Genomic DNA, 57,671 nt, shown 5'->3' with positions numbered 1-57,671 from the left:
CAGCTGAAATAGAGGCTACCCTTCGACAGGCACAAAGAGGACTTTATAGTCAATTATAGCGCGATGCCCTCAGCGAGTTTCGCTAGCACCCACTACAGGGTGACCTAATTTGCAGTTAGGCGTTGCTTCACTACAATCCCATTAAACACGCTAAGGTATCCGAAGATGAAAATCAACAGCACTGTCAAAGGTGAGGTCCGAGCCAAACTTATACGTCTGCAGAAGCCGTCCAAATACCATAGCCTTTTCAACGTCGATGGTATCGATGCCTTTGCCAAGCAAGAAATTCCCGCCCCCTAAGTGCTGGGAGTCAGCCTGGTGAGGCCGAATTTCTTGCATGCGAGAAGAACGCCGTCACGAACATGACGATGGCTTCTGTGCTTCTTCAGCTTAATCGATAAGGATTTTAGCGCGAGCAACAATCGCCATCGCCTCGGTAATCCCAGCAGCGTCACCGGTCTCATACGCATCAGCCAAAAAGGCCTCTGCCATTTCCCAGCTATCCAAGTAATCCACTGGGTCAAAAACAGTAATTTTCTCTGTCATGTGATCACCTAGGGAAAAAAATGAACCCGACACCACTCTCTGAAAATGGCAGATGGATTGTTACCTGCCAAGACACTGATGATGGAACTGGCGATCTGATCATACATTTGCCTGACGATCTTCTGGCGGCTATCGGGTTGACCGGCGGTGACAAGCTGAACATGGAAATACACTCTGACGGCACGATAACCCTGACACCAGTTCGTTATCAGCATGATGTTGAAACATTACTCGGCGTATTGGCCGATCTTTACCACGTCTGCGGAATGCTTGACGCCAAGGTTGAGGTGCTGGACCAAATCATGGCTGCGCTAAATGGAGAACCATTGCCACACGAGTCTCTGGGCCCATACGCAGCCCTCGATCCCGATGGAGGGTGTCCAGTCGATGATACTGACTGAATATCGTTGCGCGAAGAGCTGATCGCCTTGGAAATCAAAGGCAATATCGAGATCAAGATGCGCTCGGGTGTCTACATCGCTATTCAACTGCTTGAGATCAGCCTCCGCCGTCAATTGTCGCGCCTGCGCATCTTCGAACTCTTGACGGCTCACGGCCCTTTCTCCGATCAGCTGTCGATAGCGGTCTGCGAGGGAACGGGTTTGTTGAAACGAGGCGCGGGCGCGAGCCACGTCTGCTTCGTACGGCGATGGGTCAATGCGGTACAACGCTTGGCCGGGGGGGCAGTTTTCAATCAGCGCCAACAGACCATGGATTCGACGACAGAAAAGTACGCGCTTGAGATTGAAATCTTTACTTTGATCAGAAGATGCTGGGGACAGATTTCGCGTAGCAGCGCGCAAAAAAGGCGTTTTCGGTAGTCAGCACGCGGGCAGTTCAGAGACTTTTTCAACAGAATCGGCCGATTTCTGCCTTTCGCCACCGGCAGCACTGGGTCGAATAGCGACCTCCACTCATTGTGCCTGCCCCACCTGTGACTTAATCAAGCCGCGAGTGCGAGACATAGTCCATGGGAAACATGTGTCGTCACGGGCTATCGTAATGCAGCATAAAACCCGACTCCCTGTGCAAGATCACAGAGTAGATCCGAACGCTTCCAGAGGTTTGGAGGGAGAAAGCCCGCGCGGCGTTGCACCGCGCAGGCTTGGTACTTAGAACGAGATGTTGAGCCCCAGACGAACACCGTGATCGCTATAGCCATCGCCGATCTGCCCGGAGTAGCCCAGATCGAGGCTCGCTTGCGGGGCAAGTTTGGCGCTGACGCCGAACTGTACCAGCGCGGTGTCCTGGGCAACCGACACGCCCTTGACGCTGAAGCTGTCATAGCCCGCCAGGGTCAGGCGGCTGTTGTCGGTTGGCTCATCGAGCACGTGCTGCCACGCCAGGCTGCTCTGCACGCTCAATGGCACTCCGGCCACTACAGCCGCAGGAGTACTGGCACGCAGGCCGAGGCTGGAATAGGTCGCTCGCTCCTTCTCGCTGTCGCTGCTCAGCGCCGTGATACCGCCATGTTCGCTAAAGCTGTCGCTGTCGACTTCGACGTGGGCCAGGCCTACAAATGGCTCCAGCGTCACATCAGCGGCCTGGACCGCATACCCCAGCTCACCGAATACCTGTGACGTGCTGGCGTCGTAGTCAGCCTTGACGTGCTCTCCCAGGCTACCGACCTGGACATGGCGACTGCTGTCAATGTCGTTCCAGGCATGCGAGGCGCCTACCCGCAAATGCAGGGCATCCCACTGGCCGCCCAGGTAAGCCGTCAGCGAGGTGCTGTCGACCTTGGCCGATGAGTTGCGAGCATCGGCGTCCAGGTCAGTGTTGCCGTAACCCGCCGCCAGGCCCGCGCGCCAGGTGTCGTTCAGCGGCATGTCGATACCCAGCAGCACGCCCTGGCTGTTGTGGTCGAGGTCGGCGACATTGTGGTTGCCGTCGCTGTCACCCCAGCTGCCATAGCCCTGAACCCAGAAGGTCATGCCACTGTCAGCGTCGACATGCAGCACGCCTTCGCTCAACGCCTGGCCCTGGGCACTGCGCAGACGTGTGCCAATTGCATTACGCACATAGCGACTGTCATCGAACAGCGCGCTGCGGGTGCTGGCGTGAATCTCGCCAGACACGCTGTCGTAAGCCAGGCGCGCTTGATCTGCGCTGAGCGCCGCGACCGCGTCATACACGCCACCCGCGCCGGCGGCATCAAGAGACCCGGCTACGGCACGCTGGTTGTAGGTCTGTGCGACCGAAGTGAACGCGACGTCATTGCGCTTGAGCAATAGCGTCGCGCCATTGCTTGCGTACGACACCTGCGGCGTGAGGAAGGCCAGGTTGCTGCTGACGCTACCAAATGTGCCGTTGAGGCTGGCCGCCTGAATGATGTTGTATTGGGTAGTCGGCGACCAGGTGCCGGTGCCGGCCAGGACACTGAGGTTCGCGCCGCCAAGAGAGACGGTCCCGCTGGCGATCACCCGGTCGGAACGGCCGTCCGGATCGGCTTCGATGACCAGCGTCGAGCCGCTGTTTAAGCTGAGGTTACCGTCGACTTTCAAGGTACCGATGGAGTTGCCCGGGTTGAGCGTCGCACCGCTGGCCAGGCTGACATCGCCGATGATGGTGCCATGGCCCCCTAGCATGGCGCCCTGTGTGACATCGACATCACTAGCAAGGCTGGCACTGGAGCCCGCCGCACCGCCGATGATCAGGCTGCCCCCTGCCACGGTGGTGCCGCCGCCGATCGTCGAATTGCCATTGAGTACCTGCTTGCCAGTACCGACCTTGGTCAGGTGGCCAGCACCGCTGATCGAGCCCTCATAGACACTGCTGGCCCCGGCTGCCCCGACCTGCAGGGTACTGCCTGCTGCCAGTGCCAGCACACCCGAACCACTGAGCGCGTCGAGGTTGTTGAGCCCGCCGATGCTGACCGAGGCGGTACTTGCCACGTTCAGGTCGGCATTGCCCAAGGCGGTATTACCTATCAGGCTCAAGGAGCCATCAAGCACGTTCAGCGCCCCGCCGAAGGTGTTGTTGCCGCTGAGGGTCAGCTCGCTGGCACCCTGCTTGTTCAAGTCGCCGTTGCCACTGATGACGCCGCTGAGGGTCAGGTCATGGCTGCCGGCCAGAGTCAGGCTGCCGTTGAGGTCGACCGAGTTGGCCAGGTTGGCGGTGTTACTGCTGTCCAGCGTAGTGCCGTTGGCGACGACCAATGCACCGCTACCAAGCGCGGCGTTGTTGCCCAGCACCAGGGTGCCACCATTGAGGGCAGTGCCGCCGCTGTAGCTGTTGTTGCCGTTAAGGGTCAGGCTGGAGGCGCCATTCTTAATCAGGCTACCAGTACCGCTGACCACCCCTCCGAGGCTCAAGGCGTTAGAGCCGGTAAGGTTCAAGCCACCGTTGAGCACCAGGTTATTGGCTAGGGCCACGGCGCTGTTGCTGTCCAGCGTGGTGCCGCCAGCGGCGAGCAATGCACCGGTCCCCAGTGCCGCGTTGTTGCCCAGCACCAGGGTTCCACCATTGAGGGCGGTGCCGCCGCTGTAGCTGTTGTTGCCGTTGAGGGTCAGGCTGGAGGCACCATTCTTGAACAGGCTGCCAGTACCGCTGACCACGCCGCCGAGCGTCAAGGCGTTGCTGCCGGCAAGGTTCAAGCCACCGTTGAGTGCCACATCGTTGGCGAGGGTCACGGCGGTATTGCTGTCCAGCGTGGTGCCGCCAGCGGCGAGCAATGCACCGCTACCCAGCGCGGCGTTGTTGCCCAGCACCAGGGTGCCACCATTGAGCACGGTGCCGCCGCTGTAGCTGTTGTTGCCGTTGAGGGTCAGGCTGGAGGCACCATTCTTGATCAGGCTGCCAGCACCGCTGACCACGCCGCCGAGCGTCAAGGCGTTGCTGCCGGCAAGGTTCAAGGCACCGTTGAGTGCCACATCGTTGGCGAGGGTCACGGCGCTGTTGCTGTCCAGTGCTGTGCCGCCGGCGGCGAGCAATGCACCGCTCCCCAGCGCCGTGTTGTTGCCCAACACCAAGGTTCCGCCATTGAGCGCGGTGCCGCCGCTATAGCTATTGCTGCCATTGAGGGTCAGGTTTGCTGCGCCAGTCTTGTTCAGAGTGCCCGCGCCGCTAACCAAGCCGTTGAGGGTCAACGCATTGGAGCCGGCAACATTCAATCCTCCGTTGAGCACCACATCATTGCCGAGGGACACGGCGGAATTGCTGTCTAGCACAGTGCCGTCGGCGGCGGTCAATGCCCCGCTACCGAGCGCCGCGTCGTTGCCGACCACCAGTTTTCCGCCGTTCAGAACAGTGCCGCCGGTGTAGCCGCTGGCAGCGTTGAGTACCAGCGTGCCGGCGTCGTACTTGCCCAGCGTGCCACTGCCGTTAAGTGCTACGCCAAGGGTTGCGGTGGTGTTCGGGTCAACACGCACCGTGGTGTTGCCAAGGGAACCGTTGACCAGATTCAGCACCCCGGCACTGCCATTTTGCAGGCCGTATCCATCAGTGACGAATTGCAGGCCGGTGATGGTTTGCGTACCGTCGACCGTCACGCTGCCAGCCGTGCCCTGGAACACTGCGAAACTGTTGGCCCACGGCAGATTGAGCGTACCGTCGACAGTGGTCCAGTTGGTATTGCCACTGCCCCAGGTGCCGTTGCCGCCATTGATCGAGCCGTCGGCGATCTGCTGCGCGCCGTCCCAGAACTGCACGGTGACACCCTGCGCGGTGACCAGCAGGTTGATCTGGTTGCCGATATTGGTCTGCAGTTGCAGATCACCCGGGGTCACGCTGCCCGGTACGCTGCCGATCAGCAGGCCGTTGTCGGTGAGGCCGCCGGAGTAGTTGATGACCCGGTACACGCCACTGCCGAAACCGCCGATATCACTGACGTTGAGATTGCCATCGAGGGTCAGGTTGCCGCCGACGTTCAGCAGCGCACTGCCGCCGCCAACGACCGGCACGCCGAGGCCGACATCCAGGCTGGAGTTGTCGTTGAGCACCAGTGAAGCCACCGACAATGCACTGCCGCTGGCCAGCGCCAAATGGCCGCCATCGGTGACGGTTACCGCGCCACCGAGTGTCCCGCTACCGCCCAGAGTACCGCCGCTGTTGATCAGCACATTGGCGCTGTCCAGCGACCCGTTGACCTGCAAGGTGCCGGCGTTGACGTGGGTGTCGCCGGTCAGGTCGCTGATGCCGCTCAGGGTCTGGGTGCCGCTGCCGAGTTTGGTCAGCCCGCCGTCACCGCTAAGGATGCCGGCGAAGGTGCTGCTGACGTTGTTCCCGCCCAGGCTCAGCGTATTGCCCGTACCGATCAGCGCCGTGCCGCTGCCGGTGAGGCTGGCAAGTCTTCCCGAGGCGGCAAGGTTGAGCGCCGCGCCGCCGCCAAGGTTGACCGTAGAGTTGTTGCCCAGCGCCGCACCGCTGAGGGTGGTGAGGCTGCCGGACAACACATCAAAGGTGCCGCTGAAGGAGTTGTTGCCGCTCAGTGTCACATCGGCCAGACCGTTTTTCGTCAGCGTACCGGCCCCGGCAATCACGCCGCCGAGGGTCAGGTTGTTGTTACCGGCCAAGGCCAGATTCGCGTTGACGTTGACATTGTTGGCGAGCACCAGCGGTGCGGAGTTGTCGAGGGTCGAAGAGCCCGCGACGGTCAGCGCACCGGAACCCAGTGAAGCGCCAGTGCCGAGCGTCACTGTGCCGGCGCTCAGCGTGGTGCCGCCGCTGTAAGTATTGATGCCGTTGAGCGTCAGGTTCGACGCGCCGTTCTTGATCAGGCCGCCAGCGCCGCTGACTACACCGGCGAGGGTCAGGTTGTTGCTGCCGGTGTTGCTCAGGTTGGCATTGAGCACGACGTTGTTGCCCAGGCTCAGCGCGCTGTTGCTGTCCAGCGCCGAAGCGCCTGCCACGGTGAGGTTGCCCAGGCCCAGCGCCGAGTTGCTACCGGCGGTCAGGGTGCCCGCATTCAGGGAAATGCCGCCGAGGAAGTTGTTATTGCCGCTCAGGATCAGGTTGGCCGCGCCGTTCTTGGTCAGGCTGCCGGCGCCGTTGACCGTGCCGTTGAAGGACAGGTCAGCCGTGCCGCCAATGCCGAGGTTGCCGGCTAGGTTGACCGCATTGTTCACCGACACCTGCGTGCTCGCATCGAGCGTGGTGCCGCCCGCCGCGTTCAGGGTGCCAGAGCCCACTGCCGAGTTTGACGCCAGAATCAGTCCACCGGCATTCAGTGCCACTGGGCCGAGGAAAGCGTTGTTGCCACCGAGTGACAGGTTCGCCGCGCCGTTTTTGATCACGCCACCTGTGCCGCCGATTCCCCCGTTGAGGGTCAGTGCGTTGCTGCCGAGCACGGTCAGATTACCGTTGAGCGTCACAGCGTTGCCAAGGGTCACTGCCGTGTTGCTGTCCAGTTGCGTACCGGCATTGGCGGTCAGCGTGCCGCTGCCCAGTGCGGTGTTGCTGCCGACGATGATCTTGCCGCCATCCAGTTGCGTGCCGCCGCTGTAGGTGTTGGCGCCGTTGAGCACCAAGGTGCCAGCGTCGAGTTTGTTGAGGATGCCGCCGCCATTGATGTTCACGCCAATGGTGCCGGTTACGCCCGGATCGACCCGCACCGCCGTGGTTCCGCCCGTGCCGTTGACCGCCGTAAGTTGCCCGGACGCGCCGTTGACCAAGTTGTAGCCGTCGGTGAGGAACTGCATGCCGTTGAACAGCTGCGTGCCGTTGACCGTCACGGTGCCCGCCGCGCCCTGGAACACCGCGAAGTCGCCGGCCCACGGCTGGTTGACCAAACCGTTGGCGTCGGTCCAGTTGGTACCAGACGCGTTCCAGGTGCCGCTGCCGCCATCGACGACGCCGTTGGCAATCGTCTGGCTGCCGTCCCAGTAACGGATGTTGACGTTCGGCGCAGACACTTGAATGTTGATTTGATTGGCCACCCCGGTTTGCACCACCAGATCGCCGAGGCCGTAGCCGACGGGCGCGCTGGCGACATCAAGGCCCAGATTGGTCAAGGCACCGGTGTAGTTGAACAGGCGATACACGCCGACACCGAAACCGCCGGCATCGGTGACGTTGAGATTGCCGTTGAGGGTGAGGTTGCCGCCGACGTTCATCAGCGACGTAGTGGACGGTGTCCCTAGCACCACGTCAACGCTGCTGCCGGCCGCAAGGGTCAGCCCACTGGCAGACAATTGGTTGCCCGACGACAAGCCCAGATGCCCGCCGTTGTTGACGTTGACGGTACCGAGCGCCGAACCGGTACCCGTCAGGGTACCGCCGGTGTTGACGCTGACCTGCGCGCTCGCCAGCGAACCGCTGAGATCCACGGTGCCGCCATTGATCGCGGAGTTGCCGGTGATGCCGTTGATCCCGGTCAGATTCAGCGTGCCGGTGCCGACTTTGGTCAGGCCGCCACTGCCACTGAGGTCACCGTCGAACGTGCTGGTGCTGTTGGCGAGCCCCACGGTCAGGGTGTTGCTGCCAGTGAGCTGCACGCTGCCGCTGCCGCTCAACGCGCCCAGACTGGCATCTCTGCCCAGATTGAGGCCGGCACCGGCGCTGATGTTGACGCCGGAAGTCGCGCCCAGCGCATTGGTGTTGAGTGTGGTGACGCTGCCGGAAACGATGTTCAGCGCACCGGTAAAGGTGTTGTTGCCAGCCAGGGTCAGGTCCGCCAGACCGTTTTTTGTCAGGCTGCCAGCACCGTCGATGATGCCGTTGAGGCTCAAGTCGTTGTTGCCCGCGACGGTCAGACCGGCGTTCAACGTGATCGCATTACCGATACCGAATGAAGCACTGTTATCCAGGGTCGCTGCACCGCCAACGATCAATCCACCGCTGCCCAAACCGTTGGCATTGCCGAGGGTCAGGGTGCCGGCATTGAGCGTGGTGCCGCCGCTGAAGGTGTTGTTGCCGTTGAGGGTCAGATTGGCCGCGCCATTTTTGATCAACTGACCGGTGCCGCTGGTCACGCCGCCGAGGGTCAGGTTCTGTGTGCCGTCCACGGTCAGCGCGGCATTCAGGGCGACGCCGTTGCTGAGGGTGACCAGCGGCGAATTGCTGTCCAGCGTCGCGGCGCCAGCGACGGTCAGTGCTCCGGTACCCAGAGCCGAACTGTTGCCGACAGTCAGGGTGCCGGTGTTCAGCGTGGTGCCGCCAAGGTAGTTGTTGGCGGCGTTGAGAATCAGATTGGCCGCACCGTTTTTCACCAGACTCCCAGCGCCGCTGACCAGACCGGTCAGGGTCAGATTCGCCGTGCCGCCGACGTTCAAGGCACCGGCCAATGCCACCGCATTGTTCAGGCTGATGGCGGTGTTGGCGTCGAGCGTGGTCTCTGCCGCCGCGTTCAACGTACCGCTGCCCAGCGCGGTGTTGCTGCCGACAATCAGTTTGCCGCTGTTCAGCGCGGTGTTGCCGAAATAGGTGTTGGCGCCGTTGAGGGTCAGGTTGGCAGCGCCGTTCTTGACCAGCCCACCGATGCCGGCGACCGAACCGCCGAGGGTCAGCGCATTGGTGCCGCCCAGGGTCAGCGTGCCGGCGAGGTTGACGTTGTTGGTCAGGGTTGCCGCGGTGTTGGCATCCAGCGAGGTGCCGTTCGACGCGTTCAGTGCGCCGGTGCCGAGTGCGGTGTTGGAGCCGACGACCAGTGAACCGGCGGTCAGAGCCGTGGTGCCGGTGTAGGTGTTATTGCCTTTGAGGGTCAGGCTCGACGCGCCGCTCTTGATCAGGCCGTTGCCGCCACTGATCACGCCGCCGAGGGTCAGCGCGTTGGCGCCGCCGGCGGTGAGGTTGGCATTAAGAATGACGTTGTTGTTCAGGGTCTCGGCCGAGCTGCTGTTGAGGGTGCTCGCGCCCGCTACCAACAAGTTACCGGTACTGAAAGCCTGATTGTTGCCGACCTTTACCGTGCCTCCATTGAGCGTTGTGTTGCCCAGATAGATGTTGGCAGCGCTGAGGTTCAACTGACTGGAACCGATCTTGGTCAGGCCACCGCTGCCGGAAATCACCCCGCTCAGCGTCGTGTCATTGGAGCCTTGCACCGTGACACCGCCGGCGCCGAGCGAAATCAGGTTGCTGATGTTCAACCCGGCGCTGCTCGCCTGCAGGATCCCGCCGTTGGAGGTGACCACACCGCTGCCAAACGTGGCGTTGTTGTTGAACTGGGCGATACCGCCGTTGAGCGTGGTCGCGCCGCTGACCAGTGGCCCCTGCAAGGTCCAGGTGCCGCTGTTGATGGTCAGGTTGTTGAAGTTGACGTAAGTGGAGCTGGACGCCGTGCCTACCCCCGTAGTGCCGCCGCCGACGCCGATCGGGTTTTGCAGAATCAGGCTGTTGGTGCCGCCGGCACCGCCATCGACGGTGCCGGTCGGGGCGAAGGTCAGGTTGATGCCGATCAGACCGCCGAGGCCTTCCGAGACCTGAGTGCCGTCGCCGACCTGCACAGAAGAGCCCGTCACCGCCGTGAAGGTGTTGGTACTGTTCGCCCCCATCGACACACCGCCCGTAATCGCACCGGCGTTGGTGAAAGTGTTGCCCGCCGCCGACGTCTCGAACGCGATCCGGCCGTTGATGACGCCGGTGCTGCTGTTGGTCATGTTGACCTGCGAGCCGCCGTAGACCCCGACCACCGGGGTATCGGCCAGAGTAATGCCGCTCCCCAAAAGCCCGGTTGAGGTGATGGTGCCGTTGTTGGTGATGCTAGTGGTGCCGGTCGCCGCGTTGTTCACCGCGATGCCCAGGCCATCGATGCTGGTTAGGTTGAGCCCGAGCAACATGCCCGTTCCGCGGATGATCCCGGAGGCGTTGTTGAGGACGCTGACGGTGCTGGAGGCACCGGTGCCGATAAACGCGCCACCGCTCAACACCGACACCAGGCCGAGTAGCGCCGGGTCGATGGTGCCGGAGTTGTTCAGGCTGATGTTGACCCCGGTCAGGTCCATCACATGGCCACCGAGGGTGGCGTTCATCTGCGCCCCGCTGTTGACGTTGACCGTCAGGCCATTGGTGGCGCTGGAGAAGTTGTTGAGAAACAGCGGCAGGCTCGGTACACCGGTGCAAGTGACCGTCGACCCGGCGGTGCTGCAGGTTGCAAAGGCAGTCGAACTGAACCCTGTGCCGAGCAGCATTGCGGCCAATGCCAACTTGCCTGTACGCCGCGAGCCTTTGCGGCAACGCTTGCTGAATTCGTGAGTGACCGCCCAGCAACCCAACGAGGCGTTCCATACCAATGAAAATACATGATTCATTGCGATCACATCCTCGTAGTTTGAAAAAGTATTCCCGATGGAAGGGCCCGGGGCTGAAGGCGAATAATGATGGCGCTTAGCCATTTATCCAACTGTTTTTTTTGTTTTGCGGGTTCTGGCAGCAACAACCCGAGATAGAGCGCTTTCTGATTTCGAAGGCTAGGAATACCGCCTCACCGCTGGGCAGGAGCATTGAAAATCTCCGATCTGTCACAGGCACTGCAACGGTGTTGACCTGAATCCGGTCTCTCCCTACGCGACAGGCAGAAAGCAGCCAAAGCGACCACCACGCACCGTGACTGTTCCACCCTTGTCCTCCCTCAACCTGGAGGACAAGCCATGAACTCAATTGCTACATATCGCCATCAGCCTTGGAACAAGGGAAAGGCCGTCCGGCAAAAGGCGCCGCTCCGAGTCAGAGATATCTGGGCCATCCGCGTAAGACTTCAGCTTGCTGAGAAGACACGGGATCTGGCGCTCTTCAACTTGGCTATCGACAGCAAACTGCGTGTCTGTGACTTAACTAAGCTGCGAGTCCGAGACATAGCCCATGGGGAACATGTGTAGTCACGGTCCATCGTGATGCAGCAGAAAACCCACCACCCAGTGCAATTTGAAATCACTGAGCAAACCCGAACGGTTCTGGAGGCTTGGATGCATCAAGCTTACTTGCACAGCGAGGATTTCTTGTTCCCGAGCCGTTTGCACGACTCAAACCATCTCTCCACCAGACAGTACGCTCGAATAGTCAAAGCGTGGGTGACCGCCATTGGCCTTGACCCAACAATGTACGGCACTCACACGCTACGGCGAACCAAGGCATCGTTGATTTATCGCAGGACAAAGAATCTGAGAGCAGTTCAACTCTTGCTGGGACATACGAAGATTGAAAGCACCGTCAGGTACTTGGGCATCGAGGTCGATGATGCCCTGGAAATGGCAGAGCAGACGGAAGTCTGACCATCCACTGCGACGGTCCACGACAGACCGTCGCTATCCGGCCGATTCTGTTGAAAAAATCGGTTTTCTCAAACTGCCAGAATACTGATCGGCGAAAGCATCTTTTTTGTACGCTGCTACGTGAAATCCGAGTCCGAATACCTCTGCGCCGATTCTAGATTTCAATCTCAGACGCGTACTTTTCTGCCGTGAAAACCACGCTCGACTTTTTCAACAGAATCGGCCAAAAGCAGTCAGTCGTTTGTATCTAGAAAATGCGGGGCGATTCACCAATCAGCTAAGCCATAACGCGATCCGTAGCAAAATTTGGTTACCAGAAAACGAACGATGAACCAAGAAATCGACACGCAGAAGTGTCCTGCGCGCAATCGCCATCAGGCGCTGGCTTGGGATACTGAACGGTCGGGAAAAGCTCGGCGCCCAGTTACTGCTAGGCTGTGTATCACCTGATCGTTTTTGAAGTTTGTCAGGCTGGTAGTGCGTTTTTTGAAAGGCCTGCTAGGGGAGTGTGAAGGTAGTGCGAAACCTCAGCTTGCATCTTAGGTGTTGGATCGCATTGACCGTCACAATTGCAACGGTACTTACCGTCCTGGCGGTATTGGTAGTTCTCCAGCACGACGCCATGCTTTCACATTTGACACGCCAAAGACTATCTGTTGTGGCCGAGGCAACTGCCGCACCGTTTCGTGATGTGGCGGCCATGGGGCTTCCACTCACATCAGTGCGCAACTCTGAAGGCCTGCTCAGTCGCGCCAGGGAAACGGATCCTAATATTTCCGGCATCGAATTATTGAGCGCATCCGGGGATATTATTAAGTCAACCGGTGAGACGCTTGACAGCGAACTTGCAGATGAACTGTCGCATGCGCAGGTATTGAATAAGGATGGCAAGTGGGACCTTGAAGACACTAATTCGGTGGCCAGTGGGCGATCCATAGTGAATGAATCGGGCACTCTACTTGGCAGCGTCGTTGCGATTTATCCAAAAAAGGAGCTGCAAGACCGATCGGCACACATTCGCAAAGACATCACACTGGCCTCCGTTGCCTTGCTGGCGATCTTTTCTGCTCTTTCCTTTCTGTTGTTCAGGTTGAAATTACTTGGCGCTATCGGCGGCCTCATTTCCCTGCAGGCGGGACTCAAGGACACCTCAAACGAAGCGTCTGCGGCACAGTCAGATGTTTCAAACAAGAACTCTACAGGAGAAGACTATGGCTTTTTGACACAGGAAGTCATCACACTTCACAACGATCTCATTGGCGCATCGAAGCAGTACAAGGCTGCAATGAAGGAGATGGGCTATTGCGCTGCAGAGACCATAACGCCAGCGTCACCCTTTTCAAATCCGGAATTACTCAATACTCAGTTGATCGCAATACCGCAAACCGTGCTCGATCGAAACGCCGCACGCCAAATCTTGCCCTGGGCGGCTGCCTTGGTGATCGGCCCGGCACTGTTGCTGGGCGTGGTGGCGTATATAAGCGTCGATCAATCCTTTCATCCAGAGCTTGTCAAACGTACCCAACTCATCGGCACGATAGCCGATGCAACCATGCAGCGCACCGTCAACGCAGGTGTGCCGATTGAAAGCATGGTGGGCGGGACCGAATACTTCCGACACCTCCTCGCTGAGTTTCCGGAAATTTCTTACTTCGGCGTGTCCACTGACTACCCAATCATTGAAGTAGGAGAAGATCAACACACCGCAAGCACCCTCAACCGTGCTCTGAGCAATACCCATAAACTTCCGATTTATCTCAATGGCAAGGTCGTTGGAGCCGTCACAACGCAATCCAATTCAGCTTATATCGCAGAGCTGTTCAAAAGTGTCGCTCTGGATCTTGGTGTGATTGTTGTCGTGATAGTGCTACTGGCACTTGAATTAATTGCGGTCATGATGAGTGTGTCTCTCACGGCACCTCTGAACAGGCTTCACTACATTGTTGCGCTACAAGCCGCAGGAAATTTTTCGACGTGCATAGCTTCTTTGAGCAGGGATGTGGTCGATCAGGTGAGTACCTGCCTCTCCGAGCGTGCAAAAGCTCTCCATGCCATGTTTCATCGTGCACGGCTGGCTGCCGTGAATGGCACCCCCCCCTTGGCTGAAACCGCCGATTTGAATTCAATCGGCAAAGCGTTCGGCCTTCACGATATTGGCCCACGCTGGATTCGTTTTTGCAGCCTTATCGATGTGCGTCTCGCATTATTTCTATTCGCCGCCGCCGATGAAATGGAGACGTCCTTTTTTTCCATATTCGTCAAGTCTGCACACAATCCGATACCTTGGTTGAGCGAGGGTGCGGTCACCAGTCTGCCGCTTACGGCTTACCTTATTGCGGTGCTGACCGTGACACCGTTTGTTCGTCCACTTTCAGAACGTTTCGGCCACCGCAGACTTTTCCTGGTGGCCGCCGCAGCGACGGTCATCGCAAAGCTCGGTATGTGCGTTGCCGGAAATGTCCCGGCGATCACTTTTTTTAACCTGATGTGCGGCGCGGGATATGCATTTGCGTATTTGGCCTGCCAGGATTACGTACTGGACGTAGCGCACAAGGACGAGCGTGCACGCTCGTTAGGTTTATTCTCCGCGGCTATGTTTGGCGGTATTTTTGCTGGCTCTGCGCTAGGTGGCATCCTCGCCGATCGGCTCGGATATTCTGCGGTATTTGTCATTAGTGCCGCGCTGATTCTGGTTTCCGGAGCACTCATCTATTGGCAACTTCCCCACCAGCGCCACGTTGACAGCCGCAAGACAGATAGACCGAGGCGATCAAGTAAGGATGTCTTCGCGACTTTTCGAAATCCGCGTTTTGCAAGCCTTGCATTTGGCATCATCGCGCCTCAGGCAATTTTGGATATGGTGTTCATCTCGTATTTGCTCTCACTACTAATGGAGTCGCTTGGCGCCAGCGCAGCGGACATTGGTCGATTACTCATGATCTATTTCTTGATGATCATTATTTCCGGCTCGCTGTACGGAAAACTGGCCGAACGTGGCGTTAGTGCCCGCAACATTGTGATTCCGGGTTCTTTTATAGGAGGTACCTCGTTGCTTGTTGCCGCCACCTGGCCAAGCATAGGGATGATGGGGTTCGCGATGATTGGCGCGGGAGTTGGCCATGGCTTGGTACGAGGTCCCCAGACTGCAATGGTCATGGATGTTGCCGAAACTTCGCTGGCCCATTTGGGCACCAATTCTGCGATTGCTGCCGCGCGCATCATCGAACGGAGCGCAAGCATTGTGGCGCTTGTATGCATTGCCACTGCTGCCGATTACATTGGCTATGTCGGGGCCATTTACACCATCGCAATCCTCGTGCTGTCCGGAGCGCTTCTATACCTGTCAGCATCAACCCCAAGTCGTAATAACTAAAACAATTGAAGGGAACATTTATGACTGGCTATAGAAGAGTGTTTACGGCGCTACTGCTTATGAGCTTTGTGGGGGCAGTTGCGCCTCCGCTCGTGAATGCAGCCGGAAAGAAGACGATCATGATGGTGGCTTGGCTAGGCTGCGAAGACGTTTGTAAAGGAGTAAAGGAATACATCGCAGAGAACAATATCGATGCTGAAATTCTTGTTCGTGATGCCTCTCAAGACAAAAGCAAATTGCCTGCGTTTGCAGCAGAGGCCCGCGCTTTGAATGTCGATGCCGTGATTACCTGGGGCACTAAAGCAACGCTAGGGATGATCGGCACTCTCAATGATCATGACCCCGGATTTTTGGTTGATATCCCGGTTATTTTTACCGTGGTTGCCGATCCGGTTGGCACCCACATCATTCAAAGCTATGAAAACACAGGAAGACCTAACGTCACCGGGACTCGTAATCGCGTGCCAGAAGCAGTAAACATAAAAAGCATTCAACGGTATATGCCCGGCTTCAGTCACCTGGGCATGATCTTCGATACCAGTGAGCCCAATTCCGTGAGCAAGGTTGCGGAAATGCAGTCCCTCACCGATCAACTCAAGATCAAGTTCGATGCCTTACCTCTTGATAAGGGAGTTGATGGCACACCGACGGCCGAGTCGATTGCTTCTAATATGGCGCAATTGAAAGCCAAAGGGGTTCAGTGGGTGTATTTGGGTTCAAGTACGTTCTTGGAAAAGCAGGGAAAAATCTTCACAGAGTCCGCGGTGGAAAATGGCATTGCGGTACTGAGCCCTTACGAGCACCTTGTGAGTGAGTCCCAGGCTTTGATGTCTGTTGCTGCACGCGATTTCGACGTCGGAAAACTGGCTGCCAAGCAAGCCGTCCGGATCGTCGTAGAGGGGAAAAAGCCAGGCGACTTGCCTGTGCTTGCGATCGATCAGTTTGCCTACATAGTCAATATGGCGGTCGCGAAAAAGCTTCAACTCTATCCGCCGGTGGATTTTCTGCAGTTTGTAGAAAAGGTTGAAAACTAGCGCCGCATTGCCGTTGTCAAACACCACCGTTTCGGTTCTGTAGTCAGATGCGGAATTCACCCGCTGGCAGAACGTCGGTTCGGGCCACCGAGCCGTGCATCAGGGGACGAAAATAGATCCGTTCCCTTTCAGACCTTGTTCAGACCTGTTCTTCGGTACGTGATCCATAATCCTCACCTACCGAAAGATGGGGTTCTCGTTTACCGTGGCATTTCCGGTGAGCAGTTCCACGGCAGCAGCGCTTCGTAGTCGGCCACCGACTGCGCATGTGGCAGTCGCTCCAGTACGTGGGGTCAGCCACGTATAGGGTTCCTGGCCGTTGACCTTGAATGCGGGGTTCATGGATCCCTTACGGTGATGCGATGCTGGGGTGGCCGATTTCTGCCAGTCGCGAAAGGTAGGATACGGCCGATTCTGTTGAAAAAGTCGGCCATGGTTTACGCCGCAGAAAAGTAAGCGCTTGAGATTGAAATCTTTACTTTGTGCAGAGGGTTCCGGGCTCAGATTTCGCGTAGCTGAGCGCAAAAAAGGCATTTTGAGTAGCCAGTACGCGGGCAGTTTGGAAGTACCGACTTTTTCAACACAATCGGCCAAGAAGAGACAGTGGACATTACCTACGCCAAAGCGCTAGCGTCAGCCCCTTCAATGTGAGGGCTACACCATGGATGCTATTACCGACTACTCAAATGAACACCATCGCCGTTGCGTCATGGAGCTCTGGGAAACCGTATTCGGTTACGAAACCGCGCATAACACTCCCAGCCTTGCTATCGACAAAAAACTGGCCGCAGCGGACGGCCTTTTCTTTGTTGCCCTGTCAGGAAATGAAGTTGTTGGCACCGTTCTCGCTGGATACGACGGCCATCGTGGATGGTTGTATTCGTCGGCGGTGCACCCGTCGCACCGCAGAAACGGCGTAGGGATGAATCTAGTCCGCCATGCAGAGGGTGCGTTGACGGCGCGAGGGTGCATGAAAATCAATCTGCAAATCGTCAGCTCAAATGAAAGTGTCAAAGCCTTTTATGAATCTCTTGGCTATTCGACCGAACCACGCATTAGCATGGGGAAGAAGATTGAGTCGAATATAGTGAGGCCTGAAGAGAAGTCCTGATGAGCGTCAGCTTTGGCTCGATTCTGTTGAAAAAGTCAAGCGTGGTTTTCACGGCAGAAAAGTACGCGCCTGAGATTGAAATCTAGAATCGGCGCAGAGGTATTCGGACTCGGATTTCAAAAAAGATGCTTTCGCCGATCAGTATTCTGGCTGTTTGAGAAAACCGACTTTTTCAACAGAATCGGTCGATTTTTGCCTGTCGCAACCGTCAGCTATATAGGGTCGAATACGATCGCATAGTAGTTGATGCAATTCCTTCCCGGCCAAAAAAGTCGAAGCATAATGGAGCTAAAGCCGCATCATGGGGAGCGGACTGAACGGATGGGTAAGCAGCCGGTTCAAAGACAATTTTAAAAGACGAAGGTGAAAGCCTTTGTCTGGAAAATAACCGAACACCAACCGGCGCTGAGTTTTCGTGATGCCAAATGCGAGCAGACCGTGGGTCACGTCCACCCAATCAGCTTTTCTGAAAATCTCCACCAGCCCTTGCGGGTCGCCCTGGCTGCGTAAGATCTTATGATGACTTTGAATCATGGCGATGATCTCCTCGCACCAGCCATGAAGACCGGCTTTCTCAAGGAAATGCATGGCTAGGATTTCAGACGGTGCCAAATAGTCGAATGTCTTGTGAGTCCAGATACCGAGGTCATGGAAGGCGCCGGCGATAGCAACTTTCTCAAGATCTACCACGGTAAGCGGACTTAGCAATGAGCAAAAATTGATCATGCGCTATACGTGATTTCGATAGGCCAAAAAGTCCGGGCCTAACGCCACATGGTTCCGTTGAAGTAGATCGTCCAGCAGTTCAATTTTGGTGATCATCTCCACTCCCTTCGCGCCTCGATTCGCTATCCAGCATATTCAGTATTTAGTATTTAGTATTTAGTATTTAGTATTTAGTATTTAGTATTTAGTATTTAGTATTTAGTAGCGCCGTGTCATTCGGTGATAGCTCCAACCTTGTGAATTTAGCGCTCAGCTCTAAAGGACTAATGGCTTGTATACGGTCCAGCCTGACCTCACGCACCGCCTATGCGAAGCGAGGCATAGCGAACCGCGTCACACGGTACCGGCTAGACGGTGTGACCTACGGATACTCACAATTTGCACGGCCGCGCCTGCCAGGTAGATCAGGAAACAAACCACGACCAGCATCTTGAGTGTTGGGTCTTCTGGGCCAGCAAAAACTGGGTGGGCCACGGGTACTCTCGTTCCCGTTTCAGTGAGGCCCGGTATGAAGTGGAAGAAGAAAGTCAGTGAGTAACCCAAAACAGCAATGTACCTGGAAAGGCCACGCTGGCTGGCGCGGGTCTCTGCCAAATAAGCGATGGCCAACACGATTAGTGTTGTGATCGACAGGACATGCGGAGCCCCAAAACCTCCATGGTGAAAGATAAACAGCCCAGTGATACTGGTTGCTACGGTGAACCACACATAGATTCGCCCCGATCGTGTGCGAAAGCTGATTTCGCCATAACTCAGGAGCGTAACAATTGCCCCTGCCACCGCTATCAGGGCGAGGGATGTATGTAGCATGCCGAAAGGTGTCATACCCAACATAAGAATGCCTCCAGGTAAAGCGCGTCGAAGGGACTACGCGCCGTTCCGGCTATGTACTACTCAGGATTTAACAAATGCCAACAGGTCGGCATTCAGTCGTTCTTTATGGGTGTCGGTAATGCCATGAGGGGCGCCTTCGTAGACGATCAATTTGCTGTTCTTGATCAGTTTGGCTGAAGCGCGACCTGCCGCATCGATAGGCACGATCTGGTCATCGTCACCGTGGATAATCAGCGTTGGTACGTCGAACTTTTTCAAATCTTGTGTGAAATCGGTTTCCGAGAAAGCCTTAATACTGTCGTAAGTGTTCTTGTGCCCACCCAACATGCCTTGCATCCACCAGGCGTTGATGACCCCTTGCGATGGTTTCGCACCAGGGCGGTTGTAGCCAAAGAAAGGGCCGCTCGGGATGTCGATGAATAACTGCGACCTGTCGGCTAGGAAGGCTGCGCGGATGTCATCGAAGACTTTAATGGGCAGGCCGCCGGGATTGGCCTCGGTTTTAACCATCAGTGGTGGCACCGCTGAGATGAGCCCTGCCTTTTTCACTCGCTTAGACCCATGACGCCCGATATACCTCGCCACTTCGCCCCCACCCGTAGAAAAACCGAACAGGGTCGCATCCTTCACGTCAAGGTGGTCGAGCAACTGAGCCAGGTCATCCGCGTAATGGTCCATGTCGTTGCCATCCCAGGGTTGGCTGGAACGGCCATGACCACGCCGGTCGTGAGCGATGCAGCGACAGCCGTTGGCGGCCAGGTGATACATCTGGGACTCCCAGCTGTCTGCATCGAGCGGCCAGCCGTGGCTAAAGACCACGACTGGTCCTTTGCCCCAATCCTTATAATAGATCTTTACGCCGTCTTTGGTGGTGAAGGTACTCATGGTTTTATGCACTCCCGAGGAGGTTTTCTGGGGGGAAACGGATGTAGCGGATTGCGAGGCTGCCAGGCTGAAGCCAGGCAGCAATGAGCCGACCGCCAATGCGGCGCCTCCCTTGATCAGTGCGCGTCGAGCTTCATCGATTGCGGATTTTCGACTTGTCATGATTTCCTCCGCCGGGTAGTGGCAAGGACTTTTTGAATGGCTGATTTTCGCGCTGCATCGCTCGCGACCGGACTCACACTTCACTGCGTATTAAGTCGCGGAATCTCGAAGCTCACCAAGGTCCACCGTGTGACCTCCTCTTCCCACTCATCCCCGGTCGTTGAAGTCAAAGGGAACGCCAGGTTAGCCACGATCATTCGTTTGCCCTGAACGGCACCGCCGGATGGAAACAGTAATCCTTTGGGCGCACCGTCCGGGCCGATGCCGAGGAATTGCCCGATACGCGCCCTTACCCGACCCTGTTCATCCAATGCGACCATCGCGTCTGATTGATTGGACGCGACCCAGAGATATCCGTCGTGAAACAGCAGGCCATCGGCTCCGAAGACGCTTTCGGCGAAAATGGTCACCGGCCCGCCAGGCATAGGCATGCGTAATACGCGACCGTCGCCGGCATTGTTGATGTAAAGCACAGTTTCGGCCGCATTGAAGGCCAACCCATTGGCACCAAACGGCAGCGCGCCTGAAGTGGCAAATAGCGAATCACGGGCAACGGTTTGCAAGGTGCAAGGCCCACAGGAGGTTGCCTTGTCGACGCGATAGATCGCGCCTTGAAAAGAGTCAGAGATATACAGATTGTTCTGCTTGTCGAAGACCATGCCGTTAGGACCAGGCATCCCCTTGGAACCATAGGTGATCACATCCTGGCTACCATCCTGATTATCGACGCGCGGCGTCGCCGCTGGCGGCGTCAGCGCAGCAAACGACAACAGGTCCTCTACTGGTGTGGTGGAGGTGAAATTGGCGGGCATTCGCTGCAATTTCGATCCGCCAAAATTCAGGACGTAAATCTGGCCATCCTTGAACTCGACGCCAGTGAGAGGCGTCTGACCAAAGCTGCGTTGCGCCAGCAGTTTGCCGTTGTTTGAGTAGCGCAGCAGCTGGTTGTTGCGCAGTGTCGCGGGAGCACGTACGTCAAACGTGCCGCCATAGACTTCGCCAGTCACTGGATTCACCGCCAGGCCTTCGGGGTTGCGGACACCTTCGGGCAGCTCGGCGAAAGGTGTCACCTGCCCGTATACCACGTCCGGCGGCGCCGCTTTGGGCAAGCTGGCCGGTAGCAGGAACAAGGCGAACACCACGGCCACGCAACGCTTTATGCTCACTTCTGGCACTCCCATTACGGTGAGTCGGACGATGAAGTGCGGTTGATGACAGGCTTATTACGCTCATAGCATGCGCAAATCGATCAGGTTCTGACTACGTAATTTCGGCAAGTTGTAAGGTTGCGGGGAGATTTAAGAACCCTGCGATTCCCTGAGGAAACTTCGTAAACTTGCCTGTTTTACGTAGACCCGCCACTCGGATGGAGAGACTCTTGGTCAACTTGATGGAGCTTGATAGCAGGTTGATATGGAAAAGCCCCGGGCCCCGCTCTCCCGCCCAAAAACCGCGCCGCCGACGGCGCGTGCTGGTGGGCAGCAGACGACGCGCCAGGCCAACATCGCCAAGGTGATGGAGCTGCTGCAACACTATGAAGAGCAACCGATCAGGCTCTCCGAGTTGTGCCGCGATGCGGATGTCAGCGAACGCACATTACGCTCGATTTTCAGGGAAATATTCGGTGTAGGGCCTAATCGCTACCTGCACATTCGCCGTTTGCACCTGGTCCGTGTAGCGCTGTCGATGGCTAATCCGGAGACCGACTCTGTCAGCCTGATCGCCCTGCGATTCGGCTTTTCCGACAGTGGTCGCATGGCCTCTGATTACCACAGGCTATTTGGTGAATACCCCAGCAAAACCCTGATGCGAATGCTGACGTGAACGCGAGCGCTCAGGGTTGATTCGACGTTTTCGTGGCTTTGAGCCATTGCGCCGGCAGCATTCCAAAATACTGGCGGTACAGACCGGCGAATCGGCCAAAGTCCCACACGCCGAAGCGTGCACAAATGCTGGTAATCGTATCGTCAGGGCCGGCATGACGGATGGCGTCGCGAATCCCATGCAAGCGGCGAATCATCAGATACCGATGCGGACTCATGCCCAGGTATTCATTGAATACATTGCGCACCGTGCGTTCCGAGGTGCAGGTCGCCTGACAGATGTCTTCGGTGTAAACCGTCTGGCTCTCCAGCGTATCCAGCAGTTCCAGCGCACGCTTGAGTATCTCTTTGTGATCGCGATGGTGCCGTGGTGCGGCGTGCAGCGGGTCTACCGGCAGCAGCATGCGGAACACCACATCCATCACCTCCCGGCGCGCAGCCTCCTCCGCTCCCTCGTTGTGCAGAACCTCGGGGGACTGGGCCTCGATATGGAACAGACGCCGTGCCAGCCACAACAATGGACTGAGATTGCGCTGGGCGTTGCTGACCAGGTTGCGATGCAACACGCAAAAGTCGAATTCATCTTCGCGCACCGATGCCCAGCGCAGCACTAACTCGCAAGACATCGCCACCGTCAGCCAACTGGCCGGGTTTTTTGCGTTGATGTGGAACATGGCATTGGGCACCATCCAGCCAATCCGTCGGCGATTGAAGGAATGGCCGTCGACCACGGTGGACTCATGCCCCGTCAGCGGCAGGAAGATGTTGTAGTAACCGGGCAGGCCAATACCCGTGTAGACCGTGCCAGCGCCTTCGCGCCCGCTCATCAGTGCCACGCCGTTCAAATCGACGACGCTGAGTTGCCAGTCCCGTTGTTGCCGCGTGCGCAGCACGTATTGGCCCTGCACTCCGTATAACGCCTCTTCGAATTCATCGAACTCCGAGCAGATCAATTGCATCGCCCCACCTCACTGATCCCGAACAGTGGAAAGCAGCCTCCATGCCAAATCGGTCCAGGTGATGAGCGTAGACGACGAAAACGGCAAGCAGATGGACGCGCATGGCCGTCCATCTGCCCACCCGGTGCAGCGGATCAGCGGCTCAGGTATTCGCTGGTTGAAATGACAGGCGCGTAACCGAAACTGAGCGCGGCCATGAACGCCGCGTGCACGTGCGCGGCGGGGACCTTGACTCCGTTAAACTCAAGATCGAGCGTGGCGCACGCATCGTGCAACACCGTGGTTATGTAGCCAAAATCTACGGCTGCGCGGGTCATGCCATCCACACACATGTGGCTCATGTTGCCGACCACAACGACCTCGTTGATCTCGTGACGGTCGAGGATGGCTTTCAGTTCGGTTTCACGAAACGAATTGATGAAGTGCTTGAGCACCACCGGCTCGTCCTCGCGATTCTTCGCGCTTGGGTGTATTTGAGCGCCCTCGCTGCCGGGGCGGAAAAAGGGCGCATTTTCGTCCTTGAACTCATGGCGGATATGCACCACCAGGTCACCCCGCTCGCGGAACCGTTCAATCACCCGCGCGGCCTGTGCGGCGGCGTCCTCGACGTGGGAAAGCGCCCATCTGCCTCCTGGAAAATAGTCGTTCTGGATATCAACGACCACCAGTGCTTTTTTGTTCGACTCACCATTGCTCATGATCTTTCTCCCGCTGACAGGTTGCCAAATGGGGTGGCCTGCTGCCGGTTCCTTCTGGCCCGCTGAACGCCCCGAATTCAGTTCGTCGTTTGTAACTCCTGCGCGACCAGATTCAAGCCCAGCGCTTGTGCCACGCCGGCACCATACGCCGGATCTGCTTTCGAGCAATTGACGATGTGTCGATGCTTGATCATGACCGGCGCATCGCCCATAGCCCGCGCCGTGTTGTCGAAAAGTTGCTGTTGTTGAAGCGGCGTCATCAGACGAAACAGGTTTCCGGGTTGCTCGAAATGGTCCTCAACGACGCTTTGATCCCAATGCGCCGCTTCGCCTTCAAGCGCCAATGCCGGCTCGTGCAGTTGCCGATGGTCCTGCCACTCACCGAAGCTGTTGGGGTAGTAAGACAATGTCGAGCCGAGGTTGCCATCAGTGCGCATGGCCCCGTCACGGTGATAACTGTGGAACGGGCACTTCGGCGCATTGACCGGAATGTGATTGAAATTCACACCGAGGCGATATCGCTGCGCGTCACCATAAGAAAACAGGCGCGCCTGAAGCATTTTGTCAGGCGAAAAACTCACTCCCGGAACAATGTTGGCCGGGGAAAATGCTGCTTGTTCCACCTCGGCAAAATGATTGTCGGGGTTACGGTTCAATTGAAGAATACCCACTTCCTCAAGCGGAAATTCGGCATGGGGCCAGACCTTGGTCAAATCGAACGGATTGTGCCGATGCACACGCGCCTGTTCCTCAGTCATGGTCTGGATGCACAATTTCCAGCTCGGAAATTCGCCGCGCTCAATGCATTCATAGAGATCACGCAGATGGCTTTCGCGATCATTGCCAACGACCTGTACCGCTTCGCTATCGCTCAGGTTAGTAATCCCTTGCTGACACACAAAATGAAACTTGGTCCACACACGCTCGTTCTGCGCATTGATCAGGCTGAAGGTATGGCTACCGAAGCCGTGCATGTGCCGGTAACTGGAGGGAATGCCCCGATCACTCATGACGATCGTCACCTGGTGCAATGCTTCAGGCAGGAGGGTCCAGAAATCCCAGTTGTTCGTCGCTGATCGCAGCCCGGTGCGCGGGTCGCGCTTGACCACATGATTCAGGTCGGAAAACCGCAGTGGGTCGCGAAAAAAGAACACCGGCGTGTTGTTGCCCACGATGTCCCAGTTGCCTTCCTCGGTATACAGCTTCACCGCGAAACCACGAATATCGCGTTCGGCGTCCGCCGCCCCGCGCTCCCCGGCCACCGTGGAAAAACGCACAAAGGCTGGCGTCTGTTTACCGACCTCGGCCAATGCACTGGCCTTGCAATAACGACTGATGTCGGCGGTAACGGTAAAGGTGCCATAAGCGCCGGCGCCCTTGGCGTGCATGCGCCGTTCAGGAATCACTTCCCGGTCGAAATGCGCCAGTTTTTCCAGCAGCCAGATGTCCTGCAACAACGCCGGCCCGCGCGGCCCGGCCGTTTGGATATTGAGATTGTCGACCACCGGTGCACCGGTGGCATGAGTGAGCTTTTTATCGTTCATCAGGTAGACCTCCGAAGGCATTACAGCAACTCAGTCAGATCGCGAGTGGTAACGATGGCATGCGCGTAGGTCGGTCCATTGATCACATGGGCGGCAGTCATGGCTTCCAGGGAAAACGCTGCGGTCGCATCCTTCACCAGCGTGACGTGATAACCCAGCTCCGCCGCAAATTTGGCGGTCGTCTCAATACAGGTATTGGCCAGCATTCCAATGATGATGACCTTATCGATACCGTGCTGTTTGAGCTGGAAATCCAGATCCGTGTTGGCAAAGCCGCTACCGCCCCAATGTTCCTTTACGACGACATCGTTCGGTTGCGGCAAGAAATCTGGGTGCCATTCGCCTCCCCAACTACCGGCTGCAAACACCTGCGCTTTACCTGCTCCCAACTGATAAGGACTGGGATGCTTCCACCCCTGAAAATCCTCCGGAGTGGAACGATGATGGGGTACGTAAAAAACGTGCAAGCCTGCTGTGCGCGCCGCCGCGACTACCCGGCGCAAATTGTTCAGCGTGTCGACCTCATCAACGACCGCTTTGGCCAGCCCGGCGAGCTTGCCACCTTCGCTGAGGAAGTCGTTGTAAGGGTCCACCAGTAGTAATCCGGTGCTTTCGCGAGAATAAGTGACATCACTCATCAGAACCTCCCAGCAACTTTAGAAAAACCGGTGAGTGAAAACTCAAGGTTTATCCTTGGCGCTCCATGTTGCCGGCAATGAAAGATCGCCTGAGGCGACGTCCCAGACCGAACTGACACACAGCAGCGGATCGTGCAGGTCAGCGTTGACCTTCAACCCCGCCGTGACGCCGTCGTACTTGAAGGTTTCAGGAAAGCCGACGGCCGCCAACGGGACTTGGATCGTGACCGTGTCTTTGGATGCCTTGAGTTCATAGCCGGGAGAGTCGATATACAGCGGAACGCCAGGCCATGTAGCTGGCATCTTTGGCTTCATATCTTTGGGAATGTCTCGAACCTTGAGGCCGCTGGGCCCGCAACTGGCTTCCTTGGTCAGAACGACCCAATGGGAATGCCATAACCCACCATCGTTATCTTTTTTACCGTCCTTGTTTTCATCCAACTGGGGGGTGTCATCGAAATCGGGGTGGGAGGTCAACGCCAGCGCCAGGATGCCGGACTTGGGCTCGAACCCGACAACGTCACTGTCCAGACTGGTTGGCCAGACATAGCTATAGACGTCTGACCCAGCGAACTTACCGGTGGTTTTGGGTGTATTGCCGCCTGCTGATCCAGCGACGACTTGTTGAAAGACAAGATTGTTGCCGTCACGATAAATGTGCGTATGAACCAGATCAAACGCGGCATCTGTCTGACTTTTAGCGCTGTTGATACCTCCCGGCTCATGGGCTAACGAAGGAAAGCTCACCACCGAAGTCATGACCAAACACATTAAACGTCGCATGCCCTGCCCCTCGAACAAAATGGTCAGTTCAGTGCACGTGGGGCTTTCGCGTCAGTTTCGCCAGCATTATCGAGTTCATTAACCACTGGCGACGCTCAGCCGTTGGGCACCATCAGAATCACGTGAAGGAACGCATGATCCAGAAATCCCAACAGGCGAGCTACGTAAATCCGGCAAATTGCGAGGAGGATCTATCACATACTGAACATGTCACTGGCAAGGAAATCGCCTTTACTGGGTCAGTTTTCGGTCAGCGGCAACACCCACCCACCCCTCGGTCAGCACCTTCGTCTCAATGCTGGCGGTTGTGTTGGTCGTTTCGCTGACCTGGTATGGACTGGTTGCGGTGGCTTTGTCGCAACCAACGATTTCCTCGGAGTATCAGAAGGCTCGGAAAGTGATTGATCGCCTGTGCGGTAGTCTGATTCTGGGCCTGGGAGCACGACAGCTGACCTGAGTATTGAATCGACCGCGAGACGTGGGGTGACTCCGCTATCGGCCAAAAGCAGACCATGGCCACGCTGCTAATGCGCCAGTAATGAGCGCAAAAGTCATGTCGCTTTTCCTCCTCACCTCATGACGCATTTCTAGCTTGACTTCCAGCCCAACCAAGGAGTTACGCATGGACAAGGAACGCTATCAGACATAATCGGCGGAAAACATTACGCCAGATGCATCGTCTACTGATAGTTGGGAAGCCAACCAGCTAGCATAGGTTTGAGGCATACCCAAGTCCGGTCAGTGCAATCATCGGCAACCAAACGCCGCGAAGGGAGCAAAGCCTATGTACTCTTCAACGTTCATCTTTGCCAAAAAGCAGTTTGATGAAGCCTTCTACCGACTCGATCAGGAAATAGCTGCAATCGCAAAATCGATCCCTGGTTAGAATCCACAAACTGGTCTCTTCTCCAATGTTTACTACTGGAGTTCTCTCGAAGCACTTCAGATATTGGTTGAGCACCCCGTCACCTTGAGGCAAAGGCTGCTCAGGAAAATTGGCTTGCCGGTTATCAAGTCATCATCTCTGAGGTCATCAAAACCTATGGTGACTCCGCTCTTGGCGAGAAATGGCCAATCGCAACAGCTACTTGATCATTCCATCGAGCGGCCGCTATGGGTCGACTTCTGCCGGTCACGACATACTGAAACTGGCCAAGCAAGAAACATCGCTAAGGCCCAATGTTTTACGCTGAAAGGTCTGCTACCGATCGCGCGTAGGCCGCCGTTGCAATCTCAATCAATGTGTTGCGCTCTGATCTATCAATAATCCCTCGGCATCGATAATCGTCAGCAACCTTCAGCAACTCATCATAACGCGCTTCCGTATCCATCAGGATTTCGGTATCTACATAGCCCCCTACTAGCCGACTCAGCCCGATAGGAATGGATCCTTTATTTGACCACCCCTCATCCATGTTCGATTATCGAACGATTTAAAAAATGTTAACGTATTGTTTTTAAAGGTTTTATTACTTTTATAAAAAAATCAGACAAAAATACATGTAATTACTCTTCACAGTGGATCCATAAATTGATTGACTGGCCCCGCACGGTGTCAGGTACTGCGCCTGTCCCGCTCATAAAAATAATAGGGTGTCGTGATGAATCACTTCTCAATCGGGCACAAGCTTCGGCTTGCACCCACCTTCGTGTGCCTCCCTCGCTTTAACTTTACGCAGCCTCATCTCGAGGGGCAGCCATGAGTGTCGATCTGAAGAGCGTGGTAGATGAGCGTCCCATGGCGCGGTTCCAATGGTTGGCCGTGGGCATCTGTATTGTTCTGAACATGATCGATGGTTTCGACGTGCTGGTAATGGCCTTCACGGCTTCCTCGGTGTCTGCCGAATGGAGCTTGAATGGCGCGCAGATCGGGCTGCTGTTGAGTGCCGGGCTGTTTGGCATGGCAGCAGGTTCTTTGTTTATTGCGCCGTGGGCGGATCGCTATGGTCGTCGGCCATTGATCCTGTTTTGCCTGCTGCTCTCCGGGGCCGGCATGCTGTTGTCGGCACTGAGCCAGACACCGGTGCAGCTGGCGTTGTTGCGTGGGTTGACTGGCTTGGGTATCGGCGGAATCCTGGCCAGCAGCAACGTGATTGCCAGTGAATATGCCAACAAACGCTGGCGAGGCCTGGCGGTGAGCCTGCAATCCACCGGTTATGCCTTGGGTGCGACCTTGGGCGGGCTGTTGTCGGTGTGGCTGCTGACGCACTTTGGCTGGCGTTCGGTTTTCCTATTCGGTGGAGCCGTGACCCTGGCGGTGATTCCACTGGTATTGATGTACTTGCCTGAGTCGTTGGACTTTCTGATCGCCCGCCGCCCCGAGAATGCCTTGGCACGCATCAATCGACTGGCCGCCCGCCTCGGCCAGCCAGCACTGCGCGAACTGCCCGTCGCCATCTCCGCGCCGATTTCAGGCCGTGGGCGCCTGGCGCAGTTGCTCTCGCCTGATTCACGGCGCACCACCCTGCTGATCTGGCTGCTGTTCTTCCTGGTGATGTTCGGCTTCTACTTCGTGATGAGCTGGACGCCGAAACTGCTGGTTTCAGCAGGGCTATCGGCACAGCAAGGCATCAGCGGCGGCGTGCTGTTGAGCGTCGGCGGTATCTTCGGCGCGGCGCTGATTGGTGGCATGGCCTCGCGCTGGCGGCTGACCCGGGTGCTGTCGCTGTTCATGCTGATTACCGCGGGCCTGCTGGTACTGTTCGTCGGTTCCGCTTCATCCGTATCAATGGCTCTCGGCCTGGGCCTGTTGATCGGGCTCTTTGCCAACGGTTGCGTGGCTGGCTTGTACGCGCTTTCGCCGATTGTCTACGACGCTTCAGTTCGGACAACAGGGGTCGGTTGGGGCATCGGTATCGGACGCATCGGCGCGATCCTTTCGCCGACCGTCGCCGGCCTGTTGCTGGACAGCGGTTGGCAGCCACTGCACCTGTACGGGGTTTTTGCCGTGGTTTTCGTGATTGCCGCCGCCGTGTTGCTGCTACTCAAGCTCAACACCCAAGTGCAACCTGCTGCCGAGCTCAGCCACGCCTGACGCAATGCAAAGAGGTAGCGAGGCCTTGCCTCGCTACTGACTACTACCCCCAGGAATACAACAATAATGACTTACCTTCCTCTCCCCCGGGCCCTGCTCGGCGGTGCAATAGCGCTTGCCTTATTACCTTCAGCGTATGCCGAGAGCAGCGGCTTTTTCGAGAATTCCAAGACCAGTCTGTTGCTGCGAAATTACTATTTCAATCGTGACTACAACGATCCCGGCGCCAGCAAAAGCAAGGTAGAAGAATGGGCCCAGGGCGCTATCCTCAAGTTCAATTCCGGTTACACCCCTGGCGTTCTAGGCTTTGGCCTTGACGGTATAGCGATGCTGGGTATCAAGCTCGACAGCAGCCGTCAGACCAGCGGTTCCGACTTGCTGCCGGTGCATGCAGATGGTCACTCCGCCGACAGCTATGGGCGTGCAGGGGTGGCCGCAAAAATGCGCTTTTCTGACACTGAGCTATTTCTGGGCGAGCTCATGCCCGATGTTCCGCTGCTGCGCTACGATGACGGACGCCTACTGCCACAGACCTTCCAAGGCACCATGCTGGTGTCCCGAGAGCTACCCGGCTTGAGCCTGCAGGGTGGGCAATACACCGCCACGAGCCTGCGTAATTCCTCAAACATGCAAGACCTCTCTGCCTGGGCTGCGCCCACCGTTACGTCAGACAGTTTCAACTATGCGGGCGCTGAATATCGTTTCAACGAGCAACAAACCCTGATTGGCGCTTGGCACTCGCAACTCGAAGACATTTATCAACAAAGCTATCTGAACCTGCTACATAAGCAGAAGTTTGGTGACTGGACTCTCGGCGCGAATCTGGGCTACTTCATCGATAACGATGACGGCAGCGCCCGTATTGGTAACGTGCAAAGTACTACTGGCTACGGGCTGTTCTCGGCCAACCTGGGTGGCCATACGTTGTATCTGGGACTGCAAAAGGTCAGCGGCGATACCAGCTGGATGTCCGTGTATGGCAGTAGTGGGCGCACCTTGGGCAACGACATGTTCAACGGCAACTTCAGTAACGCCGACGAGCGCTCCTGGCAGGCTCGCTATGATTACAACTTCGTAGCCGCCGGCATCCCCGGCTTGCTGCTGATGACCCGCTATGGTCACGGCGAGAACGCCACCACCAAGGCGGGTAGCAATGGCAAGGAATGGGAACGTGACACCGAGGTCAGCTACACCTTGCAAAGTGGCCCGATGAAAAACCTTAGCGTGCGGGTCAACAACGCCACCAACCGTCGCAGCTTCAACAGTGATTTCGATCAGACCCGCGTGATCGTCAGCTACCCACTGTCTCTCTGATCCTCCCGCCAGGGGCGCTAGTCGCCCCTGCATCCCCCCCTTCCTTGCGTTACTATGGCGAACCACTTTCTGGAAGTCGCCTGCATGAGCAAACCGGGTCAAATGGTGCTAGTCGCACTGCGCAAAATGATCGCTTCGGGAGAGCTGGCGGCTGGCGAGCGGCTGATGGAGATTCCGACGGCGGAACGCTTCGGCGTCTCGCGCATGCCGGTGCGCATGGCCTTCCTTACTCTGGAACAGGAAGGTCTACTGGTGCGCCATGGCGGACGGGGCTATCAGGTGCGTTCGGTGAGCGCCGACGATATCGCCGGAGCCGTTGAAGTGCGCGGGGTACTGGAGGGGCTGGCAGCGCGGCAGAGCGCCGAACGCGGATTGAGCGAGCAAGCACAGGCGGCGCTTCAGGAATGCCTGGTACAAGGCGATGCGTTGTTCGACAAAGGCTATGTGACAGAAGAAGACCTTGAGGCCTTCCATGACCTCAACATGCGCTTTCATCAGGTGATCGTCGAAAGTAGCGCCAACCCTGCCATTGCCGAAGCCCTGTCACGAAACGACCATCGGCCCTTCGCTTCAGTCTCAGCGCTCGCTATCGATCGTGAAGACATGGCACGCGAATACCGGCGCTTCAACTTCGCTCACATGCAACACCACTCGGTCTTCGACGCGCTGATCAGTCGCCAGGGCGCACGCGCTGAGGCCATTATGCGTGAACACGCCAATGCGACCCTGCGTTACGCCGAGGTATTCGGCGCGATCAGCAATAGCGAACGGATGAAAGTGATCGCGCGCGGCGAATAACCGGCTTGGTCAAAGATTCAGCACTAATAGCGCCGATTTAGCCCTTGAACAGCAGGGTGTGAACTGATCGTTTGCCGCCTGCTCTTCTTCGGTGAGGAACAGGTCACGGTGATCCGGCACCCCCTCCAGCACACGGGTCAAGCAGGTTCCACAGACGCCCTGCTCACAGGAAATTGCAATCTCGACACCGTGGCTTTCCAGCACCTGAACCACCGTCTTGTCGACTGGAATGTCGAACACCTGCCCGCTACTGGCAAGCTTGACTTGGAACGTCCCATCGCCACGGGTATCCACCGGCGCTGCGGCGAAGTATTCACGGTGCAACTGCCCATCGCTCCAACCTTGGGCCTTGGCGCTGTCGAGCACAAACTGCATGAACCCTGAAGGGCCACAGACATACAGGTGCAAGTCCGGGCCCGGATTAGCCAGGATCTTGGCGGCATCCAGACGCGAATCGGCCTCTTCATCGAAATGCAGGTGCACGCGATCGGAAAAGGAGGCCCCTTTGAGTCGGTCGGCAAATGCCGCACGCTCACTGGAGCGAGCACAGTAATGCAGCTCGAAATCGTCACCGCTGTGGGCCAGTTGCTCGGCCATGCAGAGAATCGGAGTGATGCCTATGCCGCCAGCGAACAACAGGCTGCGCCGAGCCTCACCCACCAGCGGGAAGAGGTTCCGCGGTTCACTGATGAACAGCCGATCGCCACTGTTGATCTGCTCATGCATGCTCTGAGAACCACCGCGCGAGTCAGCGTCCTTGAGCACACCGATCAGATAGCGATGGCGCTCTTGCGGGTGATTGCACAGTGAGTACTGGCGGATCAGTCCGCTGGGCAGGTGCACGTCGATATGAGCCCCGGCACTGAAGCTGGGCAATGCCCCGCCCTGTGCACAGGTCAACTCGTAGCTGCAAATATCCAACGCTTCGTTGTTGCGGGATGTCACGACGACTTCAATCATGGCGAACCTTCAAGTCCGGCCACCGCAGTGGCCGCGAACAGATCAATGGGAGTGGACTGGCGTATTGCTCAAGGGCGCTCCCTTTCGCTATTTCACCGCAGCAATCAGCTCGACAGCCGGTGCTCGCTCACGGGCAATGAGGCGTTCCAGCACGCGCCTGGACTGCACGCCACCGGCATCAATATTGAGCTTGAGCAAGTTACGCTCAGGATTGGCCAGCAGGTTTTGCTGCTGCTGTTCGAGCATGTCGAGGTCTTCGCTGAAAATCTTCCCCTGGCCCTCGCGGATGGTGTCGGTCAGGGCTTCGTCGTGCGGATTGAAGTTGCGTGCCATACCCCAGAAGTACCAGATCGAGGTCTCGGTTTCCGGTGTAATGAAGTCGACCACTATGCTCGCGGCTTTGTGTTGCGGCTCAGCGTTGTAACCGCCCTTGCCAGCATGAGCCACGCCCACTTCGATCAAGACGTGACTAGGCGGACTGAAGCGGCAGATCTGCCAACGGTCTACCGGCACGTCGTCGGCCAGGTTGTTGCCACGCAGGGCCATGCGCCAGAACGGTGGTGCCATGATGTTTTCCATGTGCCGTGCGGTGACCACTTCGTCACCCTGAACGGTTGTGACCGGCGGCGCTTCATCGATCTCTTTCTGGCCAATGCTGGAGGCGTGCACGTAGGTTTCGTGGGTGAGATCCATCAGGTTATCGATCATCAGTCGATAGTCGCAGTTGATATGGAAAAGCCCACCGCCATAGGCCCACTCATCGCTGACAGCCCATTCCAGATGATGGATCAGGTCTGGGTCAGCCTTGCCCTGCTCCCCAGGCCAGACCCAGATAAAACCGTAACGCTCTTCAACCGCGTAGGTCTTGTTGCACGGAAAGCCCCGGACGCGCTGACCTGGCATTTCGACGGTTTTGCCGTCACAGCCCATTACCAGGCCGTGATACCCACAGACCAGGTTGCCATTCTCGACATACCCAAGCGAAAGGGGGGCGCCTCGATGTGGGCAAAAATTCTCGACGGCGGCAACGCGCCCTTCATGGCCTCGATAGAAAACGATTTTCTCACCGCATATTTGCCGCCCAAGGGGCTTGCTAGCGATCTCGTCGGGGGTGCAGGCGACATACCAGGTGTTTTTCGGATACATGCGAATCTCCGGAGCAGGCTTGTTTTTATGGATCCATTTGATCGGATTAGTCGGATTTTAGTCAAGGTTTATGTGATAAATAACGATCAATGGATCCATTAAGCCAATTCATCAATATTCAACCTTTCGCGCACCTTATATATGCGAAGGCGCTTCCATCCCGATCCTGCCGTGGCATCCAAATCCGATTCGACGTAAATCGCCCACAGGGCACTCTCCTGCTGGTCACTGGTGAGGCCGCATTGTGCATTTGTAAGGCGGGTCGCGGCGCACATTCAGCCAACGCATTGCGGATAAATCCGCTCCTACAACAGCGCGTGCGACTGCCGATCAAGCAGAGTAGCTGTCTTGCGACTAGCTTTACCTCGAACACGAAAGCCTCCGCCCACAACTCAACCAGGTAAAGGTTCGTTATGACTAAAAAAATCGACCTGACGATCACCCACGATTACCTCAATCCGTTTGCCTCGCCGGACAACCCCAAGCTAAGCCCCGAACTGGTGGATTACCTGTCGGATAGCGCCTGGTACCACCACGAATTGTGCCTGCAGATTCGCTGCCCGGAAGATGAGCGAGAACGCCTGCAGCAAGCCATCAGCAATACCTTTGCGGAAAAGAGCGAACAACTCAGAGTGGATATTCGCTCCCAGCGGCTGGTAGCGCTGACACTCTTGGGCTTGGCACTAGCCTTGGCGCTGGCAGGCACGGCTCTGGGTATTGAAGGCACCATCCCCGTGGGCGTCGTTACCGTCACCGCGTGGATGCTGCTCTGGCGTAGCGGAGAGATACTGTTTCTGGATATCCGCAGCGCTAACCGGCAGCTGCGTAAGTACCAGCGCATCGCCAGCGCATCAAAGCAGTTTGATTGAGGTTGATCGTTCCCACTTCGTGTGGGACTGCAGCCTTCGCTGCATCAGTGCCCACCGACCAGCCATTGCGCCCGGGAAACCGTTCCATCGTTGTTTGTTTATGGCGACAAAGACAAAAACATCCCACCCCAGGCAATAGCTTTCATGGCGGAACGTGCGCACGCTGGTCAAGTCGAGTGCAACCGATGGGGCAGCACTTGTGCAATTGACTGGCCAGTGGCAATGCAAATGCGGGGGCGAATTCCATGCAATTACGCAAGATGGCGCGGCCGGACGATTGCCAATTTGGTGCAGGGCATGAAATCCCTAACGCTCGTACAAACCGCCTACTCCCCAAAGATCCTCACGGGGTAATTGCAACTTTCATCACCCCGTCGCGTTGATGCGCAAACAGGTCATACGCCTCTTCGATGTCATCGAGTTTGTAGCGATGCGTCACGAGCGGCGACAAGTCCACCCCGCCATTTTCCACCACCGCCATCAAGCGTCGCATGCGTTCCTTACCGCCGGGACATAGGGTGGTGATGATGCTGTAATCCCCTAGACCAGCGGCGAAAGCGTCTAGTGGGATTTTCAGGTCACTGGAGTAAACCCCGAGGCTGGAAAGTCGACCGCCCGGACGCAGAACCCGCAATGCCGACTCAAAAGTCCCCTGAGTCCCCAATGCTTCGATGGACACATCGACACCACGCCCCTCCGTCAGGGCCATGATTTGTTCAACCACATCACCGTCCTTGAAGTTGACGACATGCGTCGCCCCCAGTTTTTTAGCGACGTTCATACGTTCGGTGACTGCATCGACTCCAATAATCGTGGTTGCGCCTTTAAGCCGTGCACCGGCCACCGCGCAGAGCCCAATTGGCCCCAAGGCGAATACCGCCACGGTATCGCCGATTTCCACCCCTCCTCGCTCGGCTCCAGAAAAGCCGGTAGACATGATGTCCGGGCACATCAGCACCTGTTCGTCGCTGAGACCGTCCGGTATCGGACATAGATTGGCCAACGCATCAGGCACCAATACATATTCAGCCTGGCAACCATCAATGATATTGCCGAACTTCCAGCCACCGGTGGCCCGAAAGCCATGCCGGGTATCCGGGCCATCCTGTGAGCCACAGCCGCACAGGCAAGCATAACTCTGTCCACTGGGGGTAATCGCGCCCGCGATCACCCGCTGGCCTTCGACAAAACCGAGTACCTGCGAACCGAGCCGCTCGATGATGCCGACTGGCTCATGACCGACTGTCAGGCCTTTGGCTACAGGGTATTCGCCACGCAGTATATGCACGTCGGTACCACAGATCGTGGTGGTTGTTATGCGAATCAACGCATCGAGGGGCCCGACTTCAGGAATGGGTTTGTCGTCGAGCACGATCCGGTTTTTTTCGACGAAAATTGCCGCTTTCATCGTGGCCATGATGATCCCTCCTGATCAATATGCGATTGAGTTCAGCACGAAATCCAGACTCTGCCGGATTGCCGGATCAAAGGTTAATTGCGTACTGGGCACTGCATCGATGGTGCCAAGTGACGATGTACGGAGCTGTTCGGCGAGGTTTTTTCGAGTTGGCGAAATTCGGACCGCGTCGTGAAGCTCTGGCTAATCATCTCTCGGCGCATTCCCCATTTGCGCAAGACCTGACCAAGATCGAGCAATTAGCCGCCACGCAGCGGATGTCGGAACACTTCGAAAGCAGTGTTGGAGTTCTGGAGATTGGCCATATTCGTGCTCAATTGGACTCGTTCCATACCGCGTCACGCACATCTACTTTCTTGGGCAGAAGCTTGTTTTGATAAAATAGATCGGCCGTCATTTGCTGCGCATTGATGATGTTTTCATCAATGCGCAGTATTGGAGAAGGCGGCCGATTATCGAGGTAGCTGGCAATCACACTGTCGGGCAGTCCCATGTATTTTTTTACCACCTTCAGGCTTTCTTCCCGTTGGCTGCGGGTCAGCTCTTCGGCGGCAGTAAGCTCATCGAGCAGCGCGTGGACAAAAGAGCCATTGGCTTGCGCGTAGGCGCGTCGTGCGGTGTACACAGGGCCTGACAGGTTCAAACCTTCGCCGTTGGCAAGCACGCGCACATTGCCCTGACTCAAGGCAAGCGAGGAGTAAGGCTCCCAAATTGCCCAGGCATCTACGCTGCCCTGTTCGAAGGCTGCACGCGCATTAGCGGGAGGCAGGTTCATAGTCTGGATGTCCTGGTAGCTCAAACCGGCCTTATTCAACGCCCTAAGTATCAGGTTGTGTGAACTGGATCCGCGCTGAAATGCCACCTTTTTGCCTTTTAGGTCGGCAATGTCTTTTAGCGGGCTGTCAGCGCGTACCAATATGGTTTCCGCTTGTGGTTTTGGCGGCTCGGTTCCGATGTAGACCAGATCGGCTCCCGCCGCTTGCGCGAATAACGGCGGGATGTCCCCGGTGGAGCCAATGTCCAGCGCATTGACGTTGATCGCTTCCAACATCTGCGGCCCGGCAGGAAATTCAATCCACTGCACTGCCGTTTGAGGAAAACGCTTCTCCAAAAGCCCGTGCTCTTTAGCGAGTAATAAGGCAATCGAGCCTTTCTGGTAGCCAATTCTCAGTGTTGCAGGGTCTGCTGCCATTACGGAGTTTGTCAGACTGAACAGTGCTAACCCCGTAAAAAAAACTTTTAGAAATATCATCTTTGTCTCGCTGTTTGAAATCCGGGAGAACGCCTGAGTTGGGCTTTTATTTATTCAGCAGTCGACGGCCTTTCCCAAAGATTGATCCCGCCCTCTCGGGCAAATCGGTCAATCTCTGCCAGTTCCTCCGTACTAAAGCGCAGATTCTTCAACGCTCCTACGTTCTCTATGATCTGCTCCGGTCGACTTGCACCGATTAGCGCTGACGTCACCCGTGGATCTCGAAGCGTCCAGGCCAATGCCAGCTGCGCCAGGCTCTGACCGCGACGCTTGGCGATTTCGTTGAGGGCCCGCACCTGGGCAATGTTGGCTTCGGACAAGTGCGACGCCTGCAACGAAGCGCCGCCCGGACGGTTGACCCGCGCATCCGCCGGTACGCCGTTGAGGTACTTGTCGGTCAGCAACCCCTGCGCCAGCGGCGTGAAGGCAATCACCCCGGCGCCAAGTCCGTCGGTGATGTCCAGCAAGTCCTTTTCCACCCAGCGATTGAGCAGGTTGTACGCCGGTTGGTGTATCAGCAATGGGACTTTCCACTCTTTGAGCAACGCCGCGATTTCGCGGGTTTTCACTCCTGAATATGAGGAGATGCCGATGTACAACGCCTTGCCCTGCTGCACCGCCGTGGCCAGGGCGCTGGCGGTTTCTTCCAGCGGGGTGTCCGGGTCGAAACGGTGGGAGTAGAAGATGTCCACATAATCCAGGCCCAGGCGTTGCAGGCTTTGATCGAGGCTGGCCAGCACGTACTTGCGCGAGCCGCCGCCCTGACCGTATGGGCCGGGCCACATGTCCCAACCAGCCTTGCTGGAAATGATCAACTCGTCGCGATACTGCTTGAAGTCTTCACGCAGCAATCGACCGAAATTGATCTCGGCGCTGCCGTACGGCGGGCCGTAGTTGTTGGCCAGGTCAAAGTGGTTGATGCCCAAGTCGAATGCCGTGCGCAACAACGCGCGCTGGGTGTCGATCGGCGTGCTGTCGCCAAAGTTGTGCCACAGGCCCAGGGACAGCGCTGGCAGCACCAGGCCGCTGCGACCCACGCGACGATAAGGGATGGAGTCGTAGCGGTTTTCGGCAGCGATGTAAGTCATTGAGCTATTTCCTGGTTGTCTGGAAATGGGGGGCGAGGCTGGATAAATTTGTTTGAAGGCCTAACCAGCCCCAGGTTCTGGCGCAAAGTACGGCCTTCGTACTCGGTTCTGAAAAGTCCTCGACGTTGCAGCTCCGGCACTACCTCGTTGGCGAAATCTTCCAGACCACCAGGAAGGTGCGGCACCAACACGTTGAATCCATCGGCCGCGCCTTGTTCGAACCATTCCTGCAGTCGGTCGGCGATCTGCACCGGTGTGCCCACCAGACTGTAATGCCCGCGACCACCGGCAATTTTTCTGCCCAGTTCGGCGAGGCTGAGGTTTTCCCGGCCTGCCAACTCTGTCAGCAGTTTCTGCCGGCTCTGCTGGCCGCTTTCTGTGAGCGGCAGGTCCGGGAGCGGCCCGTCCAGTGGATATTTCGACAGGTCGAAGTTGCCCAGCATGCGCCCAAGCAAAGCAACGCCAACTTCAGGCTCGACCAATCGCTGAAATGTTTGAAATTTTTCCTGCGCTTGCTCTTCCGTTGACCCGACCACTACAAAAACGCCGGGCATGATTTTCAGGGAGTCATGGCTGCGGCCGTACTGGCTCAAACGGCCTTTGAGATCGGCGTAAAACGCCTGGGCATTGGCCAACGAAGTTTGTGCCGTGAATACCAGCTCCGCCGTTTGCGCCGCCAGGTCGCGGCCGACCTCAGAGGAGCCGGCCTGCACAATCACCGGTTGTCCTTGCGGGGAGCGCGCAACGTTCAGCGGCCCCTTGACCCGGAAGTGTTCACCCACGTGATCCAGCACATGCAACTTGGCCGGGTCGTAATAGCCGCCGCTCGTCTTGTCGCGGATAAACGCGTCGTCTTCCCAACTGTCCCACAGCCCCGTGACGACCTGACAAAACTCACGGGCGCGGCTGTAGCGATCAGCGTGTCCAATGTGTTCGTACCGGCCGAAATTTTGTGCTTCGGCAGCGTTATCCGAGGTCACCAAATTCCACCCCGCTCGCCCGCCGGACAGGTGATCCAAGGAAGCGAATTTGCGCGCTACGTGGTACGGCTCGTTGTAGCTGGTGGTGGTCGTGGCGATCAGACCGATATTTTCGGTCACCACACTCAAGGCTGAAAGCAACGTCAGCGGCTCAAAGTAAGCCGAGCGTGCCATGCGGCTGGCAATTTCATCCCTCGGCGCGGCGACGCTATCGGCGACGAACAAGGCGTCAAACTTCGCGGCTTCAGCAATCTGCGCCAGGCGTTTGTAATGGGTGAAATCCAGCCCGGCGTCGGCCGCCACTTCGGGGTGTCGCCATGCGGCGATGTGATGCCCGCCGGCCATGAGAAAGGCCCCCAGTTTCAGCTGTCGAGTCATGTTCAGAAGTCCTTGTGCAGTTGCACACCAAAATAGCGTTCGTCGTCCCGTGGCACGGCGCGGTAGATGTAGTTGCCGCCAGTGGCCAGCATTGGTGAATAGGACTTGTCCGCGAGGTTTTTGCCGAGCAGCGCTACTCGCCAGCCGTTGTTGTAATCAGCCAGAGCGATGCTGGCATTCCAAATCCCGTAGGCGCCCTGTTTGGTGTCGGGATTCTGGCTGATGTCGTACTGCACTTCGCTTTGCCAGCTGAAGTCGGTGCCCAGTTCGACATCCAGACCGTTATCCAGCGGGATGCTGTAGTCGGCGCGCACGTAGCTCTTCCAGTCCGGACTGTACGGAAGCGGCTTGCCATTGACGTTGCACGACGCTGCGGCACCCGGTGGGCAGGCAAACTCGTCAATGCGTGCATGGGTGTAAGCCAGCGCGCCGGAAAACTTCAATTGCTGGGTGGCCTGCAAGGCGTAGTCGAGTTCGACGCCTTCGGTGCTGACACTGCCGGCGTTGACCAGACGGGTCACCACTTGCCCTGCCACGGTGTCGAAGAAGTTCGCCTGGTAGTTGTCGTACTCGCTGTGGAATACCGCGACGTTCGTGATCAGGCGATTGTTCCAGGACGTGGCCTTGATCCCCAGCTCCCAGTTGTTGGACGTTTCCGGCTTCAGTGCGTCGGTATCACGCGGCTGCATGTTGAAGAACACGTTGTAGGCCGGGCCTTTGTAGCCCCGCGAATAGGTCAGATAAGTGGTTACTGTATCGGTCAGGTCGTATTGCAGGCCAAGCCGACCTGACCAGCCGTCTTCGTCCACTGACCCGGAACTGCTGGTGCCCGGTTGGATGCCGGTGACGGCGGTCGCCGAAGTGGAAACCCGGCGGTGATCGTATTCCAGATCGTCATGCGTCCAGCGCAGACCGGCGATGCCACGAACGGCCGATGTGAAGTTCAGCGTGCTTTCGCCGAAGACCGCGTAGCTATCGTTGCTGGTGCTGTAATCGGCGATACCACGGTTGACGCTTGTGGGAGTGGTCAACGTGCGCTGATAGGTTTCATCGTCCTTGCCGTGCATGTAGAACAGGCCACCAACGTACTCCAGGAACTCGCCCTTCGGTGACGCCAGGCGCAGCTCTTGCGAATACTGATCGAACGCCAGATCGCCTATGTCGGCTGAGCCTGGAAAAGCGGCGGTGATGGTGCTTAGACGATCACCATCCTGATATTGGGTGTTATCCCAGCCACGCCACGCGGTGATCGAGGTCAGTGTGTAATCGCCAAGACTCCAGTCGAGTTGGCCAGAGAGGCCCTTGTTGATGTCATCGACGTGGCTGCGCGTGTCAGTATTGATCTTGCGGTTGTCGCTGGACGCCCGCACCGGGCTCAACGCATTTGCAAAGGCCGGCGTCAGTGACTCGCTGACCACACCATTCGGTGCATCGTCATGGGACTGCATGTAGTCCGCGATAAAGGTGAACTTGAGGTCATCGTTAGGCGTGAACTCAAGTTTGCCGCGTGCGCCTTTGTGGTTGTAGCCATTGACCTCCTGACCGTTGTGCTCGTTATCGACGTTGCCGTCATAGCTGCCGAACAAGGTGGTGATCGAGCCCTTCAAAGTGTCAGGAATCAGACTGCCACCGAGACCGAAACGGGTACGGCTTTCGTTGCCACTGTAGTTCGATTGGTCGATGTAACCTTGGGTTTCGGCGGTCGGTGCCCGGCTGATGATATTGAGTACGCCGGCCGAAGCGTTCTTGCCGAACAGCGTGCCTTGCGGGCCACGCAGGACTTCGATCCGTTCCAGATCCAGCAGGTCAAGGGTCGTTTGACCTGGGCGAGCGTAGACCACGCCATCGATCACCGTAGCCACGGTCGGTTCAACGCCAGGGGAAGTGGATATCGTCCCCACGCCACGCACAAACAACGAGGTGTCCTTGTTCGAGGCACCGGTACGAAAATTCAGCGACGGTACTTGCTGGACGATGCTCGATACGCTGTTACGGTTGTCTCGCTCCAGCTGTTCGCCATCGACGACTGACACCGCCACCGGGATTTTTTGCAGCGATTCTTCGCGACGAGTCGCGGTGACTGTGACGGATGTAAGCGTCGGCTCACTGTTGTCGGCGGCGAACGCATTACCAGACGGCAACACGGCTAAGCCGGTAAATAACCACCCCGCAGCGCGAATCGAATGCGCCAATGTGTTTCTTGCCCCAGGAAAATTGCCCATGGTCTACCCGCTCGAAAGTGTGCCCTGAACCGCTGCCGTTCTGCGACGACAGCGTCTGAAATATGTCTTGGGCATTCGCTCGAGCGAGTAGCAGACAAAACGCTTTGGTAGCGCTAACATCGACAGTATCAACAACCGCTACATAGATCGTCAAATACTAATAAATTAGTTTTATATGTCTTTTAGTTTTTAAAAGGATTGCGAGTTGAGCGAAAATTTACCTCGTAAACGCCGAGGCGCCGGCCGCGTTACCCTCAACACCGTGGCGCGACAGGCCGGTGTCTCGGCCATCACCGTTTCGCGCTTCTTCAACCAGCCGGAGCAGGTATCGCCTGAGCGACGCGAGCGCATCGCTGCCGTGGTTGCGCAATTGGGCTACGTGCCAAACCTGGTCGCCGGAGGGTTGGCCTCGGCGCGCGGCAAAATCGTCGGCATGGTGATCCCGAACATTTCCGGGCCGATCTTCGCCAACACTATTCAGGGTTTCAGCGACACGCTCAGTCGCAACGGTTATCAGCTGCTTTTGGCGTCGAGTTATTTCAGTGTCGAACAGGAAGAAAGTGCGGTGCGGGCGTTCCTTGGCTGGTCGCCGGCGGCGTTGGTATTGACCAGTCACTTCCACAGCGTTGGCACCGAAAAAATGATCGCTGAAGCGGACATCCCGGTGATTGAAACCTGGGACTACCAACCGGAGCGCGGGCCAATGCAGATCGGCTTTTCGCACTTTGACGTGGGCGTGACAGCCGCGCGTTACCTGCATGACAAATGCTATCGGCGAATTGCCTTCGTGCAGAACAGTGCCGCCGGTGATTTCAGTGCGCTGGAGCGCCGCGATGGCTACATCACCTGTGTTCGTGAACTGGGACTGGAACCGTGGGTATTTGCGCCGGAGGTGGGTCTGGCGCCGTTTGAAGCCGGAAAACAGGCGATGGAAGCACTCATGCAGGCCTCTGCCCCTCCCGATGCAATCATCTTCGCCAACGACAACCTCGCAGCCGGCGGGTTGCTGGCCGGGCAACGCACGGGGCTTAATATTCCCGGAGATTGCGCGGTGCTTGGGTTTGGCGATTACCCGTTTGCCGAAATGCTGCTCCCGAGTTTAAGCACTATCAAACCACCGGCCTTGGAAATCGGTGTAATGGCGGCGACGCGAGTGCTGGAAAGCCTGGGAGTGCTGCCGGTGGAGGGCGAGGTGCAGCGGATAAATCTGCTGGATTGCCTGGTGATCGAGCGTGAAAGTACTTGAAAGCTGAATTGCAAACACGACCTGAGGACTCTGAATTATCTACCGCCGCGAGATACTCTCTGTCGCACCATCGTGCCTCTTCGACTCCGGCGGAGTCGACGCAAGAGTTCAACACGGCCTACGTGTTCATCTCGCACAACCTAGCGGTGGTGCGTCACGTCGCCGATCACGTGATGGTGATGTACCTCGGTCGCCCGGTGGAAATGGGCCCGAAAGAGGACATCTACACCCGTCCTCTGCACCCGTACACCCAGGCCCTGTTGTCGGCCACGCCGACCATTCACCCAGACCCGAACAAACCGAAAATCAAGATCGTCGGCGAGTTGCCCAACCCGATGAACCCACCGTCCGGCTGCGCCTTCCACAAGCGCTGCCCGTACGCCACCGAGCGTTGCAGCACCGAAGAGCCAGCCCTGCGCCTGCTCGACAGCCGGCAGGTGGCTTGCCACTACGCGGCAGACATCAACAACTGAGGCACAGGGGTTGACGGGCCGCGTCCTTGTCAACCCACACGCCCGCCACCGGACGATCAGGCCTTTACTCGTGGGTTGAGACAATGCACTTACCCTTGGTCGCTTTAATCTCCGCGAATGTAGTGCTCCAGCTGCCGGATCAGATTGGCTTGCTCGACGATGGCTTCTTTCACCAGATCACCAATCGATAAAAGGCCAATCAGTTGATCACCCTCCAGCACCGGTAAATGACGTAGGTGACTGTCGGTCATGACCACCATGCAGCGCTCTATGCTCTGCCGACTGTCTGCCGTCACGACGGGCGCGCTCATGATGGCCCTGACCGGCGTACCCACCGAAGATCGGCCCTGTAGAACGACTTTGCGCGCATAGTCGCGTTCGCTGATAACACCGATAACCAAACCCTTCTCGATGACAGGTAGAGCACCCACGTTCTTCTCAGCCATCATCTTCAGTGCGTCGAGCACCGTCTGATCCGGCGCGATGCTATGCACCTGCTGGTTTTGCAAGACCTTCAGTTTCAGCAACTGTGCGACTGTTTTCATAAGTGCCTACCCTGCGAATCACGGTTAAAAAATCAAAAAAAAACGCCTGAAACCTTTTGGTTTCAGGCGCCTTTGCCTGTTCTTTTGTGGTGTTGAAGCCTGCCTTACATACCCGATATCACTCCGGACATGTCAGCCCATTCGATCGTCATTGACCGGGCTGCCCAGGAAAATATGTACAGATAAATCCGATGCGGGTCTTGCAGCCTTTGTGCCAGTCGGCGGCCGCGGTCCAGGCAAACGTCAGTTGAAGGTAACCAGACGTCCAGGAAAGCGAACTGGCATGGAAAACACATCGAGACGACTGAGGTAGTGGACGCAAAGCCCGTTGCGTCGCCTTCGATTGGTGCACGGCCTCATGCATGGCGCGTTACAAAAGCGCATGTTTCGGTCCGTTACGCAGCACAGCCGGCAAGCAGTCCATCATCTCTGCGTCAGATCAGGCCTCTAGCGTTTCAGTCATTGCGATGCCTTTGCGACCTAATTGTTTGACGCCATACATGGACTGATCCGCCGTTTTAAGCAGCGTGTCGAGACTCTGGCCGTGAACAGGAAACAGCGAAACCCCGATGCTGCACGAGAGCGCTCGCTCGCCAGCGGTTGTCATGACCGGCTGAGCGATGGCTCCAAACAACCTCTCCGCCTTTTTTTCCGCACTCTCGGCGCTGGTAATGTCCGTGAGCAGAATGACGAATTCATCCCCTCCATAACGTGCGACGGTGTCACGCGAGCGGGTCGCCTGAAGCATGCGACTTGCGACCGTTCGAAGCACTTGATCGCCGACTTCATGGCCGCATTCATCGTTGATTTCCTTGAAGTGATCCAGGTCGATCAACAACACGGCAAACTGCGTCCCATCCATTTTCCAGTGGCCGATGGCCTGCTCAAATCGATCGGCAAAGAGGTAGCGATTGGGAAGTTCTGTGAGTACGTCATGGGTTGCCAGATACGTTGCTCGTTCGTGCTCGACTTCAGCCCTTTCTATCGCCTTGAAATGCCGGATCAACACAAGTGGCATGAGGACAAGTGCCCCGGCCAGAACGGCAAGAATCACCCATGTTTCGGCGGTCAGAACATCCCCAAACCGCAACTGACGCTCAAACAGCAACGTCATGGGTTGTGATGCGTTTCTGATGTCGACCCGATCAGTCAGGCACGGCAAGAAAAACTGATCCAGGACGCCAGCCTGCTCTGTGTCTGTAGAAAACACGTTGTTTTCTGTACCCGCCCCGGTTTTCAGAACAGCGCTGATATGGACGAAAGGATCGACGTTCGCATCGTTGACGGCCTGCAATAGCGAGTCCGTTTTGATCAAAAGCAACGACAACATCGTGCTGCCGAAAAAGTTGGGGCGCGTGCTCTCTCTTGCATCCTCGGTACGACTGACAGACTGCATCAGAATGTAGGCATTACCCCCTTCGTACATCGAGAAAACGGGTGATACGACGGGTTTCTGATTGCTGCGGGTTCGCGCCAGTGCATATGAAAGATGCCCAACGGTTTCCAGCCGAACGCCATAGATCGAACTGGATTCCGGGGCTGGCGGGTACATGAATAACACGGGCCAGGTCTCATTGAGATTGACCTGATGCTGGGCAGGTTGCTGAGCCAGGCTCGGGAAATCCTTGAGTGCAAAATCCGGACGCCAGGTGCGTCTCAACAGTTTTTCAAAGGCTGCCTGCTCGGCGACGGGTACCGCCCTCGCCGCCTCGAGCATGTAAATATGAGGGTACGCGGATAAAACCGCTGCCGCATAGCGAGCGGCTGCTTCCGTATCGCTCTGGTCGACGGCCTGAAGAAATGCAGAAAAACCCGACAATACCGCTTCATTGGTATCGAGCTGGTTGCGCACGATGCCGGAAATGTTCTGTACGTATTCTGAAAAACGCGTTTTCCGGCGTTCAGTCTCGGACGTCAGCAGTAGCAACGTCGAAAACCCCACCAAACCGACCGCCAAAAGCATGAACCCCACCAAAGAGCTGCGCCGTTTGGTAAGCATCATTCGGGCTTCTCGACTTGCAGAGCGTACGGGGTTCCGAGGGGCATAACTAGAGCAAAGGCAAGCGCTATGGTTTTCAAACGAGGTGCAATCCATGCAGTAAAAAGGGAAATCCAAAGTGTCACAGTGCCAGTATCTCACTAAACCGCACGGTAGACGTAGAGCCGATTCAGCGTACTGATCCCCGTCTTGCTGCCGTTGTTCTTGAAGTTCTCTGCGACTCCAGACAATTTTCCGCCAACTCTTTGGCTGGTTCACTGCGACTTCGCTCCCCGAGCGGTCGTCAACAAAACGTTATTTTTCCGAAATGTTTTATAACCGTTAATCAGTAAAATCTGTTTTTTGACGCCTGACCGATGTGCGGTCACAACTTTTGAGCTCCTCCGGGTCATAAAACGGTAACTGCAGATGGAATATTGGCATTTACCGAGGTTTTCGCCTGATACGGAGATAAACTCATGATTTTCAATGTACGAGATTTTGGCGCCAAGGGAGATGGCATCACTGACGACACGGCGGCGATACAACGCGCAATTGATGCGGCGGCCGCTGCAGGCGGGGGGCAAGTGTATGCGCCGACCGGAACTTATATCGTTTCGGGGGGTGAGGAACCTTCCGACGGCTGCCTGATGCTCAAGAGCAACGTCTACCTGTACGGCGATGGCATGGGCGCAACCACCGTCAAGGTGGCTGACGGTTCCGACACGAAAATCACCGGCGTCATCCGCTCCGCCTATGGCGAGCAAACCCACGACTTCGGCGTCAGCAATCTCACCATCGACGGCAACCGTGACAACACCACGGGCAAGATCGACGGTTGGTTCAACGGCTACATTCCCGGTGAAGCGGGCTACGACTCCAACGTCACCCTCGACAGTGTCGAGATCAAGGATTGCTCCGGGTACGGTTTCGACCCCCACGAGCAAACCGTCAACATGGTCATCAAGAACAGCGTCTCCCACGGCAACGGCCTGGACGGATTCGTTGCCGACTTCCTCAGCGACAGCACCTTCGAAAACAATGTTGCCTACGACAACGACCGGCACGGTTTCAACATCGTTACCAGCACCCACGACTTCACGCTCACCAATAACGTTGCCTACAGCAACGGCGGCAATGGCATCGTGGTGCAGCGCGGCAGCGAGGACATCCCCTCCCCCAGCAACATCACCATCACCGGCGGCGAGGTGTACGGCAACGGCGCCGAAGGGGTGTTGATCAAACTGTCCAGCGAGGTGACCGTCAGCGGCGTCGACATTCACGACAACGCCAGCGCCGGGATTCGCATCTACGGCAGCAACCACGTCGAGATCATCGACAACACGCTCAACAACAATTCCCTGGGCAGCCCCGTCCCGGAGATCATTATTCAGTCGTACAACGACACCCTGGGCGTGTCCGGCAAGTACTTCAACGGCAGCGATAACACCCTCCAGGGCAACGTCATCATCGGCAGCAACCTGTCGACCTACGGCATTGCAGAGCGCAATGAAGACGGCACTGATCGCAACGCCATTATTGGCAACACCATCAGCCACACCAGCAACGGCGCCACGCTGATCTATGGCGACGGCAGCTACGTCAGTGCCACGGTGCCGATGACCATCGTGCAAGGTACGGCTGGCAACGACACCCTGCTGGGCAGTTCCGCGACCGAGATCTTCTACGGCGGGGCCGGCAACGACACGATCAACGGCGGTGCCGGTGGCGACATTCTGGTGGGTGGTGCGGGCCTCGACAAACTCACCGGCGGTACCGGCGCCGACACATTCCGTTTTGTCACTCAGTCCGACAGTTACCGCAACGCAACCACAAGCTTCGATGACACCCTCACCGACTTCGACGTCACCCAGGACAAGATCGATCTCGCCGGCCTCGGATTCACCGGGCTGGGCAATGGCCGTGGCGGCACTCTGCAAGTCAGCTACAGTGCCAGCAGCAATCGCACTTACATCAAGGACTACGATGCCGACGCCAGCGGTAACCGCTTCGAGCTGATTCTCTCAGGCAACTTCGCCAGCACCCTGACCGCCAGCAACTTCATCTTCAATAGCGTGATCACCGGCACCAGCGCCAGCGACTCGCTGCTGGGTAGCGATTCGGCTGATACCCTGCTCGGCCTTGCGGGTAACGACAGCCTCAGTGGCGGCGCGGGCGACGACATGCTCGACGGCGGCGCCGGGCGCGATTCGCTGTACGGCGGCGCGGGTGCCGACACCTTCCGCTACAGCAACGTGCTCGACAGCTACCGCGACTACGACACCGGTGGTATCACGGCCAGCGACACGATTTATGACTTCACCGTGGGTGTCGACAAGATCGATGTTTCGGGCCTGGGCTTTTTCGGCCTCGGCGATGGTCACAATGGCACGTTGTACATCACCCTCAACGCGGCTGGCGACAAGACCTACATCAAGTCCGCCGAAGCGGATGCCGATGGCAATCGTTTTGAAATCGCCCTCAGCGGCAACTACCTCAACACCCTGACCGCCAGCGACTTCGTGTTCGGCGAGCGCGCCCAGCAGGACATCCTCTACCTGCCCACCCTCGGCCAATCCAATGCGCGCCTACTGCGCATGACGGAGGACGACAATCAGTCCGGCACCTCGATGCTGGTCAACGACCTGGACCGCTACACCCCCTACGACGTTCGCAGCCAGTTCACCGATGGCAATGGCAACGGCATCGACATTGCGGTGGGCGGCAGCACAGTCACCGGCCTGTCGACGCTCAGCGCCGAGGAACTCAAGTTGTGCTGGTGGCTGACCGACACCAATCAACCCGGGGCTGCGCTGTTGCGCGCCGTGACGCTACTGCGGGACCAGCTCACCGAACTTCAATCGATCAGTAACGTCACCATGGGCATCATTTGGGGCCAGGGCGAGGAAGCGGCCCAGGAGATCGGCCGCGCCACGGACAAAGCAGCGGCCGCCGCGGCCTACAAGGCCGCGACCCTCAAGGTGTTTGATTACCTGCATGCCCAACTCGGCAACTTCAACGTGTACTTGATGGAAACCGGTCACTACGAGCAGGACGCGGCGCGTGCCCGTGGTTATTCGGAGGAGAAGATTGCCTCCATCTTCGAGGGCGTTGGCTATGTCCGGGCCGCCCAGGAAGCCATCGCCGCCGAGCGTGCAGACGTCAAGCTGGCGGCGGACTACACCGACCTCCCCTTGCGCTACGAAGTCGAGCCGCTGGCGTATCCCGACGACGTCTGGCACCTGCACGAAGAGTCGGCAGAGATCGTTGGCCAGCGGCTGGCCGACTACATCGCCAATGACCTTGGCTTCCAGGGCAACCCCAACGACAACAACAGCGTGCAGGAGATTTTCGACAACGCCCGGAACATCATTTCCGGTACCGTTCAGGCGGATACCCTGGTGGGCAGTTCGGGAAATGACACGCTGGATGGAAACCTGGGCGCCGACACCATGACCGGTGGCGATGGCAACGACATTTATGTGGTCGATAACGCATCAGACCGCGTGGTGGAAACCAACACCTCGACCTCACAGATCGATGCGGTGCAGGCCTCGGTCAGTTGGACCTTGGGCGCCAATCTCGAGAACCTGGTGCTGACCGGCGTGTCGACCATCAACGGCACTGGCAATGAGCGGCACAACTTCATCACCGGCAACGCCGCCAACAACGTGCTTGATGGTGCAGCAGGAGCCGACAGCCTGAGCGGCGGCGATGGCAACGACACCTATTACGTCGACAACGCCGATGACGCCGTGATCGAGACCAACAGCAATGCAACGCCTGGTGGGATCGACAGCGTGCACAGCAGCCTGGCGGCCTTTACCCTCAGCAATAACGTCGAACATCTGTATGTCGATAGCACTGGCGCCGCCAATGGTACGGGCAATGCGCTGGACAACACGCTGTTCGCCGGAGCTGGCAACAATGTACTGGACGGGCGCGATGGCATTGACACGGTGTCCTATGACCGCGCCTTGTCCGGCGTGACCGTAAACCTCTCGACATCTGCGCAACAAAACACCGTGGGTTCCGGGCTCGACACCGTGAAATCCTGCGAAAACCTGACGGGAAGCGCCTACGCCGACAACCTGTCGGGCAACAGCGCCGCGAACGTTCTGAACGGTGGCGCGGGCAACGATGCGCTGGTGGGTGGTTCGGGCGATGACCGGTTGATCGGTGGTGCAGGCACCGACAACCTCACTGGTGGCACTGGCGCGGATACCTTCGCGTTCAGTGCGCTGTCGGACATGGGCGTCGGGGCTTTGCTCGATGTGATCAACGGGTTCAAGAGCACCGAGGGCGATCACCTGGATTTCACCGGCCTGGACGCCAACCCGCAGACCGTCGCTGTCGACGCCTTCACCTTCATCGGCAGCAACGCCTTCGACCCTGCCAACGCCACCGGTCAACTGCGCTTTGCCGATGGCATTCTCCAGGGCAGCGTGAATGCGGGGGCCACACCCGAGATCGAAATTCAACTGGTGGGCGTTCAGGACCTGCACGCCAGCGATTTCATAACTTTGGGTTAAACCCCGGATCCAAGCAAAGTCGCGGCCACCTGAAGATCGAAGGCGAACGCCGGAGTTTGCTGGGGGATGGTGCGACCCATTTGATGGCGGTGTTTATGCGGGAGCGCGGGTTTTGAGAGCGACAGACTTCAAATCGCTATCGATTCTCACGTGTGTGCCACAAGCGAAGCAGATAGAGGGTTGTACCCTGGATTTCGTAACGTAGTTCGTAGTGACCAACCAGGATTCGACGCACATCACGCGGGTCAAACTCCTCGATGCGCTCACCAATGCGAGGATTGGCGAGCAAAATACCTGCTGTCGAAGTAAGTTGCCGGACCGTATGAATGGCGGCGTTTTTGTTTACTGTTGCCAAAAACTCGTAAAGACGGGAGATATCGGAAAGTGCCTTGCCAGTCCACTTCACCGCCATCAGTGTGGCACCGGTAACGGCGTGTCTGTTCCCAAACTGTCAGCCCAGGCCTGGACAGCCTGATGGTCAATCACGCGATCTGCGTCTACATCAGCAAGGGCTTCACGGGTTAGACGACTGCGCTCCTCTTCCAGGTCGATCCAGGCGCATAGAGCTTGCTTGACGATCCAGTTTTTGGATCGTTCCAGACGCTCGGCCATTTCATCGACCTTCTCGGCTAGATCTACAGGTACGTGAGCCGTTACAGATCGGGTTTTGACGGATGTAGCCATAATCATTACTCCTTTGCCAACCAATGCAGTCAGCTCAAGCATGCGCAACCTTGATTCAAAGCGAATCTCTTTGAATCGAATTAAATCATAATTAGTAAGCCAGGAAGGTCGCGCGCGACACGTGGTCAGAAAAAGCCATGACTACCCCGCCATCAACGCCGCTTTGGTTTGTGCCCCGGCCAGGAACACCGCGATTTCCGGGTCGGTCCGCAAGGCGTGGAGCAGAAACTCAAGCATGCTGCGAACTCCCTTCCAGTGGCGGTCAAAGATCCTTGGGTTCTTGCGCCGGAGCCGTAAACCACTTGTCCTTGGGCACCCACTTTTCTTGTTGTGGATCGCCCAGATAGTGCGGCGACATAATCTGCACGCCGTACTCGTTGAACACATCCTGAATGTTGGCGTGCAACAGGCTGAGCAACACCGCACGCGGCCGAGGCTGGCTTGGAATGGCCTGGGCCACCAGACGGTATTCCGGGTAGAAATCGGACAATGCCGTTTGAAACACTTGCGCGGGTGGGTTTTCGAGAATCCCGGGCGTGCGCCTTGCAGCTTCCAGCAACATCCCTTCGACCTGTCGCCACGGAGTGTCGTAGCCGATGGTCACCACGGTATCGACCACGTAGCCGGGGCCTTGTACGACCCGTGAATAGTTCTTGGTGACCGTGCCGGTGATCATCGAGTTGGGCAACGTCAACACCTCGCCCAGACCGGTGCGAATACTGGTGGTGAACATACCCAGTTCGGTGACTGTCCCTTCGTGATCGCCAATGCGCACGAACTCACCGGGGCGCAAGGTTCGGGTGTACGTCAGGATCAACCCGGCCGCAGCCTGCCCGACCACGCTGGAAGCACCCAGTGAAATCATCAGACCGACCAGTACCGACAAGCCTTTGAACGCATCGGTACCCGCTCCCGGCAGGTACGGATACGCCATGGCCAACGCAAACAGCCAGATGGCCAGGGACGTCAGGCGTTGGGTCGGTTGCAGGGTTTCATGGTTCAGCCAGCTGAAGGTGCCGGGCATGGCCATGCGGCGCAGAATCCGGCGCATGAACGCCGTGGCGCCGCGAGCGATGAAAAAGATCGCCAACGCCACGCCCAGGCCGGGGATCGCGCCGAGAATGCCTTGCAATAAATAATCGCCGACTTCCAACAGATAGTTGTTGAGGCTTTCACCCCATGGCCGGGTATAGGGAAAACGCGACAGGACAAACCCCAGCCACTCATACGTCAGCAACAACACGATGACCCAACGCAGAAACTCGAGCAGGCGGCTGACCAGCGGATAGAGAAACTTGGCGTCGAACAACGGCACCCGTCCGACCTTGATCGCCTGGGTGTGCTTGTGCATCAGTTCGGGCAGTCGCTTGAGCACCCGGCGACGCAGAAACACCATGCACAGCAGTAGCCCGAGGTAGATCCCCGTGGCGAGCAACGCCGCAGCCACCGACCGCAGTATCAACCGCAGGCTGCGGCCTTCCTGGATTTCGGCCACTACCTGTCGCAGTTTTGCAGCCGCCGCTTCGGCCGCCTGTTGCGCCGATTCGTACTCGGTTTCATCGTAATCCTTGGGCGACACGATAAAGGCTCGGCGACTGCCCAACAGCACCATGTAGCTTTTCAGCACAGGATCAACGGTGACACTCAGGTCATCCGCTTCATCCAGGGCTTCGCCGATGACCCCTTTCGCCCGTTTGACCCGCGACGCCGGCGCTTCGCCGAGGATCGTCGCTCGAAACACCATGATGCTGCGGTTGGCCACTTTCAGTTCAGCGGGCGCATCGATCACCTTGGGTGTTTCATCAGCCCATGACAACGCTGACCAGAACAGACCGAATACAGTCAACAATACAGCGAGCACCCTGCTCCGCATGGGTCATTTCCTTACTTCACAAAAAATTCAGATAGAGGCTTGTTTCGCAGCGTAGTTCACCGATAAATGGTTGTCAGATTTCGGCTGCCTCCCCTTTGCTAGCCGCTGGGTGATGGTCCCGAGATTCGGGCACTAGCCGAATTCTGCGACTCGCAATCATGATCCTTGGGGGGAAAACAGGAAGGCTTCGGCTTTCCTGCTATGTTCCAATCACCGTTCATTGACGCAGGTCTGAACATTGGACGGCTATATCCTGATAATGCACTTTTCAGATTTCCAGGCGGGCTTTCGATGACCTCCCAGCTTTTTGAAGTTCACGGACTCGTGAGTTTTACCCTTGCGATACTCCTGCTGTTCCTCGGTAAAACCATCGTTCAACACAACACGTTTCTACGCCAATACTGCATTCCCGAATCGGTGGTCGGCGGGTTCGTCTGTGCGGCGGTAACGTCGCTCCTGTACTTCGGCCTCAATATTCAGATCGAATTCGATTTGCAGATCCGCGACACGCTGCTGCTCTACTTCTTTGCCGGTATTGGTTTGCGATCGGACATGCGCCAACTCATCAAAGGCGGACGCCCGCTGCTGATCCTGCTGGTGCTCGCCAGCGTATTCATTGTTTTGCAAAACACGCTGGGCATGAGTGTGGCCGAAGCCTTTGGGTTCGATCCCAAGGCGGGTTTGATGGTGGGCTCGATTTCCCTTACCGGCGGGGTCGGCACCACCCTGGCCTGGGCACCGATCTTCGTCGAAAAACTGGGCATCAGTAACGCCCATGAACTGGGGATCGCCAGCAACACCGTGGGTCTGATCGCCGCTTGCGTGATTGGCGGCCCTATCGCCAATCGTTTGATCAATCGTCATGGCCTGACGCCTTCCCGGGATGCGGAGCTGGAAGTCGGCATTCTCGAGCAACAACCGAGCAAGGCACTGGACTACTACGACGTGCTCTGGGCATGGATGTGGCTCAACCTGACCCTGATGCTCGGCTATGGACTCAACCTGCTGCTGGTCGATGCCGGCATCACCCTGCCCAAGTTCGTCAGCTGCCTGTTCGCGGGCATCGTCATTCACCACATCGTTCTGGCCGTGCTGGGTGATTCGCGATTGAAAACCTGGAGCGGCGCGAGCCTGGGTCTGGCACTGATCTCGGATATCTGCCTGGGCATGTTTTTGACCATGGCCCTGATGGGGCTTCAGTTATGGCAGCTCAGCGGCGCCTTGATGTTCATAATGTGCGCGTTGACTCTGCAAATTCTGTTGACGGTCGTCTACACGTATTTTGTGGTCTTCCGCTTCATGGGGCGCGATTACGAAGCCAGCGTGATCGCTTCCGGGTTCGGCGGCATAACCCTCGGCTCCACCGCAACGGCCATTGTCAACATGACGACCGTGACGCAAAAGTACGGCGCAGCCCACCAGGCCTTCCTGATCGTGCCGTTGGTGTGTGGCTTTTTCATTGACCTGGTCAACGCCGTGATCATCGGCATGTTCAGCGGTATTTAATCCCGGCCAAAAACAAAGAAGCCACTCGATTGAGTGGCTTCTTTTGAAGTTTTTTTCGCTCGTCTAGGCCAGTTTGATGGTTCCGCCCTGGATCTCATCCCGCGCCATCCGCAAATCATAGGCGTCCTGATGGAGCTGGTGGATCAGGTTGAGCAACCGTTGGCGCAACACCTCGTCCTTGAGTTGCTCAGCTGCACGCATCACATCGAGCGCCGCTGCCTCATTGTTGGAGGCGACGGAGTCGAGCAGTTTGCGCACGCTTCTTGATGGCCGATTCATCTCTTCCTTGCCCTCTGTTTTCGATGACGCGAATCATAGGGCTTGAATGTTTCGTCCATGTTTCAAATACGGTGAAATCAAAAAGTGCATCATCCATCCAGTTCGACTGCCGTGGAGAGCGCCGGGCGGGATATCGACCCGGCGCAGAGAATTGGCGGAAGGCAGCCGGAGTCGAACCTGCCCGGGAACGGATGCCGTCCCCAACCGGGTTTGAAGCCCGGCCGCGCCACCGGGCGCGATTGCCTTCCTTGAAATCAGGGCTCGGGGTGTTGAGCCAATGCATTGTCCAGACGAATCTGCCGACGATCACCGAAGCGCCGGGTCAAGCCTATGCGGTCGAAGTATTCCAGAATCTGAATGCTGCGCTTGCGCCCCAAACCGACGGCATCGCGAAACGCCGTCACCTGAATCACCGGGTCGACGGCCGCCAGTTGCACAAGCATAGCTGCCAATCGACGGATCATGCTGTCGGTGTAGAACAGGTCACGCACCACTTGATGCAACAGGCCCAGACGCGCCATTTTGCGCAACAGCGCGCGCACGGTCGCTTCGTCATGCCCCAGGTTGCGCACCCACGGCGGGTCGAAACCGGCTTGTTCGAACAGCGGTTGCAAGCGTTGCCACAGCGCTTCGTCTTCTTCACTCAAGTGCACCTGATGGTCGGGAAGATGCAGCCACGGACCGCTGCTGGCGATGTCGCCACTGGCCAATAACTCGTCGAGCAGGCTGATGAAGGTCGGGCGGTCGAGCGCGGTGCCGGTAAAGCGCCGCAAGCGGTCGCGGTCCGGGCCCATCTGGTCGGGTTCCAGTTGATGAAAGCGTGCGAGGTGCGCAAGCAATGGAGCTTTCAGCGCTTCCCAACGGGCGGTGCTGTACAGCAACGGGCCTTGCCGGGTGTCGATCATTCGAATGTCGTCGGGCAACGCCCAGGTGTTGCGAGGTCGATTGAACTGACGCTCCACGCGTTGCGGGTCCAGTCCGACATCACTGAGGGACAGCAACGCCGGCAGGATCTCTTCCAGTTTCTCGCTGTTGGCCAAGGCGTGTAATTGCGCCAGGCGTTCGGGGCTACGCCGTTGGCGACTGGGGGCAAACGGGTCGAGCACCCGACCGCCTCCAAGGGTGCGCTGAGCGCTTTGGTCGCGCAGGATCATCCGGTCACCCTTCACGGCGTGCACGGGTGAATTGAGCAAGACTTGCGCAAACATGCGCTCGCCCGGTGGCAGGCTGGCGCCTTCGAGCAAGGCCACTCGCCCGGTCACGTCCTGCGTGCCGAGGTGAACGTGAACCGGTTGGAAGTGCTCGAAAGCGCGAGACTCGCTCGCCAGCAGCTGCAGGTCGATATCCAGGCGCTCGGTGGGTGCGTGAAGCCAGTCGGCAAGCAGCCAGTGACCACGGTGAATCTGCTCCAGCACCAGGCGATCCGCGCTCAGGTTCAGGGCCACGCGTTGACCGGCAAAAGCGCTGTCTGCCGTCTGGTTCTGTGCATGCAACCCGCGAATTCGCACCGGTTTGCCCTGCGGCCCCAGCAACAACGTATCGCCCACCGCCACTTGCCCCGACAACGCCGTGCCGGTGACCACGATGCCCGCACCGGCAATGCTGAATCCCCGATCGATCGCCAGGCGAAAGCCGCCTTCGGTACTGCGTTGCTGCACTTCGCGCTGGGTTTGCAACAGCAGTTGGCGCAAGCTTTCGACGCCTTCGCCGGTGATACTCGACACTGCAATCAGCGGTGCATCGGCATAGGGTCCGGGGGCCAGCAAGGCGCGAATTTGCTGGTGTACGGTTTCGATCCGGGCGCCATCGACCCGGTCACACTTGTTGATCGCAACGATTGCCCGGGGAATGCCCAGCAGTTCGACAATCGCCAGATGCTCGCGGGTCTGAGGCATCACCCCATCATCGGCAGCCACCACCAGCAACACCAGATCAATGCCTTGGGCGCCAGCCAGCATGTTGTGAGTGAAGCGTTCATGACCGGGCACGTCGATGAAACCGGCCAGGCCCGCTCCCGGCTCCAGCGCCGCATAGAGATAACCCAAGTCGATGGTCATGCCGCGTTCGCGTTCTTCCCGACGTCGATCACCTGCCTGACCCGTGAGGGCCTGGAGTAAGGCAGTCTTGCCGTGATCGATGTGCCCAGCGGTGCCGACGATCACCCTGCCCGGCCCTCCATGTGCAATTGATCGAGCTGCGCCAGCCACGCTGGCTCGTCATCCAGTTGCCGCAAGTCCAGCCACAGAGCGTCGTCGTCAATGCGCCCGAGCACGGCAATCGGCAAGCGTCGAAAGGCTTCCTCCAGATTCAACAAGGCACGCCCACGCAAACGCTTCGACGTGAGCGGCCGCAGACACAATGCGGCGCTGGGCAACCGCGCCACCGGTTGGCTGCCGCTGCCGATCATGCCCAGGGCCGGCAACGCACTGACGGTCCACTTCTCGCCCACTACCGTGGCCAGCGTTGGGCGCAGGCGTTCGGCCTGGGCCAGAATTTCGTTTTGCGGCCGGGTCAGCAGGCGCAGGCTCGGCAACCGCTCGGCCAGACGGTCCGGGTTGCGGTACAGGTTCAACACCGCTTCGAGGGCGGCGAGGGTCAGTTTATCGACACGCAAGGCGCGCTTGAGCGGGTTCTTCTTGATCTTGGCGATCAGCGCTTTGCTTCCGACAATCAGCCCGGCCTGCGGGCCACCAAGCAGTTTGTCGCCGCTGAAGGTGACAATGTCCGCACCATCCTGCAGCGCCTGCCGCACCGTCGGTTCGGCGGGCAAGCCCCAACGGGTCAGATCCAGCAAGCTGCCGCTGCCGAGGTCTTCGAGCAACGGCAACCCATGTTGA

At 57.5% G+C, this 57,671-nt stretch carries 40 protein-coding genes, 1 tRNA gene and 6 pseudogenes (1 of these 47 running past the window's edge); 19 read left to right on the top strand and 28 right to left on the bottom strand.

Annotated features, from left to right (window positions below):
* The first annotated feature begins 165 nt into the window (after positions 1-165).
* On the top strand, positions 166-300 hold the full coding sequence (locus CKW19_RS28945; RefSeq protein ID WP_256580279.1) for a hypothetical protein: 135 nt from the start codon (positions 166-168) through the stop codon (positions 298-300).
* Between the two features lie 90 nt (positions 301-390).
* On the opposite strand, the gene CKW19_RS28805 is transcribed toward CKW19_RS28945, so the two are convergent.
* A complete protein-coding gene (locus CKW19_RS28805; protein ID WP_177408758.1) occupies positions 391-546 on the bottom strand; it encodes a DNA-binding protein in 156 nt (51 codons plus the stop codon).
* Between the two features lie 20 nt (positions 547-566).
* On the opposite strand from CKW19_RS28805, the gene CKW19_RS28800 reads away from it, so the two are divergent.
* The 3 genes and pseudogenes from CKW19_RS28800 to CKW19_RS28935 all read left to right on the top strand — a co-directional run.
* Positions 567-947: a hypothetical protein gene (locus CKW19_RS28800; RefSeq protein ID WP_177408757.1), complete on the top strand. Its 381-nt coding sequence runs from the start codon at positions 567-569 to the stop codon at positions 945-947.
* A gap of 6 nt (positions 948-953) precedes the next feature.
* Positions 954-1,367 carry a hypothetical protein gene (locus CKW19_RS28940; RefSeq protein ID WP_256580278.1) on the top strand — a complete coding sequence of 138 codons (414 nt, stop codon included), beginning with the start codon at positions 954-956 and terminating at the stop codon, positions 1,365-1,367.
* 112 nt (positions 1,368-1,479) lie between these two features.
* Positions 1,480-1,578: pseudogene (locus CKW19_RS28935) on the top strand (integrase); the annotation flags it as partial.
* A gap of 80 nt (positions 1,579-1,658) precedes the next feature.
* Here CKW19_RS28935 and CKW19_RS28895 read toward each other — a convergent pair.
* Positions 1,659-10,730 (bottom strand): autotransporter-associated beta strand repeat-containing protein, encoded by a 9,072-nt coding sequence (locus CKW19_RS28895; RefSeq protein ID WP_095056196.1) that lies wholly within the window; start codon positions 10,728-10,730, stop codon positions 1,659-1,661.
* Positions 10,731-11,069: 339 nt separating this feature from the next.
* Here CKW19_RS28895 and CKW19_RS01265 point away from each other — a divergent pair.
* From CKW19_RS01265 to CKW19_RS01250, 3 genes and pseudogenes are all read left to right on the top strand, one after another.
* Positions 11,070-11,690, top strand: a pseudogene (locus CKW19_RS01265) (tyrosine-type recombinase/integrase).
* A gap of 556 nt (positions 11,691-12,246) precedes the next feature.
* On the top strand, positions 12,247-15,063 hold the full coding sequence (locus tag CKW19_RS01255; RefSeq protein ID WP_095056195.1) for an MFS transporter: 2,817 nt from the start codon (positions 12,247-12,249) through the stop codon (positions 15,061-15,063).
* Between the two features lie 20 nt (positions 15,064-15,083).
* Positions 15,084-16,097: an ABC transporter substrate-binding protein gene (locus CKW19_RS01250; protein ID WP_095056194.1), complete on the top strand. Its 1,014-nt coding sequence runs from the start codon at positions 15,084-15,086 to the stop codon at positions 16,095-16,097.
* A 200-nt stretch (positions 16,098-16,297) separates the two neighbouring features.
* Here the strand turns inward: CKW19_RS01250 and CKW19_RS29385 are convergent.
* A pseudogene (locus tag CKW19_RS29385) lies at positions 16,298-16,493 on the bottom strand (transposase domain-containing protein); the annotation flags it as partial.
* Between the two features lie 265 nt (positions 16,494-16,758).
* On the opposite strand from CKW19_RS29385, the gene CKW19_RS01245 reads away from it, so the two are divergent.
* Positions 16,759-17,208, top strand: a complete 450-nt coding sequence (locus CKW19_RS01245) for a GNAT family acetyltransferase (RefSeq protein WP_095056193.1) — start codon at positions 16,759-16,761, stop codon at positions 17,206-17,208.
* Positions 17,209-17,496: 288 nt separating this feature from the next.
* Here the strand turns inward: CKW19_RS01245 and CKW19_RS01240 are convergent, their stop codons facing one another.
* From CKW19_RS01240 to CKW19_RS01225, 4 genes are all read right to left on the bottom strand, one after another.
* Positions 17,497-17,934: a hypothetical protein gene (locus tag CKW19_RS01240; protein WP_256580277.1), complete on the bottom strand. Its 438-nt coding sequence runs from the start codon at positions 17,932-17,934 to the stop codon at positions 17,497-17,499.
* A gap of 333 nt (positions 17,935-18,267) precedes the next feature.
* Positions 18,268-18,768 carry a hypothetical protein gene (locus tag CKW19_RS01235; protein ID WP_095056192.1) on the bottom strand — a complete coding sequence of 167 codons (501 nt, stop codon included), beginning with the start codon at positions 18,766-18,768 and terminating at the stop codon, positions 18,268-18,270.
* A gap of 60 nt (positions 18,769-18,828) precedes the next feature.
* A complete protein-coding gene (locus CKW19_RS01230; protein WP_095056191.1) occupies positions 18,829-19,653 on the bottom strand; it encodes an alpha/beta fold hydrolase in 825 nt (274 codons plus the stop codon).
* Positions 19,654-19,895: 242 nt separating this feature from the next.
* A complete protein-coding gene (locus CKW19_RS01225) occupies positions 19,896-20,981 on the bottom strand; it encodes a hypothetical protein (protein ID WP_095056190.1) in 1,086 nt (361 codons plus the stop codon).
* A gap of 247 nt (positions 20,982-21,228) precedes the next feature.
* On the opposite strand from CKW19_RS01225, the gene CKW19_RS01220 reads away from it, so the two are divergent.
* Positions 21,229-21,639 (top strand): helix-turn-helix transcriptional regulator, encoded by a 411-nt coding sequence (locus CKW19_RS01220; protein WP_095056189.1) that lies wholly within the window; start codon positions 21,229-21,231, stop codon positions 21,637-21,639.
* A 10-nt stretch (positions 21,640-21,649) separates the two neighbouring features.
* Here the strand turns inward: CKW19_RS01220 and CKW19_RS01215 are convergent, their stop codons facing one another.
* From CKW19_RS01215 to CKW19_RS01195, 5 genes are all read right to left on the bottom strand, one after another.
* A complete protein-coding gene (locus CKW19_RS01215) occupies positions 21,650-22,597 on the bottom strand; it encodes an AraC family transcriptional regulator (protein ID WP_095056188.1) in 948 nt (315 codons plus the stop codon).
* A 134-nt stretch (positions 22,598-22,731) separates the two neighbouring features.
* Positions 22,732-23,295, bottom strand: coding sequence for a cysteine hydrolase family protein (locus CKW19_RS01210; RefSeq protein ID WP_095056187.1), 564 nt, complete (start codon positions 23,293-23,295; stop codon positions 22,732-22,734).
* 77 nt (positions 23,296-23,372) lie between these two features.
* The gene (locus tag CKW19_RS01205) at positions 23,373-24,839 is read right to left on the bottom strand and encodes a catalase (RefSeq protein ID WP_095056251.1); all 1,467 of its coding nucleotides are present in this window, start codon (positions 24,837-24,839) and stop codon (positions 23,373-23,375) included.
* Between the two features lie 20 nt (positions 24,840-24,859).
* The gene (locus tag CKW19_RS01200; RefSeq protein WP_095056186.1) at positions 24,860-25,477 is read right to left on the bottom strand and encodes an isochorismatase family cysteine hydrolase; all 618 of its coding nucleotides are present in this window, start codon (positions 25,475-25,477) and stop codon (positions 24,860-24,862) included.
* A 42-nt stretch (positions 25,478-25,519) separates the two neighbouring features.
* Positions 25,520-26,260 (bottom strand): hypothetical protein, encoded by a 741-nt coding sequence (locus CKW19_RS01195; protein ID WP_095056250.1) that lies wholly within the window; start codon positions 26,258-26,260, stop codon positions 25,520-25,522.
* Positions 26,261-26,501: 241 nt separating this feature from the next.
* Between CKW19_RS01195 and CKW19_RS01190 the strand changes: the two are divergent.
* The 4 genes and pseudogenes from CKW19_RS01190 to CKW19_RS01165 form a co-directional block, all read left to right on the top strand.
* A pseudogene (locus tag CKW19_RS01190) lies at positions 26,502-26,717 on the top strand (LysE family transporter); the annotation flags it as partial.
* A gap of 1,242 nt (positions 26,718-27,959) precedes the next feature.
* Complete coding sequence (locus CKW19_RS01175; protein ID WP_095056185.1) at positions 27,960-29,294, top strand: MFS transporter; 1,335 nt, start codon at positions 27,960-27,962, stop codon at positions 29,292-29,294.
* Between the two features lie 66 nt (positions 29,295-29,360).
* Positions 29,361-30,608: an OprD family porin gene (locus tag CKW19_RS01170; protein WP_095056184.1), complete on the top strand. Its 1,248-nt coding sequence runs from the start codon at positions 29,361-29,363 to the stop codon at positions 30,606-30,608.
* A gap of 84 nt (positions 30,609-30,692) precedes the next feature.
* Entirely contained in the window at positions 30,693-31,406 is a 714-nt protein-coding gene (locus CKW19_RS01165; protein WP_007945095.1) for a GntR family transcriptional regulator, read from the top strand.
* 9 nt (positions 31,407-31,415) lie between these two features.
* On the opposite strand, the gene CKW19_RS01160 is transcribed toward CKW19_RS01165, so the two are convergent.
* Complete coding sequence (locus CKW19_RS01160; protein WP_095056183.1) at positions 31,416-32,366, bottom strand: PDR/VanB family oxidoreductase; 951 nt, start codon at positions 32,364-32,366, stop codon at positions 31,416-31,418.
* Positions 32,367-32,453: 87 nt separating this feature from the next.
* Positions 32,454-33,512: an aromatic ring-hydroxylating dioxygenase subunit alpha gene (locus CKW19_RS01155; RefSeq protein ID WP_095056182.1), complete on the bottom strand. Its 1,059-nt coding sequence runs from the start codon at positions 33,510-33,512 to the stop codon at positions 32,454-32,456.
* Between the two features lie 413 nt (positions 33,513-33,925).
* Between CKW19_RS01155 and CKW19_RS01150 the strand changes: the two genes are divergently transcribed.
* Together CKW19_RS01150 and CKW19_RS28930 are read left to right on the top strand one after the other, a co-directional pair.
* A complete protein-coding gene (locus CKW19_RS01150; protein ID WP_095056181.1) occupies positions 33,926-34,381 on the top strand; it encodes a hypothetical protein in 456 nt (151 codons plus the stop codon).
* Between the two features lie 81 nt (positions 34,382-34,462).
* Positions 34,463-34,558 (top strand): annotated as a pseudogene (locus CKW19_RS28930) (alpha/beta hydrolase); the annotation flags it as partial.
* Between the two features lie 166 nt (positions 34,559-34,724).
* On the opposite strand, the gene CKW19_RS01140 reads toward CKW19_RS28930, so the two are convergent.
* The 5 genes from CKW19_RS01140 to CKW19_RS01120 all read right to left on the bottom strand — a co-directional run bounded on the left by CKW19_RS01140 (position 34,725) and on the right by CKW19_RS01120 (position 41,718).
* Positions 34,725-35,798, bottom strand: coding sequence for an NAD(P)-dependent alcohol dehydrogenase (locus CKW19_RS01140; protein ID WP_095056180.1), 1,074 nt, complete (start codon positions 35,796-35,798; stop codon positions 34,725-34,727).
* A 313-nt stretch (positions 35,799-36,111) separates the two neighbouring features.
* Complete coding sequence (locus tag CKW19_RS01135) at positions 36,112-37,050, bottom strand: sulfonate ABC transporter substrate-binding protein (RefSeq protein WP_095056179.1); 939 nt, start codon at positions 37,048-37,050, stop codon at positions 36,112-36,114.
* 50 nt (positions 37,051-37,100) lie between these two features.
* A complete protein-coding gene (gene mgrA / locus CKW19_RS01130; protein WP_095056178.1) occupies positions 37,101-38,138 on the bottom strand; it encodes an L-glyceraldehyde 3-phosphate reductase in 1,038 nt (345 codons plus the stop codon).
* Positions 38,135-39,496: an LLM class flavin-dependent oxidoreductase gene (locus CKW19_RS01125; RefSeq protein ID WP_095056177.1), complete on the bottom strand. Its 1,362-nt coding sequence runs from the start codon at positions 39,494-39,496 to the stop codon at positions 38,135-38,137. The genes mgrA and CKW19_RS01125 overlap by 4 nt, the downstream gene beginning before the upstream one ends.
* A gap of 2 nt (positions 39,497-39,498) precedes the next feature.
* The gene (locus tag CKW19_RS01120) at positions 39,499-41,718 is read right to left on the bottom strand and encodes a TonB-dependent receptor (RefSeq protein WP_095056176.1); all 2,220 of its coding nucleotides are present in this window, start codon (positions 41,716-41,718) and stop codon (positions 39,499-39,501) included.
* A 205-nt stretch (positions 41,719-41,923) separates the two neighbouring features.
* Here CKW19_RS01120 and CKW19_RS01115 point away from each other — a divergent pair, with 205 nt between their 5' ends.
* Together CKW19_RS01115 and CKW19_RS01110 are read left to right on the top strand one after the other, a co-directional pair.
* On the top strand, positions 41,924-42,964 hold the full coding sequence (locus CKW19_RS01115) for a LacI family DNA-binding transcriptional regulator (protein WP_095056175.1): 1,041 nt from the start codon (positions 41,924-41,926) through the stop codon (positions 42,962-42,964).
* Positions 42,965-43,065: 101 nt separating this feature from the next.
* Positions 43,066-43,437: pseudogene (locus tag CKW19_RS01110) on the top strand (oligopeptide/dipeptide ABC transporter ATP-binding protein); the annotation flags it as partial.
* Between the two features lie 104 nt (positions 43,438-43,541).
* Here CKW19_RS01110 and CKW19_RS01105 read toward each other — a convergent pair.
* On the bottom strand, positions 43,542-43,982 hold the full coding sequence (locus CKW19_RS01105) for a CBS domain-containing protein (RefSeq protein WP_095056174.1): 441 nt from the start codon (positions 43,980-43,982) through the stop codon (positions 43,542-43,544).
* Positions 43,983-44,421: 439 nt separating this feature from the next.
* Entirely contained in the window at positions 44,422-45,981 is a 1,560-nt protein-coding gene (locus CKW19_RS01100) for a GGDEF domain-containing protein (protein ID WP_177408763.1), read from the bottom strand.
* Between the two features lie 458 nt (positions 45,982-46,439).
* Between CKW19_RS01100 and CKW19_RS01095 the strand changes: the two genes are divergently transcribed.
* Positions 46,440-50,492, top strand: coding sequence for a glycosyl hydrolase family 28-related protein (locus CKW19_RS01095; RefSeq protein ID WP_095056172.1), 4,053 nt, complete (start codon positions 46,440-46,442; stop codon positions 50,490-50,492).
* A gap of 136 nt (positions 50,493-50,628) precedes the next feature.
* Here CKW19_RS01095 and CKW19_RS01090 read toward each other — a convergent pair whose 3' ends face one another.
* The 3 genes from CKW19_RS01090 to CKW19_RS01080 form a co-directional block, all read right to left on the bottom strand.
* Positions 50,629-50,904 (bottom strand): type II toxin-antitoxin system RelE/ParE family toxin, encoded by a 276-nt coding sequence (locus tag CKW19_RS01090; protein ID WP_095056171.1) that lies wholly within the window; start codon positions 50,902-50,904, stop codon positions 50,629-50,631.
* Positions 50,904-51,176, bottom strand: coding sequence for a CopG family ribbon-helix-helix protein (locus tag CKW19_RS01085; RefSeq protein WP_095056248.1), 273 nt, complete (start codon positions 51,174-51,176; stop codon positions 50,904-50,906). Before CKW19_RS01085 ends, CKW19_RS01090 begins: the two co-directional genes overlap by 1 nt.
* A gap of 262 nt (positions 51,177-51,438) precedes the next feature.
* Complete coding sequence (locus CKW19_RS01080; protein ID WP_095056170.1) at positions 51,439-53,049, bottom strand: mechanosensitive ion channel family protein; 1,611 nt, start codon at positions 53,047-53,049, stop codon at positions 51,439-51,441.
* 291 nt (positions 53,050-53,340) lie between these two features.
* Between CKW19_RS01080 and gltS the strand changes: the two genes are divergently transcribed.
* A complete protein-coding gene (gltS, locus tag CKW19_RS01075; RefSeq protein WP_095056169.1) occupies positions 53,341-54,555 on the top strand; it encodes a sodium/glutamate symporter in 1,215 nt (404 codons plus the stop codon).
* Positions 54,556-54,618: 63 nt separating this feature from the next.
* Here the strand turns inward: gltS and CKW19_RS01070 are convergent, their stop codons facing one another.
* From CKW19_RS01070 to selA, 4 genes are all read right to left on the bottom strand, one after another.
* The gene (locus CKW19_RS01070; protein ID WP_095056168.1) at positions 54,619-54,834 is read right to left on the bottom strand and encodes a hypothetical protein; all 216 of its coding nucleotides are present in this window, start codon (positions 54,832-54,834) and stop codon (positions 54,619-54,621) included.
* Between the two features lie 152 nt (positions 54,835-54,986).
* Positions 54,987-55,082: transfer RNA gene (locus CKW19_RS01065), tRNA-Sec, on the bottom strand.
* A gap of 6 nt (positions 55,083-55,088) precedes the next feature.
* Positions 55,089-56,996, bottom strand: a complete 1,908-nt coding sequence (gene selB, locus CKW19_RS01060) for a selenocysteine-specific translation elongation factor (RefSeq protein WP_095056167.1) — start codon at positions 56,994-56,996, stop codon at positions 55,089-55,091.
* Positions 56,993-57,671: the 3' portion of an L-seryl-tRNA(Sec) selenium transferase gene (gene selA / locus CKW19_RS01055; RefSeq protein WP_095056166.1), read on the bottom strand. 752 nt of this gene lie beyond the right edge of the window; the window shows 679 of its 1,431 coding nt (coding positions 753-1,431); its start codon lies beyond the right edge, outside the window; the stop codon is at positions 56,993-56,995. Before selA ends, selB begins: the two co-directional genes overlap by 4 nt.

This window comes from Pseudomonas sp. Irchel s3f7 (assembly GCF_900187615.1).
Classification (GTDB): Bacteria; Pseudomonadota; Gammaproteobacteria; order Pseudomonadales; family Pseudomonadaceae; genus Aquipseudomonas.
This window is presented reverse-complemented; position numbering and strand designations above follow the sequence as displayed.

Excerpts from the sequence above, each read along its gene's own strand:
- CKW19_RS28945 (WP_256580279.1), top strand. The coding sequence starts at position 166 with ATGAAAATCAACAGCACTGTCAAAGGTGAGGTCCGAGCCAAACTTATA.
- CKW19_RS28805 (WP_177408758.1), bottom strand. The coding sequence starts at position 546 with ATGACAGAGAAAATTACTGTTTTTGACCCAGTGGATTACTTGGATAGC.
- CKW19_RS28800 (WP_177408757.1), top strand. The coding sequence starts at position 567 with ATGAACCCGACACCACTCTCTGAAAATGGCAGATGGATTGTTACCTGC.
- CKW19_RS28895 (WP_095056196.1), bottom strand. The coding sequence starts at position 10,730 with ATGAATCATGTATTTTCATTGGTATGGAACGCCTCGTTGGGTTGCTGG.
- CKW19_RS01250 (WP_095056194.1), top strand. The coding sequence starts at position 15,084 with ATGACTGGCTATAGAAGAGTGTTTACGGCGCTACTGCTTATGAGCTTT.
- CKW19_RS01245 (WP_095056193.1), top strand. The coding sequence starts at position 16,759 with ATGGATGCTATTACCGACTACTCAAATGAACACCATCGCCGTTGCGTC.
- CKW19_RS01240 (WP_256580277.1), bottom strand. The coding sequence starts at position 17,934 with ATGATCAATTTTTGCTCATTGCTAAGTCCGCTTACCGTGGTAGATCTT.
- CKW19_RS01235 (WP_095056192.1), bottom strand. The coding sequence starts at position 18,768 with ATGTTGGGTATGACACCTTTCGGCATGCTACATACATCCCTCGCCCTG.
- CKW19_RS01230 (WP_095056191.1), bottom strand. The coding sequence starts at position 19,653 with ATGAGTACCTTCACCACCAAAGACGGCGTAAAGATCTATTATAAGGAT.
- CKW19_RS01220 (WP_095056189.1), top strand. The coding sequence starts at position 21,229 with ATGGAAAAGCCCCGGGCCCCGCTCTCCCGCCCAAAAACCGCGCCGCCG.
- CKW19_RS01215 (WP_095056188.1), bottom strand. The coding sequence starts at position 22,597 with ATGCAATTGATCTGCTCGGAGTTCGATGAATTCGAAGAGGCGTTATAC.
- CKW19_RS01210 (WP_095056187.1), bottom strand. The coding sequence starts at position 23,295 with ATGAGCAATGGTGAGTCGAACAAAAAAGCACTGGTGGTCGTTGATATC.
- CKW19_RS01205 (WP_095056251.1), bottom strand. The coding sequence starts at position 24,839 with ATGAACGATAAAAAGCTCACTCATGCCACCGGTGCACCGGTGGTCGAC.
- CKW19_RS01200 (WP_095056186.1), bottom strand. The coding sequence starts at position 25,477 with ATGAGTGATGTCACTTATTCTCGCGAAAGCACCGGATTACTACTGGTG.
- CKW19_RS01195 (WP_095056250.1), bottom strand. The coding sequence starts at position 26,260 with ATGCGACGTTTAATGTGTTTGGTCATGACTTCGGTGGTGAGCTTTCCT.
- CKW19_RS01175 (WP_095056185.1), top strand. The coding sequence starts at position 27,960 with ATGAGTGTCGATCTGAAGAGCGTGGTAGATGAGCGTCCCATGGCGCGG.
- CKW19_RS01170 (WP_095056184.1), top strand. The coding sequence starts at position 29,361 with ATGACTTACCTTCCTCTCCCCCGGGCCCTGCTCGGCGGTGCAATAGCG.
- CKW19_RS01165 (WP_007945095.1), top strand. The coding sequence starts at position 30,693 with ATGAGCAAACCGGGTCAAATGGTGCTAGTCGCACTGCGCAAAATGATC.
- CKW19_RS01160 (WP_095056183.1), bottom strand. The coding sequence starts at position 32,366 with ATGATTGAAGTCGTCGTGACATCCCGCAACAACGAAGCGTTGGATATT.
- CKW19_RS01155 (WP_095056182.1), bottom strand. The coding sequence starts at position 33,512 with ATGTATCCGAAAAACACCTGGTATGTCGCCTGCACCCCCGACGAGATC.
- CKW19_RS01150 (WP_095056181.1), top strand. The coding sequence starts at position 33,926 with ATGACTAAAAAAATCGACCTGACGATCACCCACGATTACCTCAATCCG.
- CKW19_RS01140 (WP_095056180.1), bottom strand. The coding sequence starts at position 35,798 with ATGGCCACGATGAAAGCGGCAATTTTCGTCGAAAAAAACCGGATCGTG.
- CKW19_RS01135 (WP_095056179.1), bottom strand. The coding sequence starts at position 37,050 with ATGATATTTCTAAAAGTTTTTTTTACGGGGTTAGCACTGTTCAGTCTG.
- mgrA (WP_095056178.1), bottom strand. The coding sequence starts at position 38,138 with ATGACTTACATCGCTGCCGAAAACCGCTACGACTCCATCCCTTATCGT.
- CKW19_RS01125 (WP_095056177.1), bottom strand. The coding sequence starts at position 39,496 with ATGACTCGACAGCTGAAACTGGGGGCCTTTCTCATGGCCGGCGGGCAT.
- CKW19_RS01120 (WP_095056176.1), bottom strand. The coding sequence starts at position 41,718 with ATGGGCAATTTTCCTGGGGCAAGAAACACATTGGCGCATTCGATTCGC.
- CKW19_RS01105 (WP_095056174.1), bottom strand. The coding sequence starts at position 43,982 with ATGAAAACAGTCGCACAGTTGCTGAAACTGAAGGTCTTGCAAAACCAG.
- CKW19_RS01100 (WP_177408763.1), bottom strand. The coding sequence starts at position 45,981 with ATGCTTACCAAACGGCGCAGCTCTTTGGTGGGGTTCATGCTTTTGGCG.
- CKW19_RS01095 (WP_095056172.1), top strand. The coding sequence starts at position 46,440 with ATGATTTTCAATGTACGAGATTTTGGCGCCAAGGGAGATGGCATCACT.
- CKW19_RS01090 (WP_095056171.1), bottom strand. The coding sequence starts at position 50,904 with ATGGCGGTGAAGTGGACTGGCAAGGCACTTTCCGATATCTCCCGTCTT.
- CKW19_RS01085 (WP_095056248.1), bottom strand. The coding sequence starts at position 51,176 with ATGGCTACATCCGTCAAAACCCGATCTGTAACGGCTCACGTACCTGTA.
- CKW19_RS01080 (WP_095056170.1), bottom strand. The coding sequence starts at position 53,049 with ATGCGGAGCAGGGTGCTCGCTGTATTGTTGACTGTATTCGGTCTGTTC.
- gltS (WP_095056169.1), top strand. The coding sequence starts at position 53,341 with ATGACCTCCCAGCTTTTTGAAGTTCACGGACTCGTGAGTTTTACCCTT.
- CKW19_RS01070 (WP_095056168.1), bottom strand. The coding sequence starts at position 54,834 with ATGAATCGGCCATCAAGAAGCGTGCGCAAACTGCTCGACTCCGTCGCC.